The 56,504-nt window shown below is 73.7% G+C and carries 49 protein-coding genes and 1 pseudogene (1 of these 50 running past the window's edge); 23 read left to right on the plus strand and 27 right to left on the minus strand.

Annotated features, from left to right (window positions below; translation table 11 throughout):
- Positions 1-162: 162 nt before the first annotated feature.
- From ACFWUQ_RS05575 to ACFWUQ_RS05585, 3 genes are all read left to right on the plus strand, one after another.
- On the plus strand, positions 163-1,341 hold the full coding sequence (locus ACFWUQ_RS05575; protein WP_384533183.1) for an AAA family ATPase: 1,179 nt from the start codon (positions 163-165) through the stop codon (positions 1,339-1,341).
- 68 nt (positions 1,342-1,409) lie between these two features.
- The gene (locus ACFWUQ_RS05580) at positions 1,410-5,153 is read left to right on the plus strand and encodes a DUF5682 family protein (RefSeq protein WP_384533351.1); all 3,744 of its coding nucleotides are present in this window, start codon (positions 1,410-1,412) and stop codon (positions 5,151-5,153) included.
- A complete protein-coding gene (locus ACFWUQ_RS05585) occupies positions 5,150-7,123 on the plus strand; it encodes a hypothetical protein (protein ID WP_384533185.1) in 1,974 nt (657 codons plus the stop codon). The genes ACFWUQ_RS05580 and ACFWUQ_RS05585 overlap by 4 nt, the downstream gene beginning before the upstream one ends.
- 55 nt (positions 7,124-7,178) lie before the next feature.
- Here the strand turns inward: ACFWUQ_RS05585 and ACFWUQ_RS05590 are convergent, their stop codons facing one another.
- Together ACFWUQ_RS05590 and ACFWUQ_RS05595 are read right to left on the minus strand one after the other, a co-directional pair.
- Positions 7,179-7,658, minus strand: coding sequence for an HAD domain-containing protein (locus tag ACFWUQ_RS05590; protein ID WP_384533188.1), 480 nt, complete (start codon positions 7,656-7,658; stop codon positions 7,179-7,181).
- Between the two features lie 56 nt (positions 7,659-7,714).
- Positions 7,715-9,337, minus strand: a complete 1,623-nt coding sequence (locus tag ACFWUQ_RS05595) for a carboxylesterase/lipase family protein (protein ID WP_384533190.1) — start codon at positions 9,335-9,337, stop codon at positions 7,715-7,717.
- Positions 9,338-9,504: 167 nt separating this feature from the next.
- On the opposite strand from ACFWUQ_RS05595, the gene ACFWUQ_RS05600 reads away from it, so the two are divergent.
- Complete coding sequence (locus ACFWUQ_RS05600; protein ID WP_384533193.1) at positions 9,505-10,473, plus strand: hypothetical protein; 969 nt, start codon at positions 9,505-9,507, stop codon at positions 10,471-10,473.
- A 104-nt stretch (positions 10,474-10,577) separates the two neighbouring features.
- On the opposite strand, the gene ACFWUQ_RS05605 is transcribed toward ACFWUQ_RS05600, so the two are convergent.
- From ACFWUQ_RS05605 to ACFWUQ_RS05615, 3 genes are read right to left on the minus strand one after another with little or no spacing between them, the layout of a single operon-like run.
- Entirely contained in the window at positions 10,578-11,603 is a 1,026-nt protein-coding gene (locus ACFWUQ_RS05605; RefSeq protein WP_384533196.1) for an NAD(P)/FAD-dependent oxidoreductase, read from the minus strand.
- Entirely contained in the window at positions 11,600-12,154 is a 555-nt protein-coding gene (locus ACFWUQ_RS05610; protein ID WP_384533353.1) for an isoprenylcysteine carboxyl methyltransferase family protein, read from the minus strand. The genes ACFWUQ_RS05605 and ACFWUQ_RS05610 overlap by 4 nt, the downstream gene beginning before the upstream one ends.
- Before the next feature lie 51 nt (positions 12,155-12,205).
- Entirely contained in the window at positions 12,206-13,267 is a 1,062-nt protein-coding gene (locus ACFWUQ_RS05615; protein WP_384533199.1) for a type III polyketide synthase, read from the minus strand.
- A gap of 76 nt (positions 13,268-13,343) precedes the next feature.
- Between ACFWUQ_RS05615 and ACFWUQ_RS05620 the strand changes: the two genes are divergently transcribed.
- Positions 13,344-14,240: a UbiA family prenyltransferase gene (locus ACFWUQ_RS05620; RefSeq protein WP_384533202.1), complete on the plus strand. Its 897-nt coding sequence runs from the start codon at positions 13,344-13,346 to the stop codon at positions 14,238-14,240.
- A gap of 22 nt (positions 14,241-14,262) precedes the next feature.
- Here ACFWUQ_RS05620 and ACFWUQ_RS05625 read toward each other — a convergent pair whose 3' ends face one another.
- Positions 14,263-15,315, minus strand: a complete 1,053-nt coding sequence (locus tag ACFWUQ_RS05625) for a PHP domain-containing protein (protein WP_384533205.1) — start codon at positions 15,313-15,315, stop codon at positions 14,263-14,265.
- Between the two features lie 116 nt (positions 15,316-15,431).
- Positions 15,432-15,908: a MarR family winged helix-turn-helix transcriptional regulator gene (locus tag ACFWUQ_RS05630; protein ID WP_384533208.1), complete on the minus strand. Its 477-nt coding sequence runs from the start codon at positions 15,906-15,908 to the stop codon at positions 15,432-15,434.
- 131 nt (positions 15,909-16,039) lie between these two features.
- On the opposite strand from ACFWUQ_RS05630, the gene ACFWUQ_RS05635 reads away from it, so the two are divergent.
- The 4 genes from ACFWUQ_RS05635 to ACFWUQ_RS05650 all read left to right on the plus strand — a co-directional run bounded on the left by ACFWUQ_RS05635 (position 16,040) and on the right by ACFWUQ_RS05650 (position 20,510).
- Entirely contained in the window at positions 16,040-16,450 is a 411-nt protein-coding gene (locus ACFWUQ_RS05635; RefSeq protein WP_384533211.1) for an organic hydroperoxide resistance protein, read from the plus strand.
- Between the two features lie 70 nt (positions 16,451-16,520).
- On the plus strand, positions 16,521-18,305 hold the full coding sequence (locus ACFWUQ_RS05640; RefSeq protein WP_384533214.1) for an FAD-dependent monooxygenase: 1,785 nt from the start codon (positions 16,521-16,523) through the stop codon (positions 18,303-18,305).
- 130 nt (positions 18,306-18,435) lie between these two features.
- On the plus strand, positions 18,436-19,710 hold the full coding sequence (locus ACFWUQ_RS05645; RefSeq protein ID WP_384533217.1) for a VWA domain-containing protein: 1,275 nt from the start codon (positions 18,436-18,438) through the stop codon (positions 19,708-19,710).
- Positions 19,710-20,510, plus strand: a complete 801-nt coding sequence (locus ACFWUQ_RS05650; RefSeq protein ID WP_384533220.1) for a hypothetical protein — start codon at positions 19,710-19,712, stop codon at positions 20,508-20,510. Before ACFWUQ_RS05645 ends, ACFWUQ_RS05650 begins: the two co-directional genes overlap by 1 nt.
- A 74-nt stretch (positions 20,511-20,584) precedes the next feature.
- Here ACFWUQ_RS05650 and ACFWUQ_RS05655 read toward each other — a convergent pair whose 3' ends face one another.
- A complete protein-coding gene (locus ACFWUQ_RS05655) occupies positions 20,585-22,948 on the minus strand; it encodes a serine hydrolase (RefSeq protein ID WP_384533223.1) in 2,364 nt (787 codons plus the stop codon).
- A gap of 237 nt (positions 22,949-23,185) precedes the next feature.
- A complete protein-coding gene (locus ACFWUQ_RS05660) occupies positions 23,186-26,137 on the minus strand; it encodes a discoidin domain-containing protein (RefSeq protein ID WP_384533226.1) in 2,952 nt (983 codons plus the stop codon).
- A 434-nt stretch (positions 26,138-26,571) separates the two neighbouring features.
- On the opposite strand from ACFWUQ_RS05660, the gene ACFWUQ_RS05665 reads away from it, so the two are divergent.
- Complete coding sequence (locus tag ACFWUQ_RS05665; protein ID WP_384533229.1) at positions 26,572-27,228, plus strand: lysophospholipid acyltransferase family protein; 657 nt, start codon at positions 26,572-26,574, stop codon at positions 27,226-27,228.
- 17 nt (positions 27,229-27,245) lie between these two features.
- Here ACFWUQ_RS05665 and ACFWUQ_RS05670 read toward each other — a convergent pair.
- The 4 genes and pseudogenes from ACFWUQ_RS05670 to ACFWUQ_RS05685 form a co-directional block, all read right to left on the minus strand.
- Positions 27,246-27,554 (minus strand): annotated as a pseudogene (locus ACFWUQ_RS05670) (oleate hydratase); the annotation flags it as partial.
- 4 nt (positions 27,555-27,558) lie between these two features.
- Positions 27,559-28,293, minus strand: a complete 735-nt coding sequence (locus tag ACFWUQ_RS05675) for a hypothetical protein (RefSeq protein WP_384533232.1) — start codon at positions 28,291-28,293, stop codon at positions 27,559-27,561.
- Positions 28,294-28,595: 302 nt separating this feature from the next.
- Complete coding sequence (locus ACFWUQ_RS05680) at positions 28,596-28,940, minus strand: VOC family protein (RefSeq protein ID WP_384533236.1); 345 nt, start codon at positions 28,938-28,940, stop codon at positions 28,596-28,598.
- A 259-nt stretch (positions 28,941-29,199) separates the two neighbouring features.
- Complete coding sequence (locus ACFWUQ_RS05685; protein ID WP_384533238.1) at positions 29,200-29,760, minus strand: TetR/AcrR family transcriptional regulator; 561 nt, start codon at positions 29,758-29,760, stop codon at positions 29,200-29,202.
- 110 nt (positions 29,761-29,870) lie between these two features.
- Here ACFWUQ_RS05685 and ACFWUQ_RS05690 point away from each other — a divergent pair, with 110 nt between their 5' ends.
- Together ACFWUQ_RS05690 and ACFWUQ_RS05695 are read left to right on the plus strand one after the other, a co-directional pair.
- On the plus strand, positions 29,871-30,557 hold the full coding sequence (locus ACFWUQ_RS05690) for an SDR family oxidoreductase (protein ID WP_384533241.1): 687 nt from the start codon (positions 29,871-29,873) through the stop codon (positions 30,555-30,557).
- 58 nt (positions 30,558-30,615) lie between these two features.
- Complete coding sequence (locus ACFWUQ_RS05695) at positions 30,616-31,620, plus strand: NADP-dependent oxidoreductase (protein WP_384533244.1); 1,005 nt, start codon at positions 30,616-30,618, stop codon at positions 31,618-31,620.
- Between the two features lie 115 nt (positions 31,621-31,735).
- Here ACFWUQ_RS05695 and ACFWUQ_RS05700 read toward each other — a convergent pair whose 3' ends face one another.
- Complete coding sequence (locus tag ACFWUQ_RS05700; protein WP_384533246.1) at positions 31,736-32,167, minus strand: GNAT family N-acetyltransferase; 432 nt, start codon at positions 32,165-32,167, stop codon at positions 31,736-31,738.
- A 214-nt stretch (positions 32,168-32,381) separates the two neighbouring features.
- Between ACFWUQ_RS05700 and ACFWUQ_RS05705 the strand changes: the two genes are divergently transcribed.
- The 5 genes from ACFWUQ_RS05705 to ACFWUQ_RS05725 all read left to right on the plus strand — a co-directional run bounded on the left by ACFWUQ_RS05705 (position 32,382) and on the right by ACFWUQ_RS05725 (position 36,931).
- On the plus strand, positions 32,382-32,582 hold the full coding sequence (locus ACFWUQ_RS05705) for a hypothetical protein (RefSeq protein ID WP_384533249.1): 201 nt from the start codon (positions 32,382-32,384) through the stop codon (positions 32,580-32,582).
- Positions 32,583-32,895: 313 nt separating this feature from the next.
- On the plus strand, positions 32,896-33,387 hold the full coding sequence (locus tag ACFWUQ_RS05710; protein ID WP_384533252.1) for an SRPBCC family protein: 492 nt from the start codon (positions 32,896-32,898) through the stop codon (positions 33,385-33,387).
- Between the two features lie 177 nt (positions 33,388-33,564).
- Complete coding sequence (locus ACFWUQ_RS05715; RefSeq protein ID WP_384533255.1) at positions 33,565-35,094, plus strand: hypothetical protein; 1,530 nt, start codon at positions 33,565-33,567, stop codon at positions 35,092-35,094.
- Positions 35,095-35,270: 176 nt separating this feature from the next.
- The gene (locus ACFWUQ_RS05720) at positions 35,271-35,687 is read left to right on the plus strand and encodes a YciI family protein (RefSeq protein WP_384533258.1); all 417 of its coding nucleotides are present in this window, start codon (positions 35,271-35,273) and stop codon (positions 35,685-35,687) included.
- Positions 35,684-36,931, plus strand: coding sequence for an RNA polymerase sigma factor (locus ACFWUQ_RS05725; RefSeq protein WP_384533260.1), 1,248 nt, complete (start codon positions 35,684-35,686; stop codon positions 36,929-36,931). Before ACFWUQ_RS05720 ends, ACFWUQ_RS05725 begins: the two co-directional genes overlap by 4 nt.
- A gap of 145 nt (positions 36,932-37,076) precedes the next feature.
- On the opposite strand, the gene ACFWUQ_RS05730 is transcribed toward ACFWUQ_RS05725, so the two are convergent.
- Both ACFWUQ_RS05730 and ACFWUQ_RS05735 read right to left on the minus strand, forming a co-directional pair.
- Positions 37,077-37,487 carry a hypothetical protein gene (locus tag ACFWUQ_RS05730; protein WP_384533263.1) on the minus strand — a complete coding sequence of 137 codons (411 nt, stop codon included), beginning with the start codon at positions 37,485-37,487 and terminating at the stop codon, positions 37,077-37,079.
- A 42-nt stretch (positions 37,488-37,529) separates the two neighbouring features.
- Positions 37,530-38,744, minus strand: a complete 1,215-nt coding sequence (locus tag ACFWUQ_RS05735) for an IS110 family transposase (protein WP_384533266.1) — start codon at positions 38,742-38,744, stop codon at positions 37,530-37,532.
- 247 nt (positions 38,745-38,991) lie between these two features.
- On the opposite strand from ACFWUQ_RS05735, the gene ACFWUQ_RS05740 reads away from it, so the two are divergent.
- Complete coding sequence (locus tag ACFWUQ_RS05740; protein ID WP_384533269.1) at positions 38,992-39,195, plus strand: hypothetical protein; 204 nt, start codon at positions 38,992-38,994, stop codon at positions 39,193-39,195.
- Positions 39,196-39,616: 421 nt separating this feature from the next.
- Positions 39,617-40,273 carry a hypothetical protein gene (locus ACFWUQ_RS05745; RefSeq protein WP_384533272.1) on the plus strand — a complete coding sequence of 219 codons (657 nt, stop codon included), beginning with the start codon at positions 39,617-39,619 and terminating at the stop codon, positions 40,271-40,273.
- 42 nt (positions 40,274-40,315) lie between these two features.
- Here ACFWUQ_RS05745 and ACFWUQ_RS05750 read toward each other — a convergent pair whose 3' ends face one another.
- Positions 40,316-41,494: a tyrosine/phenylalanine carboxypeptidase domain-containing protein gene (locus tag ACFWUQ_RS05750; RefSeq protein ID WP_384533275.1), complete on the minus strand. Its 1,179-nt coding sequence runs from the start codon at positions 41,492-41,494 to the stop codon at positions 40,316-40,318.
- Positions 41,495-41,661: 167 nt separating this feature from the next.
- On the minus strand, positions 41,662-43,203 hold the full coding sequence (locus ACFWUQ_RS05755) for an AMP-binding protein (RefSeq protein ID WP_384533278.1): 1,542 nt from the start codon (positions 43,201-43,203) through the stop codon (positions 41,662-41,664).
- Positions 43,204-43,329: 126 nt separating this feature from the next.
- Between ACFWUQ_RS05755 and ACFWUQ_RS05760 the strand changes: the two genes are divergently transcribed.
- Positions 43,330-43,740: a rodlin gene (locus ACFWUQ_RS05760; RefSeq protein ID WP_384533356.1), complete on the plus strand. Its 411-nt coding sequence runs from the start codon at positions 43,330-43,332 to the stop codon at positions 43,738-43,740.
- 201 nt (positions 43,741-43,941) lie between these two features.
- On the opposite strand, the gene ACFWUQ_RS05765 is transcribed toward ACFWUQ_RS05760, so the two are convergent.
- The gene (locus ACFWUQ_RS05765; protein ID WP_384533281.1) at positions 43,942-44,331 is read right to left on the minus strand and encodes a PleD family two-component system response regulator; all 390 of its coding nucleotides are present in this window, start codon (positions 44,329-44,331) and stop codon (positions 43,942-43,944) included.
- A 199-nt stretch (positions 44,332-44,530) separates the two neighbouring features.
- Between ACFWUQ_RS05765 and ACFWUQ_RS05770 the strand changes: the two genes are divergently transcribed.
- Positions 44,531-44,812, plus strand: coding sequence for a hypothetical protein (locus ACFWUQ_RS05770; RefSeq protein ID WP_384533284.1), 282 nt, complete (start codon positions 44,531-44,533; stop codon positions 44,810-44,812).
- Positions 44,813-44,956: 144 nt separating this feature from the next.
- Positions 44,957-45,460 carry an FxLYD domain-containing protein gene (locus ACFWUQ_RS05775; RefSeq protein ID WP_384533287.1) on the plus strand — a complete coding sequence of 168 codons (504 nt, stop codon included), beginning with the start codon at positions 44,957-44,959 and terminating at the stop codon, positions 45,458-45,460.
- A gap of 135 nt (positions 45,461-45,595) precedes the next feature.
- On the opposite strand, the gene ACFWUQ_RS05780 is transcribed toward ACFWUQ_RS05775, so the two are convergent.
- From ACFWUQ_RS05780 to ACFWUQ_RS05805, 6 genes are all read right to left on the minus strand, one after another.
- A complete protein-coding gene (locus ACFWUQ_RS05780) occupies positions 45,596-45,949 on the minus strand; it encodes a hypothetical protein (protein ID WP_384533290.1) in 354 nt (117 codons plus the stop codon).
- Complete coding sequence (locus ACFWUQ_RS05785; protein ID WP_384533293.1) at positions 45,946-52,605, minus strand: ricin-type beta-trefoil lectin domain protein; 6,660 nt, start codon at positions 52,603-52,605, stop codon at positions 45,946-45,948. The genes ACFWUQ_RS05780 and ACFWUQ_RS05785 overlap by 4 nt, the downstream gene beginning before the upstream one ends.
- A 107-nt stretch (positions 52,606-52,712) precedes the next feature.
- Entirely contained in the window at positions 52,713-53,540 is an 828-nt protein-coding gene (locus tag ACFWUQ_RS05790) for a class I SAM-dependent methyltransferase (protein ID WP_384533295.1), read from the minus strand.
- Between the two features lie 80 nt (positions 53,541-53,620).
- Positions 53,621-53,881 (minus strand): hypothetical protein, encoded by a 261-nt coding sequence (locus ACFWUQ_RS05795; RefSeq protein ID WP_384533298.1) that lies wholly within the window; start codon positions 53,879-53,881, stop codon positions 53,621-53,623.
- Positions 53,868-54,176 carry a DUF6400 family protein gene (locus tag ACFWUQ_RS05800; protein ID WP_384533301.1) on the minus strand — a complete coding sequence of 103 codons (309 nt, stop codon included), beginning with the start codon at positions 54,174-54,176 and terminating at the stop codon, positions 53,868-53,870. The genes ACFWUQ_RS05795 and ACFWUQ_RS05800 overlap by 14 nt, the downstream gene beginning before the upstream one ends.
- Positions 54,177-54,299: 123 nt before the next feature.
- Complete coding sequence (locus tag ACFWUQ_RS05805) at positions 54,300-54,542, minus strand: antitoxin MazE7 (protein WP_384533304.1); 243 nt, start codon at positions 54,540-54,542, stop codon at positions 54,300-54,302.
- Between the two features lie 182 nt (positions 54,543-54,724).
- Between ACFWUQ_RS05805 and ACFWUQ_RS05810 the strand changes: the two genes are divergently transcribed.
- A complete protein-coding gene (locus tag ACFWUQ_RS05810) occupies positions 54,725-55,096 on the plus strand; it encodes a PRC-barrel domain-containing protein (protein ID WP_384533307.1) in 372 nt (123 codons plus the stop codon).
- Between the two features lie 89 nt (positions 55,097-55,185).
- Here the strand turns inward: ACFWUQ_RS05810 and ACFWUQ_RS05815 are convergent, their stop codons facing one another.
- Together ACFWUQ_RS05815 and ACFWUQ_RS05820 are read right to left on the minus strand one after the other, a co-directional pair.
- The gene (locus ACFWUQ_RS05815; protein WP_384533310.1) at positions 55,186-56,361 is read right to left on the minus strand and encodes a glutamate--cysteine ligase; all 1,176 of its coding nucleotides are present in this window, start codon (positions 56,359-56,361) and stop codon (positions 55,186-55,188) included.
- 112 nt (positions 56,362-56,473) lie between these two features.
- Positions 56,474-56,504: the 3' end of a DUF5133 domain-containing protein gene (locus ACFWUQ_RS05820; protein WP_384533313.1), read on the minus strand. The gene runs 569 nt beyond the window's last position; only the last 31 of its 600 coding nucleotides appear in the window; its start codon lies off the right edge, out of view; it ends in the stop codon at positions 56,474-56,476.

The following is a 56,504-nucleotide window of genomic DNA, read 5'->3' on the forward strand; positions in this document are numbered from 1 at the left end:
TGTTCCCCGGCGTCCCGCCTGGGGTGGCGCGGCGCCCCCGCCGCGGGTGCGCCGCGCCCCCCGACCCCGTCCAACACCCGCCCCGCTGTGGGCGTACCCACCCGTGTGCGGGTGGCCACGGCCGCCAGTACCCGCACCGCTCCGGAAGACCGAGGACCCCGTATGACCGTCACCGAAGAACGCGCCCCCGCCCCCGCCCCCGTCCCCGGCGCCCGGCAGGCGATGCCTGCCGAGGAGCGGCACGCCGGCGAACTCGCCTTCCTCGCCGCCCAGGACACCGGCCCCCGCCCGCCCGGCTGGGCCCTGACCCCGCGCGCCGTCGTCACGTTCATCTGCGGCAGCGACGGCGCCGAGCTCGCCCTCCCCGGCCGCCGCCGGCCCGGACTGCCCGCCAAGCTGGCGATCGCCCCGAAGTTCGTCGGCGAACGCGCCCTGGTCGAGCGCTGCGTCGTCACCCTCGCGGGGGAGCGCGGCCTGCTGCTCACCGGCGAGCCCGGCACCGCCAAGTCCCTGCTGTCCGAACTCCTCGCCGCCGCCGTCTGCGGTACCAGCGCCCTCACCGTGCAGGGCACGGCGGGCACCACGGAGGACGCCTTCCGCTACGGCTGGAACTACGCCCTGCTGCTGGCCCAGGGGCCCACCCCGCAGGCGCTCGTCGACTCCCCGGTCCTGTCCGCGATGCGCACCGGCCGGGTGGCCCGCGTCGAGGAGATCACCCGCTGCCTGCCCGAGGTCCAGGACGCGCTGGTGTCGATCCTGTCCGACCGGCGGGTCTCCGTACCCGAACTGACGTCCACCGAGGACGCGGTGGTCTCCGCCGCCCCCGGGTTCACGGTCATCGCCACCGCCAACCTGCGCGACCGCGGCGTCTCCGAGATGTCCGCCGCCCTGAAGCGCCGCTTCAACTTCGAGACGGTCGCCCCGATCGCGGACGCGGACGCCGAGGCCGAACTGGTCCGCCGCCAGGCGGTGGCCGCCGTCCAGCGGGCCGGCGCCGCCTTCGGCGTCGACGACGCCGTGCTCGACGCACTGGTGACCGTCTTCCGCGACCTGCGCTCCGGACGCTCCGCCGAGGGGTGGGACGTGGAACGCCCCGGCACCGTCATGTCCACCGCCGAGGCCGTGCAGGTGGCGGTGTCGCTGGGGGTGGCGACCGCGTATCTGCCCGGCGCAGACGTGCTGGACCTGCTCCCGGGACACCTGCTCGGGGTCGTCCGCAAGGACGATCCGGCCGACCACAGCCGCCTCCTCGGCTACTGGGACGGCCCGGTCCGCCGCCGTGCCGAGGACGGCTCGGCGATGTGGCGCCGCCTCTGGGACCTGCGCGGGAGTCTGCGGTGACCCACCCCGCCCCGCACCTGGCCGGTGCCGCCCCGTACCCGGGCGCAGAGCTGCCGGCGGGCGATGTCCTGGCTCCGCCGGCGGGCGCCGCCCCGTGCGCGGACACCGGCCCCCAGGCCGATCCGCCGCGTGCGGTCGAGGCCTTGGCCGCCTCGCGCCGGCCGTACCTGCTCGGCGTGCGCCACCACAGCCCCGCACTGGCCGCCGTGGTCCCCGCCCTGCTCGACGCCTCGGCGGCGGACGTCGTGTGCGTGGAGCTGCCGGTGGACTTCCAGCCCTGGCTGGAACACCTGGCCGACCCCGAGACGCTGGCGCCGGTCGCTCTCGCGGGGTCGGGGCAGGACGGCCGGCTGGCGTTCTACCCCTTCGCGGACTTCTCACCGGAACTCGCCGCGATCCGCTGGGCCCACGAGCGGGGCGCGACCGTACTCTGCTGCGACCTGCCGCTGTCCGACGGGGGCTGGACCCTGCGGGACCCGTCCCAGGAACCCCGCCCGACCGGGGCAAAGGCCCCGCGCCGGTCCTTCGCGGACGCCCTGTCCGCCGCCGGATCGGGCCGGGCCGGCGACGACATGTGGGACCGCGTGGTGGAGGTGCTGGCCCCGGGCTGCGCCCCGGAGGCAGTCCGGCGCGCGGCACTCGGCGTCGGCTGGGCGCTGCGCGCCGACGCCCCCGTCCCGGCGACGGACCTGGCGCGCGAGGCCCACATGCGGGCCGTGATCGCCTCGGCCGCCGCCGGGGGCCGCCGGGTGGCCGCCGTCATCGGCGCGTTCCACGCCCCGGCCCTCGCCGCCTCACCCCCGCCGCCCGATCCCGCCCTACCCGCGACCACGCCGGCCGGCCCCGCCTCAGGCGAACTCCCCGGGGCCGCGACTCCTCCGGTTCCCACTACGGCACGGAGCACGGCTCCCGCTGCGGGTGCGGCTTCCGCTACGGCCGCGGGTCCCGCCGCAAGCGCGGCTCCCGCCGCAAGCGTGGTGCCCGTCGCCGGCGGGGCGCCGGGAACCGCCCCGTGGTCCGGCAGCCGGACCGGAGGCGCCGTCACTTCCTTCGTGCCCTACTCCTTCGACCTCCTCGACTCCCGTTCCGGCTACCCCGCCGGTATCCGCGACCCCCTCTGGCAGCAGGCGGTCCTGCACGCCGGCGGGGACCCCGGCCTGCTCCGGGAGGCCGCCTCCGCCGCCGTCACCGGGATCTGCCGCGAGCTGCGCCGCGCCGGGCACACCGCCGGTACCGGGGAGGCCGCCGAGACCCTGCGCCTCGCCTGCGACCTGGCCGTCCTGCGCGGACTCCCCGCGCCCGGCCGCGGCGAGCTCCTGGAGGCCGTCACCACCGTCCTCGGCCAGGGCGAACCGCTGGGCCGGGGCCGGGCCCTCGCCCGCGCCCTGGAGGCCGTACTCGTCGGCACCGCCCGCGGCCGGATCACCCCCCACGCCCCCCGCTCCGGACTCGGCCCCTCCGTCGAGGCCGAGCTGGCCGCGCTCCGGCTGCCGTCCCCCGACGACCCGGCGCCCCGGGAACTCCGCCTCGACCCGCTGCGCTCCGCACTCGACGCCCGGCGCGAGGTCCTGCTGCAACGCCTCCTCGTCTGCGGAGCCTCGTACGGGGAGCCCCTCACCGTGGCCTCCACCGGTGACGGCACCGCCCTCGGCACCAAGTGGCGGCTGTCGTGGACGCCCTCCGTCCCGGCCCGCCTCGACCTCGCCGGAGTCCGCGGCGTCACCGCCGCCCAGGCGGCCGCCGGCACCCTCGGCGACACCGCGCGCCGGGCCGCGGCCGACGGCGGACCCACCCCCGCGCAGATCCTCGCCGGGCTGGCCGCCGCCGCCCGGTGCGATCTGCCCGAGCTGGTCGACGTACGCCTCCAGGAGGCGGCCGCCGTCCTGACGGCGACCGCGACCCTGCCCGAACTCCTCGACGCCCTCGACCTCCTGGAGGCCCTCCGGCGGGGCCACCTGCCCGGCACCTCCGCCGGATCCCGGACCGCCGCCGCCGCGCTCACCGGCGAGCTCCTGGAGGCGGCCGTACGCTCCCTGCCCGGCCTGTCCGGCAGCGCGGACCCCGCCGACGCGGCCGCCCTCGTCGCCCTCGCCGACCGGGCCGCCGCCCGGCACCTGGGGCTGCGCACCGACGACGCCCTGGCCGCCCTGGCGGACTCCGGGTCCCCACTCATGCAGGGCGCCGCCCTGGCCGTACGGGTGCTCCTCGACCTCGCACCGGCCGACGAGCTCGGCCGCCGCGCCGCCGGCTGGATCGACGGCGCGAGCACCCCCGACGGCCGCCGGGCCCTGACCCGCCGGATCGGCGGCCTGCTCACCGCCGCGGGACCCCTCCTCCAGTCGTCCCCCGCCGCCCTCACCCCCCTCCTGGACCGGGTGGAACACCTCGCCGACCAGGACTTCCTGGACCGGCTCCCCGCCCTGCGCGGGGGCTTCGACGCCCTGTCCCCGAGCGCCCGCGACCAGTTGCTGGAGACCGTCACCGAGCGGCTCGGCGACCGCCTCGACCTCGCGCTCGACGCGTCGCCCGAGCTGCTGGCCCTGTGGGCCGCCGCCGACGCCGCCGGACTCGCCGCGCTCAAGGACCTGCCCCTGCCGCCGACCGCGGCACACCCCGGCGGGACGGTTCCGACCCGGCCCGACCCCACGCCCGCCCCCGACCCCGACCCCGCGCGGGCCGCCGGCGACGACCGGCGGCTCGCGCCCGCCGACCGCTGGCGGCTGCTCCTCGGCCGCGAGCGCGACCGCCTCCCCGACGGCGCCCGCCGCTACGCGCACGCCCTCGACGAGCTCTACGGCGCCGGGCGCGGCGAAGGCACCCTCGACATCGGCGGAGGCCGGGGCGCGGGCGGCGGCCAGGAGGCCTCCTTCCCCACCGCCCGGGAGTGGTCCGAGGAACTGGAGGCGCTGTTCGGGACCGACGTACGGGAGGAAGTGCTCGCCGGAGCGGCCGAAGCGGGCCGCACCGACGTACTGGCCCAGCTCGACCCCGCGTCCGTACGCCCCTCCGTGGAGCTCCTGACCTCCGTACTGTCCCTCGCCGGCGGTCTGCCCGAGGCCCGGCTCGCCCAGTTGCGCCCGCTGGTCGGGCGCCTGGTCGACGAACTGGCGAAGGAGCTGGCCACCCGGCTGCGCCCGGCCCTCTCCGGCCTCACCACCCCGCGCCCGACCCGCCGCCCCGGCGGCCGCCTCGACCTCGCCCGCACCCTGCGCGCCAACCTCGCCCACAGCCGGCGCCGAGCCGACGGCAGCGTGGTCGTGGTCCCCGAACGCCCCGTCTTCTCCACCCGGTCGAGCCGCGAGGCCGACTGGCGGCTCATCCTCGTCGTCGACGTCTCCGGCTCGATGGAGGCATCGGTCATCTGGTCGGCGCTGACGGCGGCCGTGCTGGGCGGCGTACCCACCCTGTCCACCCACTTCCTCGCCTTCTCCACCCAGGTCGCGGACCTGACCGACCGGGTCGATGACCCTCTCTCGCTGCTGCTGGAGGTGAGGGTCGGCGGCGGTACGCACATCGCCGCCGGGCTCGCGCACGCCCGCTCCCTCATCACCGTCCCGAGCCGGACCCTGGTCGTCGTGGTCAGTGACTTCGAGGAGGGCGCCCCGATCGGCGGACTCCTCGGCGAGGTCCGCGCATTGGCGGCCTCCGGCGCCCAGCTGCTCGGCTGCGCCGCGCTCGACGACGCGGGCGCACCCCGCTACTCGATTCCCGTCGCCCGCCAACTCGTCGCGGCCGGCATGCCGGTGGCCGCCCTCAGCCCCCTCGCCCTCGCCCGCTGGGTGGGCGAACGCCTCCGTGGAGAGCCCCGTTGAGCCCTGACAACCCGGCCGTCCCCGGCACCGTACTGCCGCCCGTCGCACCCGAGGTCCTCGCCGAGGCGGTCGAGAACCTCACCGCCCGGCTGCGCAAGAAGCTCGACGCCGCCATCGCGGCCTGCGGTGCGGACGCCGTCCGCGGGGCGGACGGGAGTACGTGCGTCCGCTTCGGCGAGGACGCCCTCGTCACGCTGCGCCCCGGCCCGGACGGCACGGTCTCCGAAGCCGGACAGGCCGTCTGCGGATGCCTGTTGGCCCCCCGCTGCCTGCACCGGGCCGCCGTCCTCGGCGCCGCCCCCCTGGCGGATCCGGCGCCGCCGCCGACGAGCGGGGAAGCGGGCGGGGAACCGGACCGGACGCCGGGGCTGGAGCACGAGCCGGACCCCGACGCCGACGCGCTTCCGGAGTCGGACCCGGCGGACCCGGCGCGTCCGGCGGACCCGGCCCGCCAGGCCGAAGCGGCCGAAGCCGCCGACGCGGACGCCGGCGCACAGGGCCCGCCCGCCCTCACCGACGACCAGACGCGCGCGGCCGCCGCGCTCTGGCGCGCGGCGGCCGAGGCCCTCGCCGCCGGGGTCACGGCCGCGGGCGCCGTGGCCCAGGCCGAGCTCCTGCGCGCGGCGCACACCGCCCGCGTCGCCGGCATCCCGCGCGGCGAGGCCGCCGCCCTGCGGGTCGTACGCGGCCTGCGCGCCGCGCGGGACCGCCAGGCCGCCCAGAAGCTCGGCGACCTGACCGAGGGGTTCCGCGAACTCCTGCGGACGGCCGCCCTGCTGGCCGCCGGAACAGCCGACCCCGCACTGACCGGAACCGCCCGCCGGGCCTACACGCCCGGCGGCAGCCTCCAGGTGTACGGCCTGTGCCGGGAGCCCGTGCTCACCGCCACCGGATACGCGGGCGTGGTCACCCACCTGCTCGCCGGGGACGGCAGCCCCTACTCGGTCTCCGACGTGCGGCCCGGAGGCCTCGCCCGGGCCCGGGGCGCCGGCGCCGCCTCCGTGGCACTGGGCGGAGCCGTCCTCGACCACGCCGGGCTGGCGCGCGGCGGCCTGCGCGTGGCCGGCGCCACGGTCTCCGCCGACGGGCGCCTCGGTTCCGGACGCGGGGTCAGGGCGACCCCCGTGCGCGGCACCCCTTGGAGCGAGCAGCCCGCCGCGGCGCTGTTCGGGCGGCCGGCGGCCGAGGCCGTGGCCGCGCGCCAGGCCGACCCGGACGGGGCCGAGGCCGCGCTGCTCGGCTGCGAGGTCGTGGTCGTCGGCCCGGCGGGGGACCACGTCCTGGTGCGCGAGGCGCGCCCCGGCGGACCGCTGCTGCGGCTGCGGCCCGCCCACCCCCATCCCGAGCTGGCGCACACCGACAATCTGCGCCGCATCGCCGCCCACCCCGGCCTCCTGCTGCGCGTCCTGGGCCGCCCCGACCTCGACCGCGCGGCGAGCCTGCGCCCGCTGGCCGTGGGCCCGGTGCCCGGCGCCGCGTACACCCTGCGGCTGCCCGAGGAGTGGCTGGACCGCGCCGACCTCGGCTACGACCGGCTCCAGGGCAGCCACTTCCCACCGGCCGCCGACGCACCGGCCGCCCAGGCCGCCGACACACCGGCCGCCGACGCACCGGCTCCGGACCTCCCCGCAGCCGTGCGCGACCCGCTGGCGGACTCACCGCTGTGGCGCGTACGCAGGCTGCTGGAGACGGGGGTCGCCGGCGGCCGCAGGGCGGTGGCCGAGACGGCGCGCGGCGATGCCTCCCGTACGGCGCAGGGCCCGTTGCGGCGGGCCGGGCTCGGCGCCGCGGCGGAACTGGCCGCCGCGCTCCGCGCGGAGGCGGACCGCCGTCCCCGCGACGCCTTCGGCCGGCTCACCGACCCCTCGGCCGACGGCTATGCCTGGGCCTGGCTGGCGGCGGCCACCCACCTGGCAGCCGCGGAACGCTCCCTGGTCGCCGCCTCCTGGGAGGGCTCCCGGGACGCGTGAGCCGCCCTGCCCCGCCGCCGCGCGACCCTTACCGCCCTGCGGCGGGCACCGGCGGCTACAGCCACGCCGACAGAGCCGCGAAGTCCGCACCGGTGAGGCCCACACCCGGGTCGACGCGGTGCAACAGGGCCCGACCCCTGTGGTGCGCCGCCGTCCACACCCGGTCGGCGTCGGTGATCTCGTCGTCCAGCCAGACGAAGTCCCGTCCGGCCGCGTGCGCGCAGAGGGCCGGGGTCTTCCAGTGCACCCCGCCCCGCCCGCCCCAGCCGTCCGCCTCCGGCTGCTCCGGCCAGTGCACCAGGGGGAGTTCCGGCAGGCCGAGGCGCGGGGCGATCACCTCGTTCGCGTCCGCCATCCAGGTCGTGGCCCACACGAGGTCGAAACCCGAGTCGGCCAGTAGGGGTCCGAGCGCGGGATCCAGGCGTGCCAGCAGCGGATTCGGGTCCGTACCCCGGGGGTACGGACCGGCCCCGAAGGGGATCAGCGGCCCGTCGACATCGAGGAAGAGCAGCGGGCGGACGTCGTGACCGGTCATACGAGCACACTACGACTCACCGGCGGTTCGGCGGTCCGGTAGCCCCGCGGCCCGGCTCAGGGCCACCGGGTGTCCCACAGGGCGCACTGGTGCGCGGTGCGCGCGTCCACCGCACGGACTCCGGCCGGGCCGGCGGCCAGGGAGAGGACCGTGGTCGGCGCCCCCAGGTACGGCCAGTCCGGAGCACCTGCCGCCCGGGGCGTGCCGGTGCGGGCGAAAGCGGTCCAGTAGCCGGTCATGCGGTCCGAGAGCACCCGCTGCGGTTCGGTCAGCGGCGCCAGCGCGAACAGGAAGGGCAGCTCGAAGCCGTGCGCGGCGCCGTACGGCAGGTCCGGCGGCTGCGGCAGGCCGGTGAAGTTCGGGGCGCCCCGGTCGCTGAACAGGTAGGCGAACGTGGGCACGTGCCGGGACAGCGCAGCGCCGTCCCGCAGCGCGGGGCAGATGAACGACGCGTCGGACAGCACGGCCGCCCACGCGACCGCCGGTGTCGGGTACGCCGCCGCGGGATACCGCTCCTCGACGGCACGGGCGGTCGAGGGCCCGAAGGACCGCTCCAGCCGCGCCCGGTACGCGCTCGCGTCCGGGACGGGGTCCACGGCCAGGGTCTGCCCCAGGAAGAGCCGCATCTCGTCCAGCGTCGCGCCCTGCAGGACCGGAACCCGGTGGAAGCGCCCCGACTCCAACGCGCGCCGGGGCTCCTCGGGCAGCAGGGCGCCCCCGTACGGGATCTGCGAGAACCGCTGCATCAGTTCGGGGGTCGCGAGGGTGCGGGCGTCCAGCCGGCGCAGGCACTCCAGTACCCCGGCGGGCCGGTCGCAGCCGAGGGCGGCCGCCGCCCCGACGCCGTCCGAGACCGCGCGCTGCTCGGGCGCGAAGGGTTCGTACGCGCCGAGGCCGGGCAGCAGGGACCGGGGCGGCATGGTCGTCGAGCACGACCCGCTCTGGACGATCGCCCGGTGGAAGAGGCCGGCGGAGCCGGGGGCGACGAGATGGGCGCAGACGCTGAGGCCGCCCGCCGACACGCCGAACACGGTGACGTTCCCGGGGTCGCCGCCGAAGCGCGCCGCGTTCGCCCGCACCCAGCGCAGCGCCTCCTGCTGGTCGGCGAGGGCGAAACCGGGAGCCCCGCCCAGCTCCGGATGGGCGAAGAGGCCGAAGACACCCAGCCGGTAGTTGACGGTGACGACCACGGCGTCGCCCCGGAGGGCCAGGCGTTCCGCCCGCCCGTAGAGGTCGCCCGCGCCGGTGGTGAAGCCCCCGCCGTGGAACCAGACCATGACCGGCCGCCGCGCCGGGCCCGCGCCGGGCCGCCCCGCCGCCCGGCCCACCGGTCCGCCCGGCACCATGACGTTGAGGTACAGGCAGTCCTCGGAGCCGCCCGGCCCGCCGGGCCCGACGGCGGGCAGTTGGACGCAGGCCGCCCCGGGCGCCCCGGCGTCGCGCACCCCCGCCCACCGGGGCGCGGGCCGGGGGAGCCGCCAGCGCGCCGCACCGGTCGGGGCGGCCGCGTACGGAATGCCCTCGAAGGTGCTGTAGCCGTCGTGCGCCCGGCCGCGCACCACGCCCCGGTCGGTCTCCACGACCGGTTGCCCCGGCCCGCCCGCCGCTGCCACCAGCAGCAGCACGAGGGGCAGCAGCACGGCTCCCCGCAGGCGCCGTAGGACTCGAACGTAGGGCACGGCGGACGCCCCTTCCCCTGGACAGCGCACGGATGCACCCCGTTTGCCCGCCCCGAATGGCGCAGCGGACAGAAGTGGCAGTCAATGTAACAAAGCGTGCGCTTCCCATGACGCACGATGACCGGCGCGCGATGTGTAGACCCGCGCGTCGGCGAACGGAGCTTTCCATGAATGACCCCACCACCCTCGCGGCGCCGGAGCATCCGGAGCACGGCGACCGCCCAGGGAACCCCGACACCACCGCCCCCGACGCACCGGACACGCGGCCCGTACGCACCCTGCTGGACACCGCCGCCACCTGCCGTCCGGTCGAGGAGGTCACCGCACTGGTCAGCCTCCTCAAGGAGGGCGGCCAACTGCCTGACCCCGCCCACGAGACCCTGCGCACGGCGGCCGTGACCCGGCCGGTGGACGAGGTGCGGCGGATGGTCGCCCTGTTGGGCGAGCCCCCGCACGACGTCCTTGAGGCCGACATCACGCTGCGCGCCGCCGCCGTCGGACGCTCCATCGAGGACGTGGCCCTGCTGGCGGCCAGCTTCGGATCCGAAGCGCCCGGTGCGGCCGACGGGCCCGACCCGGGGCCGGCGCCCGCCGCTGCGGCCGGACGGCACGAGGAGGGCGAACCGCCGTACGAGCCCGCGCACGAGGAGCTGTACGGCGCCCCGTACGCCGAGCGGCCCCGGCGAACCGCCGCCGCTGATCCCGCTCCCGCCCGGGCCTCGGCCCGTACGGCCGCCGGGCGAACCGCCGCCTCCCCGCTGCCGCGCGGTGTCCTGCGCTGGTCGGTGGTACTCGCCCTGCTGGTCAGCGGAGCCCTGCACCTGCCCGCGGACCTGACGGCGCTGCCGCCCGCCACCGCCCTCGCGTCCCTGCCGCTCCTCGCCACCGCCCTGTGCCTGGGGCTCGGCGCGCTGCTGGCGCTGCGGGACACCACGGGGACGATGCGGGCCGGCGCGATCGCCGCCGTCGCGGTCGTCGCCCTGCACGTGTGCGGCGGCGCGATGGGCATCGACCCCCTCGACGGCTCGGTCGGCGGCTCGCTGGCCTGGGCCGGTGTCGCCGTCGTGCTGTGCGCGGCGGTCGGCGCCGTCCTCGCCGGACTGGCACTGAGGGAGCGGCAGGAGCGCTCGGCCTGACCGGCCGAGGCCGCGAGCGGCACCCCGCGCCCCGCGCGCGGGGTGCCGCCCCGCTCCCGCCACTGCCTCGCCCGCGAGGGCGCGTTCCGCCCTCGCGGATCCGCTCACGCCAGCACGTTCACCGCCCGGGTGAACACGCGGGGAAGCCGGGCCGCCGCCGGGACGATCCGCTCGGCGAGCCGGGGCCGGTGCCGTGCCCACAGGAGCGAGGCGGTGAGCGTCCGGTAGCTGCGCGACAGCTCCCGCCAGGCCTGCTCGTACGCCTGGGGCCGCCCCTCCCGTACGCAGCGCACCAGTTCGCCGGCCGCCGTGACGGCCATGGTGACGCCCTCGCCGGTGAGGGCGTCGACGTAGCCCGCCGCGTCCCCCACGAACAGCACCCGCCCCGCCACCCGTACGCGGGAGCCCTGGCGCAGCGGGCCCGCCCCCCGGACCGCCGTGGCGGGGGCGCCGGACAACCGCGCCGCCAGCAGCGGGAAGCGGGCCAGCTGCACGTCGAACGGGACGTGGTCCGAGGTCAGGAGCGCCACGCCGATCCGGTCGGGCGCGACCGGGGTCACGTACGCCTCGCAGCGGGCGGACCAGTGAACCTCCACCAGGTCGCTCCAGGGCGCGATCTCGTAGTGGCGGCGCAGCCCGTAGCGCGCGGGCCGGCCGGGCACGGGCGGGCTCGACAGGCCGAGGCCGCGCCGGACCGGGGAGTGCAGCCCGTCCGCCGCGACGAGGTAGCGCGCGGTGAACCCGGCCGCCTCGACGCGCTCGCCGTCCTGGCGGACCGCGCCGACGCGCCCGGCCACCACGCGCACGCCGAGCTGGGCCGCGCGCTCGGCCAGCGCCGCATGCAGGGCGGTCCGGCGGACACCGAGGCCCGGGCCGCGGTGGAACAGCCCCTGCGCGGACCGGCCGCTCACGCCGTCCACGTACCGGATGCCGCGGAACGGCTGCCCGGCCACGGGCACGCCCAGCTCCCGCAGGCCCCGTACCGCGCGCGGCATCAGGCCCTCCCCGCAGGCCTTGTCGACGGGGGAGGAGCGCGGCTCCAGGACCACGGTCTCCAGACCGGCCCGTGCGCCGTGGATGGCGGTGGCCAGCCCGGCCGGGCCCCCGCCCGCGATCAGCAGGTCGATCACGCCCCGGCACCCGCCGACGGGACGGAGGCGGGGGCCCGCAGCCGGCCGCCCTCGGTCAGGGCCGTGTCCTCGCAGCCGATCCGCACCCGCAGCAGCACCAGGTTGAGGACCGTGAAGCACAGGGCGGTCAGCCACGCGGTGTGGACCAGCGGAAGCGCGACCCCCTCCGCGACGACCGCCACGTAGTTGGGATGGCGCAGGTACCGGTACGGACCGGCGGCCACCAGCGGCAGCCCCGGCACGACGAGCACCCGGGTGTTCCACCGGGGCCCGAGGGCGGCCACGCACCACCACCGCAAACCCTGCGCCGCCACGGCCACGGCGAGGGCCGACCAGCCGAGCAGCGGCACGAACGGGCGATGGGCGGCCCAGGGTTCCACCACGCAGCCCACCAGCAGCGCGGTGTGCAGGGCGACCATGGCCGGGTAGTGGCCGCGGCCGTACTCGCGGGCACCCCGGGCCAGGCTCCACGCCCGGTGGCGGCGGGCCGTCACCAGCTCGGCGAGCCGCTCGGCCACGACGACGGCGACGAGCAGCAGGTACAGGGTCATCGAGGACGGCGGGAAGGCGGAAAGCGTCGGCATGCGGTCACCAGTCTCCAGTCACCAGCGGAGCAGGACGAGTTCGGAGGCGAACCCCGGACCGAAGGCCAGCATCAGGCCGACGGATCCGGGCGGCGGCGGTCCCGCCGTCTGGACCTCGTCCAGGATGTGCAGGACCGAGGCCGAGGAGAGGTTGCCGACGGAGGCCAGGGAGCGCCGGCTGGCCGCGAAAGCGGATGCGGGCAGGGCCAGCGCGTCCGAGAGCGCGTCGAGGATCCGGGGCCCGCCCGGATGGCAGATCCAGACGTCGACGTCGGACGGCTTGAGGTCGTGGGTGGCGAGGAAGGTCTCGACCTCCTCCGCCACGTGCAGCCGTACGAGGTCCGGGAGTTCGCGGCCCAGCACCATGCGGAAGCCCCAGTGGCCGATCTCCCAGCCGAGGAGGTGCTCCGTGCCCGGGTAGAGGCGGCTGCGCGAGGCCACCACCGAGGGCCCCGCGGCCGCGGCGTACAGCGGGTGCCCGCGGCCGACGGCCAGCAGCGCCCCGGCCCCGTCGCCGAACAGCGCCCCGGCCACCAGGTTCGCCATCGAGGTGTCCGTGGGCTGCAGGGTCAGCGAGCACAGCTCGGTGGACAGCAGGAGCGCCGCGTGGTCCGGATGCCCCGTGAGGTGGTCGTGGACGCGGGCGACGCCCGCGGCGCCCGCGGCGCAGCCGAGACCGAAGAGCGGGACGCGCCGGATGTCGGGGCGCAGGCCGGCGCGGGAGGCGAGGCGGGCCTCCAGCGACGGCGTCGCGAGCCCGGTCACGGTGGTCGACATGACGAGGTCGAGGTCCCGGGCCGCCAGACCGCCGACGGCGAGGGCCCGCGCGAGGGCCGAGGCCCCCAACTCCAGGGCCTTCTCCACGAAGAGGGCGTTGGTGGCGCCGAAGTCGTACGACGGCCCGTACCGGTCCAGGGGGAGCGCGAGATGGCGCGCGTCCACCCGCACCGAGGCGTGGACGCGGTGCAGCAGCGCGGTGTCGGAGCCGGGTGGCAGGAAGCGGGCGAGGGCCGCGGCGATCTCGGACTGCGCGTGGCGATGGGGCGGGAACACGCTGCTCACTGCCAGGACACGTGTCATTGATCCACCATAGGAAAAAACTGACACCTCGTGAGGAATCGGGGGTACCGGGCGCGCCGCCGTCTAGCGTGGCGGGGTGACCCCGTCCACCGAACAGACCCGCCGGACGCCCCGGCCCCCCGGCCGCCCCCAGCGTGACGGTACCGCCCGGGGCGGTACCGTTGGCGCGCTGCTGGCGGCCTGCCATCCGCTGCCCGCGGCGGCCGTCACGGTGCTCGCCGCCGCCCTCGCGGTGCTCGTGGGGCGCGACCTCCCGGGCGTCGCCGCCACCACCGCCGCGGTGGCCGCCGGGCAGCTGTCCGTGGGGTGGTGCAACGACCGGGCCGACCTCCACCGGGACCTGGTCTCGGGCCGCCGTGACAAACCGCTGGTCGCCGGCACGGTGACGGCGGCGGCCGTGTCCCGCGCGGCGGGCGCCGCCCTGCTGCTGTGCGTGGGGCTGTCGCTGGCGGCCGGGCTGCTCGCGGGCGCCGTGCACCTGGTCGCCGTCGCGGCCGGCTGGGCGTACAACCTCTGGTTGAAGAGCACGGTCTGCTCCTGGCTCCCGTACGCCCTCGCCTTCGGCCTGCTTCCCGCCTTCATCACCCTGGGCCTGCCCGGCGGACCGTGGCCGCCGTTGTGGCTGACGGCCGCCGCGGCGCTGCTGGGCGCTGGGGCGCACTGCGCGAACGTGCTGCCGGACATCGACGACGACCTGGCCACCGGGGTCGTGGGACTGCCGCAGCGGCTCGGCGTGCGGTACGCCGGAGCCCTGGCCGCGGTGCTGGTGCTCGGCTCGGCCGCGGTCCTGGTCGTCGGGCCGCCGGGGCGGGTGACGGCGTACGGCTGGGGGGTGCTGGCGGTGACGGCGGCGGCGCTGGCGGCGGCGGCCCGCCGGCCGGCCGGGAGGCTCCCGTTCCGGGTGACGATGGCCGTCGCCGCGGCCGACGTCCTGCTGCTGGCCCTGCGGCTGCGGGGCACCGGCCCGGCGTGACCGCGCCGCCCGGCGTGACCGGCTAGGCGTTCGGGGCGGGGTCGGGAGGCCGCCGCGTGCGGGTCCAGGCCCGGACCTGCGGGGCGGTCCACGCGGTGACGACGCGTTCGGGCGGGACGCCGCACTCGGCGGCCCGCTCGCAGCCCAGGATCTGCCAGTCCAGCTGGCCCGGGGCGTGGGCGTCCGTGTCGATCGCGAACAGCGTCCCGGCCGCCACCGCGAGGCGCAGCAGCCGGCGGGGCGGGTCCAGCCGTTCGGGCCGGCTGTTGATCTCCACGGCGGTCCCGGCCTCCGCACAGGCGGCGAAGACCGCCTCGGCGTCGAACTGCGACTCGGGCCGGGTGCGTCCGGTGACCAGCCGCCCCGTGCAGTGCCCCAGGACGTCCGTCAACGGGTTGCGCACGGCAGCCAGCAGACGCCGCGTCATGGCGGGCGCCTCCATCCGCAGCTTGGAGTGCACGGAGGCGACGACGACGTCGAGGCGCTCCAGGAGTTCCGGTTCCTGGTCCAGGGAGCCGTCGGGCAGGATGTCGCACTCGATGCCGGTGAGCAGCTCGAAGGGCGCCCAGGCCCGGTTGAGTTCGGCGACCACCGCCAACTGCTCGCGCAGCCGCTCGGGGGACAGGCCGCGCGCGACCGTCAGCCGCGGGGAGTGGTCGGTGAGCACAGCCCAGTCGTGGCCCAGCGCGGCGGCGGCCCGGCCCATGGCGTCGATGGGGCTGCCGCCGTCGGACCAGTCCGAATGGACATGGCAGTCCCCGCGCAGCGCGGCCCGAAGGGCGGTGGCCGCCGGGTCGGCGGGAGGACCGTCGGGGAGGGCCGCGGCCTCGTCCTCCAGCGTCTGCAGATAGGCCGGGACTCCTCCGGCGAGCGCTTCGCGCACGACCTGCGCGGTCTTGGGGCCGAGGCCCTTCACGGCCTCCAGCGAACCGGCACCGGCACGCTCGGCCACCTCGCGCTCGCCCATCCGGGTGACCGCGGCCGCCGCGTTGCGGAAGGCCCGCACCCGGTAGGTGGGCGCCAGCGCGCGCTCCAGCAGGAAGGCGATCCGGTCCAGTGCCGCAACCGGGTCCATGGCGTACCTCCTCCGCCGCTTCCGCGGCTCCCGCCCAGTGTGACAAGGGCCGGCATGCCGCGCACGGGGTGCGCTGACGCGCTCGTCCTCCGCGGCGGTACCCGCGGGAGCGGCGGTCAGACCTCCGTCGGGGCGGCCGCGTCGAGGGCTGCCGTGAGGCGGCTCAGCCGGTCCTGGAGGTCGTGGATCTCCGCGAGGTCGAAGCCGGTCGCCGTCGCGATCCGGCGCGGTACCGCCGCCGCGCGGGCGCGCAGGGCGGCGCCCTCCCCGGTGAGGTGCGCGTGCACGGACCGCTCGTCCTCGGTGCTGCGCTCGCGGCGGATCAGCCCGGCCGCCTCCAGCCGCTTGAGCAGGGGCGACAGCGTGCCGGAATCCAGCCGCAGGTGCTGCCCGATCTGCTTCACGGGGAGCTCGCCGTGCTCCCACAGCACCAGCATCACCAGGTACTGCGGATAGGTGAGGCCCAGGTCCTTGAGGACGACGCGGTAGAGACCGCCGAAAGCGCGGCTCGCGGCGTTCAGCGCGAAGCAGATCTGGCCGTCCAGGCGGAGGAAGTCCTGGTCGGGGCGGGGCGCGGTCGGCAGCTCGGTCATGGGACCAGTGTACGCGGCGCTGCCTGGCGAGGCATTTAATTGTGCACAACTTAATTGTGTGCTCTACTTGTGGAGCGCGGCCGGCCACCGGCGGCGCACCACCCCGGTTCACCCCTGCGAGAGGAACTCCGATGGACGCGCTGTACACCGCCGTCGCCACCGCCAACGGCCGCGAGGGCCGCACCGTCAGCTCCGACGGCCAGATCGACCTCGCGCTGGCGATGCCCCCGGCGCTCGGCGGCAACGGCCAGGGCACCAACCCCGAGCAGCTCTTCGCCGCGGGCTACGCCGCCTGCTTCGCCAGCGCCCTCGGCCTCGTCGGCCGCCAGGCCAAGGCCGACACCAGCGAGGTCTCCGTCACCGCCGAGGTCTCCATCGGCAAGGACGGCGCCGGCTTCGGCCTCGGCGTCACCCTGCGCGTCGAGCTCCCCGAGGCCCTGGCGGGCGAGCCCGGCGCCCTGCTCGTGAAGCAGGCCCACGAGGTGTGCCCCTACTCCCGCGCCACGCGCGGCAACATCCCCGTCGAGCTCGTGATCGAGTAGCAGCCCTCCCGGCCCCCGGCGACGATGGAGTCACATCCACTCGCGGGGGACCGACGGGCCGGGAGGCACGGTGGCGCACAGCTACGCAGCGGACGTCCTCGTCGTCGGCGCCGGTCCGGTGGGCCTGACCGCGGCGGGCGAACTACGGCGGCGCGGCGTCGGCTGCCGGATCGTCGACCGGCTCCCGGCCCGCCTGCCGTTCGCCAAAGCCGTCGGCGTCCAGCCGCGCACCCTGGAGATCTGGGACCGGATGGGGCTGGTGCGCACCGCCCTCGAAGCGGCCGTCCCGATGCGCGGCCAGCTCATGTACGTCAACGGCGTCGAGCAGCCGCGCATCGACCTCTTCCTGCCGCCCGACGTGCCGTACGGCTTCGCCGCGCTGCCGCAGTACGAGACCGAGCGCATCCTGGAGGAGTTCCTCGCGGGCTTCGGCACCGGGATCGAACGCGGCACCGAGCTGGTCTCGTTCAGCCAGGACGACAACGGGGTCACCAGCCTCCTGCGCAGCCCCGAGGGCGTGGTGGAGGAGGTCCGCTCGCGCTACCTCGTCGGCTGCGACGGCGCCCACAGCATCGTCCGCAAGGGCCTCGGGCTCACCTTCGAGGGCGGGGCCTTCCCCGACGAGTACATGCTCGCCGACGTGGAGGTCAACTGGGACCTCCCGCACGAGTACGGCGTCCGCGCCCTGCACAAGGACGCCGCCGGCACCCTCGACGACATCCTGGTGTGCATCCCGCTCCCCGGCCGGGGCCGCTACCGCATGTCGATGCTCGTGCCGCCCGGCCTCTCCCTGGCGGGGCAGCCCGAGGCGGCCCCGACCCCGCCCGGTGACGCGCCCGGGACATCCGGCGACGCACCGGGGACACTCGGCGACGCACCCGGGACGCCTGGTGGCGCACCCGGCGGAGCCGACGGCGTCGCGCACGGCCTCGAAACCGGCCGCGCCCCCGCCCTGCCCGACGTCCAGGCCGTCCTCGACCGCCTCTCACCCCGCCCGACGACCGCTTCCGGCATCCGCTGGGCCTCGGTGTTCCGCATCAGCCACCGACTCGTGGACCGGTACGGGGACGGCCGGGTGTTCGTGGCCGGGGACGCCGCGCACATCCACCCGCCCACGGGCGCCCAGGGCATGAACACCGGCATCCAGGACGCCTGGAACCTGGCCTGGAAGCTCGCCCTGGCCGTCGACGGCGCGGCCCACCCCGCGCTGCTCGCCAGCTACGACGCCGAACGCCGCCCGGTCGGCGAGGAAGTCGTCGGCCGCACCGTCCGGCACGCCCGGCAGGGCATCGAAGCCGACCCCGCCGACCCCGCCACCCTCATGCTCCGCGAGGCGCAACTCCTGGTCGGCTACCGGGGCGGCCCGCTGGTCGGCCCGGTCGGGGACGGCCCGGGTCCGCAGCCGGGCGACCGCGCCCCGGACTGCGCCGGCCTGACCGGCCCGATCGCCGCCTACCCGATGCGCCTGTACGACCTGCTGCGCGCACGCGACCACGTCCTGCTGCTCTACGGCGACGGCCCGGGGGGCCACGGCGACGACCCGGAGGACGCAGGCGACGGCTCGGCGGACAACTCCTCGGCGGACAACGGCTTCGACGCCCTGGCCGCCGCCGCCCGGGACGCCTCCGCGGGCCGCGTGGAGGCCTGCGCGATCCTCGCGGCCGGTGTCCCCGACGGCGTGACGCGGCTGCCGGTCTACCACGACGGTGCGGGCGAGTTCGCCCGGGGCTACGCGCCGACCGGCCCGACCGCCTTCGTGGTCCGCCCCGACGGCTACCTCGGCGCCCGCCTCTCCGCGCCCACCCCCCAACGCCTCGCCGCCCACCTCGCCACCGTCTTCGGCACCGCCCCGTAGCACCGCCCGCCCGGAGCGCGAACGGCCCGCCGCGTCCGCGCTCCGGCGCCGCCCGCCCCCGGTCGGACCGTCAGAACGCGCCCCGCGAGGCCGTTTTGGATTGCCGGACGATCCTCAATACGATCCGGCGATGATCACAAGAAAACGGCTCGCGGCCCGGGCGTGCGGCCTGCTCGCCGCCCTGGCCGTCGGGCTCCTCCCGGCGAACGCCGCCGCCGACGCACCGACGGCGAAGGAACCCCCCAAGGTCGACCTCGTCCTCGACGTCAGCGGCTCCATGCGGGCCAACGACATCGACGGCCAGTCCCGGATGGCCGCGGCGAAGCAGGCCTTCAACGAGGTCATCGACGCGGTACCCGACGAAGTCCGGCTCGGCATACGCACGCTGGGCGCCGACTACCCCGGCGAGGACAAGGCGCTGGGCTGCAAGGACACCAAGCAGCTCTACCCCGTCGGCCCCTTGAACCGGGCCGAGGCGAAAGCGGCCGTGGCCACCCTCGCCCCCACCGGCTGGACCCCCATCGGGCCCGCCCTGCTCGGCGCGGCCCAGGACCTCGAAGGCGGCGACGCCACCCGCCGGATCGTGCTCATCACGGACGGCGAGGACACCTGCGCCCCGCTCGACCCGTGCGAGGTGGCACGCGAAATCGCCGCCAAGGGCATCCACCTCGTCATCGACACGCTCGGCCTGGTCCCGGACGCCAAGACGCGCGCCCAGCTGACCTGCATCGCCGAGGCCACGGGCGGCACGTACACCTCGGTGCAGCACACCGCGGAACTCTCCGGCCGAGTGCGCCAACTGGTCGACCGGGCCGCCGACCCCGTCGTCAACCCCGTGGCCACCGAGGGCGCCCAGCGGTGCGAGGGCGCCCCGCTGCTCAAGCCCGGCCTCTACAGCGACCGCGAGAGCTTCGGCGAGCACCGCTGGTACCGGGTGGACGTCCTTCCCGGACAGGAGCTGCGCGCCTCCGTCAGCATCGCCGCCGACCGCGCCGTCCACAACGACTACGGCGTCCTGATGCGGGCCACGACCGTCCACGGACGCGAGATCGTACGCGGCTCGGAAGCGGGCGACGGGCGTACCGACCTCCTCTCGACGGGCCTGCGCTACCCGAAGGCCGAAGTCGACGCCGAGGACGGGCAGACCGGCCGCGGGACGGAGACCGTCTGCATCCAGGTCAGCAACTCCTTCTCCGCGCCCGCGTCCGTCAAGACCACGCCCGGCATGCCCGTCGAGCTGACCATCGAACTGGTGGACGGCCCCGACGGCATCTCCGACGCCGCCGCCTTCGGGCTGGGGCGCGGCTGGTGGCTGCTGGCCGCCCTGGTGCTCACCGGCCTGGCCGCCGGCCTGCTGTGGGGATGGGCCTCCCGCTGGCGCGTATCCGTCTGGAGGACCAACTGATGCGTACCGCACGCACCCTGACCGCCGCACTCCTGGCCGCTGCCGCCGCCCTCGCGGTGGCCGGTACCGCCGTCGCCGACACCGCGGCCGCCACTCCGAGCCCGAGTCCGAGCCGGAGTTCCGACCCGGCCGACCGGGCGCCGACGGAGGCCGGGACCAGCTTCCGTACCGCCGCCGCGTTCCGCCCGGGCCTGCGGGCCACGGCCGGCGCCTCCACCGGCGACTACCTCTACTGGGTGCTCCCCGTCGACGCGCAGCAGCGCCTCACCGTGCGGGCCTCGGTCACCCTGCCCCCGTCCGCCGGCCGCCACGGCGCCGCGACCTGGCAGCTCGACGTGTACGACGGTCTGCGCCGCCGCCAGGCGTGCACGTACGGGACGCAGAGCGCGGCCGCGGCCAAGGAAGCCGCGAAGGTCGACCTGTCCTGCACCCTGCGCACGGTCCGCGCCGGGGCGGAGCCCTGGGCCAACGACCCGCTGCCGGGCAGCTACTACGTCCGGCTGACCGTCGTCGACCTCCCGGAGGAGGACCTGGGGCAGGCGGTACGCGTCGCCGTGGACGCGGAGGTACGGGAGACCGGCGGCGCGCACGCCGTGGACGGCGCCCTCTCCGCACCGCTGGTGCCCGCCACCGTCACCGGCAGCCTGCGCGCGCCCGAGGACGGCTGGTCGGGCGGCTGGTGGTCCGACCGCTGGCTGTGGACCGCGGCCGGCGGAGTGCTCGGCGCCCTCGCGGGCATCTGGGGGTACTCGCTCACGCGCGGCCGGGGCCGCCCGACCCGGGTGCCGCACGGCGCCTGACCCCGGACACGAAAAGGGTCCCGCCGCGCCGCCCCGGCGGTCGGCGGGACCCTTCGCCGCGCGCGTGTCGACGGCTACCCGACGCGCAGGAGCCGGGTGCCGTACGAGGGTTCGGCCAGCTCGCCCAGGACCGCCACCGGCACGCTCTTCGCGCCCTCACCGCCGCCGACCGTCAGCCGGCCCACCTCCGTACCCGCCTTCGCCGAACGCGGCACGGCCGAGTCGGTGCCGGAGAGGGACAGCGACAGCCGCTGGCCGGGCACCCCGATCACATTCAGGTCCTGCGCGGCCACCAGCGGGGTACGGCCGCCGAGCTTGTCGTCCACGTACCCCACGACGTCCCCCTTGCGGACGACCGGGGACTGCGCGAGGGCTGCCCGCACCGACTCGATGATCTTCCGGCTGTTCGCCTTGACCAGGACCAGGCTGTTCGAGCCGTCGGGGTCCGGGCCGGTCACGTGCTGGTCCATCAGCGTGCCCAGGATCAACGGGGTCTCGTCGCCCACCGACTTGTACGCGGCCCACATCAGGGCTCCGCCGGCGGGGGTGCTGGAGCCGGTCTTGATGCCCCTGATGCTCAGACCCTGCACGGTGAGGAGGTCGTTGTTGTTGACGAGGGGCTTGGCCAGGCCCTTGATCGGCGCGCTGGGCAGGGCCACGATCGCCCGGAACGCCTCGTCCTTCATGACGGCCTCGGCGAGCTTGAGCTGGTCCGCGGCCGTGCTGACGGTCGCCGCGTCCAGCCCGCTGGGATCGGTGTACACGGTGTCGTCCATACCGAGTTCCCGGGCGGCGGCGTTCATCTTCTCGACGAACGCCGCCTCGGAGTCGGTACCGGTGTCCCAACGCGCCAGCAGACGGGCGACGTTGTTGCCCGACGGGATCATCAGCATCTTCAGCATGTCCTGCTGGCTGTACTTCGTCCCGGCGGTCAGCCCCTCGACCCGGGACTCGTGCTCCGAGGTGCCGTCCGCCACGGCCTTCGCGTCGACGGTGATGGAGGGGCCGGCGTCGTTCTTCTTCAGCGGGTGGTTCCTCAGGACGACGTAAGCGGTCATCACCTTGGCGACACTGGCGGTCGGCACAGGCCTCTGCTCGCCGAAGGAGCCGATGTCGCCGGAGCCCGGGACGCGCACCGCGCCCTGGCCCTTCTCCGGCCAGGGGATCGAGAACGCGCCGTCCACGGTGTGCGCGGAAACCGTGGACACGATCCCGGGGAGGGGCAGCGGGCGCAGCAGTTGCACGGCGGCGACCGCACCGGCGAGCGGCAGCAGGACGGGCGTCCACAGCAGCACGCGGCGTGCGACTGTCCGGCGGGCGGGTCGCGTCGTGAGGGTGAGCTCGGCCGGCAGGTCGAGCGGTGCGGGGCCGAAGGGAGCGGGCCCGGGCACGGGTCCGGGTGCGGGGACGGGTATGGAGGCGGGTGCGGGGACGGGTATGGAGGCGGGCGCGGGGCGTACGGGCGCCGGTGCGGCGGCGCGCGTGTGCAGTTCCTTGAGCGGTACGAACTCGCTCGTCCGCTCGCTGTCCGCGGTTCCGGGACGGTTCTCGGCCCAGGCCGGCGCCGACCGGTCCTTCCGCCCCTCCCGGGGACCGCTGCCGCCGCCCGCCTCGGCGGCCTCGGAACCTCGGGCCCCGGGCGCGGCGGTCGCGCTGCGCGGGCTCGGGACGGCGCCGGACTCGGCGGGGGCGGCGGGCTTCGCCGGCCCGGATGTGCGGGGTGCCGGGTCCGTGCGGGTCGGCGTGGGGCGGGGGGCCTCGGGTGCGTCCCGTTCGACGGTGTCCGCGGCGTCGTCGGCGTCGTCGTCGGTGTGTTCGGCGGCGGGGCGTTGTTCGGTCTTCGCCGGGGTCTTGCCGTCGGCGCTGGGGCCGGGGGCGCTCGGCGCCTTGACCGCCGTCGGGGGGCCCGGAGGGCCGTCGGCGTCGTCGCTCTCGGTGGACGCCGCATCCTCCGGCGCGTCGGTGGCGTCGGCCCCGGCCTCGCTCCCGCGGTCGGCGGAACGGCCTTCGTCGTCACCTGTATCGGCGTCGTCACCCGTACCCGCGTCGTCGGTCGCATCGGTGCCGTCGTCGCCCGTACCGTCGTCGTCGGTCGTATCGGCGTCGTCGTCACCCGTACCGGGGGCGTCGCCGGTTCCGCCGTCCGCGGTCGGTGCGGCATCCGTGGCGTCCCGGCCCTCGCCGCTCGCCGGGTCGCTGGGGGTGGGCGGGACGGGGACCGGCCGGCGTTCCGCGTCGGCGGGAGCCCGGTCGCCGCCTTCGGCGCTTTCGGTGCCGGCGGCCGGTACGGCTTCGCTCGGGGACTTCCCGGGCTCGGCCGCGTCCCGGCTCTCGGCAGCCCCTTCCGCCGCCGGTTCCGCGTCGTGCCCCGGCGGGACCGGGGTCCCCTCGTCCTTCGAAGTGTCCGAGGAGTCACCCGACACCGTTACCGCCTTCATCCCAGCCCCGCCTTGCCGCTCATACCCGGCGACCGCCCCCACCGCCCACGCGATGGCCCGCGGCCCGCCGGTCTTGCCGATATCGTGCGGCGGGGCCCGCGGGGCCCCGCCGACGGTCTAGATGCCGGGCGGGCCCGGCGCGTTCCCCGCCGCGCGACTTGTGACCGTACGGTCATACTCGGCCCGCGAGCAGACACGACGGCACGACGGCGTGACGGCGCGACGGCGCGACGGCGCCTACGGGGCGTACACCTCCAGTTCGGACAGCTGACCCGCCGGCCAGCCCGTGTTCCCGGTGAAGGTGAGCCGCACATAGCGGGCACCGGACGCCGGCAGAGGAATGCTGACACCGGCCCCGCCCCCGGTGAAGGCGTGGCCGGCGGGAGCCTTGAGTGTCGACCAGGCGGAATTGTCCGTCGATCCGTGCACCGACAGGGTCTGCGTACGCGTGGCCCAGGCGGGCGGGAGCCGCAGCACCAGGCGGCCCACCGTCCGTTCGGCGCCCAGGTCCACCGTCAGTGACTGCGGGAAGGCGTTGTTGGAGCTCTCCCAGTAGGAACCCGCGTCACCGTCCGTGACACGGGCGGGGACGTACTCCTGGCTGTGGCCGGTGTCCGACACGGTCCGTCCCCGCGCGAGGTTCGCGCTGCCCGGCGGAGGCGTGGGCGGGGGAGTGGTGGTCGGCGGGGCGGTCGGTCCGCCGACGGCGGGGTAGACCTCGAACTCCGCGATCTGGCCCGCCGCCCAGCCGGTGTTGCCGGTGATGTGGAGCCGGACGTAGCGGGCCGAGGCGCCGGCGTCGCGGCCGAGGGTCGCGCTGTTGCCGCCTGCCGGGTCGAAGACAACCCCCGCCGGGGCACGCAGTGTCGACCAGGAGGCGGCATCGGTGGACCCGAGCACCGAGAGGGTCTCGGTCCTGGCCGCCCAGTCCGCGGACGGCGGCAGCTTGAGGGCCACCCGGCCGATCGCCTTCGGCTCGCCGAGGTCCACCGTCAGGGTCTGCGGGAAGGCACTGCCGCCGCTCTCCCAATAGGTGGACGCGTTACCGTCGACCGCGTTCGCCGCGCCGTACGAGGGGAGCGCGGACGAGGTGGTCGTGCTCCGGCCCTGGGCCAGGTTGCCGTTCGGCGGGGTGGTCGGCGTGGCGGGCGGTGTCGTGGGGGTGGCCGGGGGTGTGGTGGGAGGGGCGGTAGGCGTGGGGGGCGGGGTGGTGCTCCCGCCGCCGGAGGGCACCCCGCCGTTCGTCCAGACCGGGTCGGGCCACAGGCCGGAGCAGGTCTGCCCGGTGTTCCAGCCGGAGTTGCCGCCGCCGTCGGTGATCCGCAGGCCGGTGCCGACGCAGTTGTGGATCGGGGTGGCGGCCTGGGCGATGTTCCTCGCGGTGACGCGGGTGAGCTTCATGTCGATCCCGGCCTGGACCTGGATGGCGTAGGTGCCGGCGCCGTCGATGGTGACGTCGGTGAACTCGACCCCGCTGATGGCGCCCTCGATCGAATGGATCGCGGCGTAGGAGGAGTCGAGGATCTCGGTGTCGGAGATGCGGATGGCCGCGCCCCGCACCGGCTCGTTGAGTCCGGAGAACCAGATCGCGCCGACGCCGAAGTTCCAGTTGAAGTCGCTGTTCCCGGCCCGGATCAGGGTGTTGCGGGCGGCGGTGACGGTGCCGGCGACCGCGGTGCCCCTCCCGGAGTTCACTCCCGGGTAGCGGTTGGCGATGTGCAGGCCGCCGCCGTTGCTGACGGTGTCCGACATGACGTTGTCGGAGATGGTGAAGTCCTTGCCGCCGTAGGTGACGATGTTGTTGGCGAGGATCGGCAGGACGACGGTGTTGTGGTCGAAGCTGATGTTGACGTTCGGCTGGTCCTGCGGCCAGGACGCCAGACCGTCGTCTCCCGCGTTGCGCACGAAGGTGTTGGTGACGCGGGAATTCGTGACACCGGTGTGGAAGTTCACGCCGTCCGCGGTCATGTCGAGGAAGCGGCTGTTCTTGATGGTGAAGCGGTCCATCGGACCGTCCATCCACGCGGCGACCTTGACGTGCTGGATCCACAGGTTGTCGACCGTGGAATCGGACATGGCCCCGCCGATCGCGTTGACCTGGTCGTCGTCGATCCGCTCGCGGATATCGCCGATGATCGCGAAGTCCTTCAGCGTCACGTTCCTGCTCGGCCCGTTGGCCTCGTGCGGGCGTACCGGGCCGGTGTAGCCGCCGCCGGGTACGTACTTGCCGTAGAAGCCGGCGGCGCGGTGGCGGTTCACCGGGTCACGACCGCCGAAGACGGTGTGCCAGGGCCCCGCGCCCTGGACGGTGACCCCGTCGACAACCACGTGGTCGTACAGCGTGTACGTGCCCGGCGGGACGAAGACCGTCCGTCCCTGGGCGCGGCCGGCGTCGACCGCCGCCTGCATCCGTGCCGTGGAGTCGGTGGCGCCGCTCGGGTCGGCGCCGAAGTCCGCGACGGCGTCGAGGGCGCCCGCCGGTTTCGTGCCGGCCGGGGCGACCCGCTCGAAGTCGGCGAGGTCGACGGTGAACGACGGGGACTGGGCGAGGGAGGTCACCTGCACCCGGATCCTGGTGCCCGCCGGGTAGGTGGCGCCGAGCAGGGTGCGGGACTCGTCGTAGAAGTGGTGCGGGTGGGTGTCGCCCGGGTTGTTGTTGAACGGGTACCCCCCGTAGTACCAGCTGTACTTGGAGGTCACCGGGAGGGTCCGGATCGACTGCCCGTCCGCCCGCACGTCCACGGTCGCGTCCCGGCCCCTGCCGTCGGCCGTGTCCGGCAGGCTGTAGCGCAGGGACATGGCGTTGGCGGGCTCGGTCAACGTGAACTCGACGTACTCGCCAACGGCGTCGAGCGTCACCGCCTGCCGCCCGGACGCTTCCGAGGGAAGGCGGCCGTAGTACCGGTCGGGGCCGATCAGTGTGCCGTTCGAGACGGCGTACTCGGCCTCCAGCTCCGTGAAGGGCACGTCGGCACCCCGGCCCGGTATGCCGATCGGCGAGGGGGTCGGTACGCCCGCGGCGTGGGCGGGGGGCGCGCTGCCGAGGGTCAGGGCGGTAATGGCGGCCGTCGCGGTCAGCGACAGGGCCAGCAGGACGGCGGCGCCCCGCTGCCGGACCCTGCGGAGTTGGCGGGGGCCCGGGGGGTGAGCCCGGGTACGGGGGGCGGGGCGGTGCGGGGATGGGGACACGGGCACGCACGTCCTTGCGGCTCGATCGACGGGGGGAGGGGGGAGTCGACTCAACGCAGGAGGCTACGACTCCGACCGTACGAAGTCCACGAGCAGGTGCAAAAAATCAACTCAGCAACGCAATTAACGCGGCACCTGCGTGCACGGCGGGACGGCGACCGCGCGGCACGGCAGCAGCCCGGCGACTCCGGCACCCGCCGGACCCGCGACTGCGCGCCGCGCCGGACCCGCGACTGCGCGCCGCGCCGGACCCGCGACTGCGCGCCCCGGCCGACCCCGCGACTCCGTGCCCCGGCGCCGGCGAGCGACGCGGCCGGCCCCGTACCGAAGTGGGCCGCAGACCCCAGCCGTAGTGAGTACGGCTACTCATCCCCGGCCCGCCGCGCCGTCCGACGATGGGGGCACCACACCGCGCCACCCGAACGGGGACGTCCATGCTCAGCCGAATCGCCGCCGCCGTCGTACCCGCCTGCGGGCACCTGACGGTCACCGCCGACGCGGGCGCGCACGACGCGACCGGCAGCATCGTCGTCGCCAACCACACCTCCTTGGCCGACCCGGCCGTGGTCGTCGCCGCGCTCCGCCGGTACGGGATCGACCCGGTCATCCTGGCGACGGGCGGCCTGTGGCGCGTACCGCTGCTCGGATCCGCCCTCCGCCGCGAGGGTCACATCCCCGTTCACCGCGGCACCTCGCGCGCGGCCGAGGCCCTCGACCTGGCGGCCGCCGCGCTGGCCGCGGGCCGCAGCGTGCTGCTCTACGGCGAGGGCGGCCTGCCGGGCCGCCGCGACGTGCGGGAGTCCGCCCCGGGGCCGTTCCGCAGCGGTGTGGCCCGGCTCGCCGTCGCCACGGGGGCACCCGTCGTACCCGTGGGCCAGGCCGGTGCCCGGCGGCTGTGCTCCGGCGGCGGCGTCAAGCAGCTGGCCGGCGCCCTCACCGCGCCCCTGCGCCGGCCCGACCTGCACGTCCACATCGGACGGCCGCTGCACCTCCCCGCCCGCGTACCGGAGGCGACGGACCGCGCCCGGCAGGCCGTCACCGTCGCATGGCGCACCGCGGCACGCGCCCTGGGCGAGCCCGCGGCCCACTAGGGCGCACCGAGGGCGGTTCAGCGGCGGTGCATGGTCCGCAGGGCTTCGCCGAGCACCTTGGGGTCGTGCTGCCCCTTGTGGACGGGCGGCGGCTGCCGGTCCAGCCCGAGCAGGGTCGTCACCGCGGTCCACGCCGTGCGTACGGAGTACTCGACGGTGAAGACCACGCCGTCGGGCACCTCCGCGAACTGGCCGATGAACGCCAGGTTGGTCGAACCCTCGGGCATCACCTCCGGCCGGTCACCCCGCGAGCGGACCAGGAACTGGCTGGTGATGTACGGCATCAGCGCCGGGACGACCACCGACTGGCCGAGGATCTGCGGGCGCTGCTCATCGGGTGCTGGTATGCGGGACGGCCACATGGGGAGCGGCTTCGCGGTGGGCGTCCGTGTCGAGGAAGGACACCATCAGGGGGCTGCTGCCCGTCGGGCCCCCGGCGCCGGCGCGCAGCCGGTACCGCTCGACGCGTACGGCGTCCCGACCGAGCGGGCCGCCGCCGGTGAACAGCGCGGCGGGCTTGGCGTCGGCGGCGAGGCGCAGGGCGGTCGGGCGCCAGGTGCCCGAAACCGGGTCGAAGCGCTCCAGTTGGAACCCGGGCCCGCCGGCGGGCGGGTCACCGGCGTCGCCGATGAGGGGTTCCATCTGGAAGGCCACCAGGACGTGTCGGTGGTCGACGGAGTTCCCGTTGCGCAGAGTGACGGTGAACTCCTGCGCCGGTCCGCCGCGTACGAGGGCCAGCCGACCGCCCCGGGTCTGGACCGCCACCGTCAGCCGGGTCGGCGCCGGGGGAGAGGAGGCGACCCGCGGGCTGGGCGGGGGCGCCGCGCCGGTCACGGACGCGCCGGCGGACGGCGACACCGGTGCCGAGGGGGCCGCGGACGCCGATGCGGTAGCGCTCGCGGCGAGGGACGCGGACGCGGATACGGAGGCCTGGGCCGACGGCGGAGCGGAGGGGGCGGCCGGGGTCGCGCCCGGCGTCTCCGCGCAGCCCGTGAGTCCGGCCAGCAGCGCGGCGCCCAGGACGGCGACCGGCAGGGACCGGAGCGGTCCGGTGGGGGCGGGCATGGGGGAGGGGCTCCTCGGATCGGGCTGGCTGGCCTTGGAACCTAGCAAGCGCGTCCCGCACGTACGAGCCCTCCGGGGCCTCGGACCGGCGACGTTTCGGTCACGGGAGCACCGCGGGCCGGCGTTCCGGCCACGGCCGCACCGCGGGCTGAGGTTTCGATCACGGCCGCTCACCGCGGGCCGGCATTCTGGTCACGGCCGCACCGCGGGCCGGCGTTCCGGCCCCGGCCGCCCGCCGGCTTGGCGGAGCCCGGGTCGGGTTCGTGCCGCGCGACCGCCGCGGAGCCGGCGGCCGGCTCCCGTTACTCGCTGACGAAGCAGAACTCGTTGCCTTCCGGGTCGCGCATGCTCCGGAAGGAGCCCTGGTCGTCGGTGACGGCCGGGCCGAGAGGCACAGCACCCAGGCGCACCGCCTCGGCGGCGGCCGCCCCGACGTCCTCGACGGCGATATCGAGGTGCAGCCGGTTCTTCCCCGCCTTCTCCTCGGGCACCGGCTGGAAGGCGAGCCGCGCGAAGCCGGGCACCTCCACGTGGGACCAGCCCCGGTCCCGGTCGACGGGGTCACCGCCGAGCAGCCGGGCCCAGAACTGGACCAGGGCTCGGGGGTCATGACAGTCCACGACGATCTGACGCAGGTGAGCACGCATGGACCAGACCCTACGGCGCCCGGCCTGGCGGGTCCGGGCGGCCCGGGCGACGACCGCGGTACCGCGGCCCGGCGGGCCCGAGGGACACCTGGATCGGGCAGCGGTGTGAACCTCAAGTCCAGGGTGAGGGTCGGGAACCAGAAGCTTCGCGGCGTGTTGATCGGGCGGCGAGTCGGGGTGAAGGTTCTTCGGGATGATCAGCGGTGTGCCGGGGTGTGCCCGAGCACCGCGGCGGGCCGCCCCGCACCGTGTCTTCCGGTCAGTTGGTGGCCGTCAGTGCCTCGCGTGCGGTGGTGAGGATCTCCTCGGAGAGCGGGGAGCCCTTGGTGGCCCGGGACAGGACGAGTGCGCCGAGCATGGTGCACAGCCGGGTGATGCCGTCCTGGTCCTCGGTGGCGAGCCATTCGGCGAAGTCGCGCACTCCCTCGGTGTAGACGCGGCGGGCCTCGCTGTCTCCGCCGTCGCGGGCCATGTCGGTGGCGAGTGCGGCGGCGGGGCACCCGTCTGCCGCGCTGTCGCGGTGCTCGGTGGAGAGGTAGGCGTCGATCAGCGCCCGCTGGGCGGCGTCGCGCTGCCCGGCGTACTGATCGAGCCCGTCCTTGTGGTGCTGGGCGAGTTCGCCGAACGCGTGCGCGGTGGCTTCGTCGATGAGTGCCTCCTTGGAGGCGAACTGCTTGTAGAAGCCACCGTGCGTCAGGCCGGACGCCTTCATGAGGTCGGCGACGCTGACGTCGGTGCCCTGTTCCCGAAAGAGCCGGGAGGCGGTCTCCACGACCCGTCGGCGGTTGTCCTGTGCCTGTGCCTGCGATACGCGGCCCATCAGTCGCCCCTCCCGATTGGATGTCGATTGCAATCTATCCTAGATGTAGTTTAGATTTCAGTCATCATCTATTCCATCCGGGCCGCGGGCCCTCGGCATCAGGAGCAGACATGGAACTGAAGGACGCGGTCGCGGTGGTCACCGGTGCCAACCGGGGCCTGGGGCGGCATCTCGCCGCCCAGCTCGTGGAACGCGGGGCCAAGGTGTACGCGGCGGCCCGCCGCCCCGAGACGGTGGACCTTCCGGGCGTCATCCCGCTGCGGCTGGACGTGACGGATGAGGAGTCGATCCGGGACGCGGCCCGCACCGCCCGCGACGCGACGCTCCTGGTGAACAACGCGGGCATCTCCACCGGCACGCCGCTGATCGCGGGCAGCCCGGACGCGGTGCGCCTGGAGATGGAGGTGAACTTCTTCGGTCCGCTCACCGTGACCCGGGCCTTCACCCCGGTCATCGAAGGCAACGGCGGCGGCGCCGTACTCAACGTGCTGTCCGTCCTGTCCTGGCTGCACCCGGCCGGCCTCGGCTCCTACGCCGCGGCGAAGGCCGCCGCCTGGGCGCTGACCGGCGCGGCCCGGGAGGAGCTGGCGCCCCGCGGCATCGCGGTGACGGCGCTGCACGTCGGATACATGGACACCGACATGGCCTCAGACGTTCCCGCCGACCAGAAGGCCGACCCCGCCGAGGTCGCCGCCCAAGCCCTGTCCGGCATCGAAACGGGACTCCCCGAAATCCTCGCCGACGAGACCACCCGGTACGTGAAGCAAAGCCTGGCCGCCTCCCCGAACGCGGCATGAGGAGTGTCCCCGAAGCGAGCGCAGATCCCCCCCCCGCGGACGAGAAACGGAGACGACGATGAAGACCTACCTGATCGCGGAGTACGGTGACCAGTCCGCGGTGCGCGCCGCCGCCATGCCCGAACCGGAGCCGGGTGCCGACGATGTCCTCGTCAAGATCCACGCGGCGAGCGTCAACCCGCTGGACTTCAAGATCCGCGACGGCGGCTTCAAGATGGTCCTGCCGTACCGTCTGCCCCTCGTCCTGGGCAACGACCTCGCCGGAGTGGTGGTCCAGGTCGGCGCGGCCGTCACCCGCTTCGCGGTGGGCGACGAGGTCTACGCCCGGCCCGACAAGGACCGCATCGGCACCTTCGCCGAACTCATCGCCGTCCACCAGAACGACCTGGCCCCCAAGCCGGCCACCCTCACCATGACGGAGGCCGCCTCCCTCCCCCTGGTCGCCCTCACCTCATGGCAGGCGCTGGTCGAGAGGGCACAGGTCCAGCCGGGCCAGAAGGTCCTGATCCACGCCGGCTCCGGCGGTGTCGGCACCATCGCCCTCCAGCTGGCCAGACATCTGGGTGCACACGTGGCCACCACCGTGAGCGCTGCCAATGCCGACCTGGTCAAGGAACTCGGCGCAGACGTCGTCATCGACTACCGCACCCAGGACTTCGAGGAGGTGCTGAACGGCTACGACGTCGTCCTGGACACCCTCGGCGGCGAAACCCTGGCGAAGTCCCTGCGGGTCCTCAAGCCCGGTGGGAAGGTCATCAGCATCGCCGGGCCCCCCGACGCGGACTTCGCCCGCGAGCTGGGCGCGAACCCGGTCCTCCGCCAGGCGATGAGGGCGCTGAGCTACAAGACCCGCCGCCGCGCCAAGCGCCAGGGCGTGACCTACTCCTTCCTGTTCATGAAGGCCGACGGCGACCAACTGCGCGAACTCACCCGGCTCATCGACGCCGGAGCGATCCGGCCCGTCGTCGACCGCGTCTTCCCCTTCGACCAGACCCGCGAGGCCATGGAGTACGCGGAGAAGGGCCGCGCCAAGGCCGGCAAGGTCGTCATCGCGATGGTGTGAGGACCGGCGCCGCTCCACCACGGACAGGCCGGGCAGCGAAAGGATCCCGCCTCCCCACCACGCCTACGCTCCGCACCACAGGAACCGACCATGGGTGCACCACGCAGCCCCGGGGTCAGACGAGAGGCTTGGTGAAGTTGAAGGCCGTTACGGACATCCGCTCGCGGAAGTAGAAGCGGTGGGCCTCGGTCCGGTGGGTCCCGGAGTCGAGGTTCAGTGCTGTGCAGGCCGCCTCCCGGGCGTGCCGCTCCAAGTGTGCGAGGAGGCCGTGTCCGACGCCCGAGGATCGGGAGGCGGCGGCGGTGACCAGGTCGTCCACGTACAGCTTGCGGATCTGACTGGTGTTGGCGACGATCCGCCAGCCCGCCGCGCCCACACACGCACCCTGCGCGTCGTACGCCGCGGTGAACCGCAGCCCCTGGCCGCTGCCCTCCGCCAGGACCTCGCGGAACAGTTCCTCGGTCAGGTGGGGGCGCAGTTCGCGCAGCACGGGCAACAGGTCTTCGGTGAGCCGTGGGTCGCCGGCCTCCAGGTCGATGATCTTCATGGGGCGAGCGTATCGGCGACACCGAGGCGGTACGCAGATCCGGGCGGGGCGGGGCGGGGCGAGGCCGGGCGGGACGGCCGGCTCCGGCGGCCGCACCGTCGGGGCTTCGGCCAATCGGCTTGCCCTCGGCGGTGCCCGGCAGTGCGGCGGGACACGGGGACGAACCTTCCCTAGGTTCAGGGGTGCCCCCTTCGACCTCTTGAAAGGTGGATCCATGCGCTCCATGCGTACCGTGTTCTCCGTCCTCGCCGCCGGCGCCATCGTCCTGGGCGGTGCCTCCGCGGCCTCCGCTGACGTGGTGGTCACCGCGCCGGCGGAGTACTCGTACACGCTTGTCTTCGGCGACTGGCTGCAGTTCGCGGCCGACGACGTGTTCAACGCGGGCCACGACAACACGGTCGGCTCCAACAACTGACCTGCTGTCCGACGCTCGCCCGGCGCCTGAGTCCTGACCGGCCGACCCTCTGTGCGGCATACGTCCACGGAGAGGAGGACCAGGCGCCGCGCGAGCGCACCAGGCCCCCGTTGCGGCACTCGGAGCCCGGACACGGACGGCGATCTCCCCCGCGCGTCGTCTCGATAAGGGGCACCCGCTGCCCGTCCTCGGGTGCCGGTAGGAACCGTGTCACAGCCGCAAACGGCGGTGATCTTGTTGAGGCATCCCTCGTGCGGGCGCGGGAGAGATCAGTAGAGTCGCCCGTTCACTCAGTGATGTGGAGGGATGCGCCGTGAAGTACACCGTCTCGATCGAGGTCGCCCTGCCCCGGGAGAGGGTGGCCCAACTGCTCGCCGACCCGGCACACATGCCGAAGTGGCTGCGGGGCCTGGTGCTGCACGAGCCGCTGAGTGGCGTGCACGGGCAGGTCGGTACCACGTCGCGGGTCGTGATGCAGATGGGGCAGCGGACATTCGAGTGCACCGAGACAATCACGCGCCGGGAACCGGCAGATCTGCACGGGATCCCGACAGAGAGCGTCGTTCGCTTCGACCGTGAGATCGTCGGCGAGGGCATGTGGAGCGCCGTGCGCGACCGGCTGACCGAGGCTGGTCCGGAGACGACGCTCTGGGCGAGCGAGAACGAGTACCGGTTCAGCGGTTTGCTGATGCGGCTGGTGGGGTTCCTTGTGCCCGGCGCGTTCCGCAAGCAGTCACTGCAGCACATGCAGGACTTCAAGGCGTTCGCCGAAGAAGGAAAGGACGTCCGCGAAGTGAAGGCCTGATCTGCGTCGCCCCGGGCAGGGCGGCCGCGATACCGGCGGCTCCGTCCGCAGGGGCACCGGCAGGTGCGCATCCGTCCCCGTTCGGGGAACGCGCGAAGTTCTGGAGGGGCGGGTCTGACGACGGCCGCGGTCGTACTCGGGCGGTCCGGTTCTGAGGCGAGGTGGCAGGATGGCGCGGTGTTCGACTCTCTGCGGGAACCGTGGCTGCGCGGCATCGCCCTCAATCCGGCGGCGCCCTCCGACGTACTGGTACGGCTGTTGGACCGGGCGGCCGGTGAAGCCGGCCTGCTGATGTGCGAGGGCCGGGACCTGCCTGACGCCGTCATCGACGCGGTCCTGCGCCATCCGGACTACGTCGTCCGCCGCACGCTCGCCCGCAACCGGTACGTCGACCCGGCTCGGCTCGCCCCCTTGGCGACGGACCCGTCGGGGATCGTCCGCGGGTGGCTCGCCTCCGGCCCCCGCCCCCGGTACGACACCCGCTGGGTCCGACCGCTGCCGGACGACATCCTCGTGACCCTCCTGATGGCCCAGGACGCGGGCGAGGACGGCAAGGTCACCGAGAAGGAGATCGTCTGGGAGCTTGATTCGTCCCGGCAGATCCCGCTGTCCTTCTTCCGCTCCATCGCCGGCCACAAGCATCCCGAACTCCGCATACGGGCGACTTGGAGGTGGGAGTCACTCACGCCGGCGCAGCGGGCGGGGCTGCTCGACGATCCGGACCCCGCGGTCCGTGAAGCGGCGCACGACAGGAACTGGGTGGCGGATCCGGAACGGGTGGAGGCCAGGCTGCCGTCCTTCGGCTCGCGCAACGCATTCCTGTTCGACACGTGTGCGTTGTCCCCCGCGCTCGTCGAGCAGTGCTTCGCGGACGGCACGGTGCTCCCCTTGGCCCGGAACCCGTACACCCCGGCCCACGCCCTCGCCCGGCTCGCCCGACACCCCGAGGCGGAGGTCCGTGCGTCGGTTGCCGTCCGGCCCGACGTGGGACCGGATCTGGCGGCGGAGTTGGGGGAGGACCCGGACGAGTACGTGCGGATGTGCGCGCGGCTCCACCCCTTCCCCCGTACCTGGGCGGAGTACAGGGCGGTCGATCAAGTCGTCGGGCACGGTCCTGACTGCACCTGCCCGATCGGCGAGCCGTTCAACAAGCCGGATAGCGAACCGGGCGTCGGGCCGTCTCCCGACTGGTTCGCCTCCTGCGCGGTGTCCGAGGAACCGATACTGCGCCGGGTTGCGGCAAGTTGGCCCGGCCTGCCGGCGGAGCTCGCTGAAGCGCTCGCGAAGGACGACGACGAGGAGGTGAGGATCCGGCTGGCCTGCCACCACCCGATGGCTCCGCCGCAGCTCCTCCTGGATGTCTTCGTCACCCGCCGGGCCCACCGTCCGCACCTGCGGGACCTGCCCGCGTTCCCCCGTACCGGCTGGGCTCACCTCGCCAACCACCCGGATCCCGAGGTACGGACCCTGGCCGCAGCCGATCCTGCCCTGCCCGACCCCCCGGTGGAGGACCCCGACGCGTCGGTGCGCCTGGCAGCGGCCACCAATCCCGGCCTGTCACCGGACGTCCTGGAGACCCTCCTCGCCGACCCCCGTACCGCCGGGGGCGCTGCGGCCAATCCGGCCCTCCCCGTTCCGCGCATGCACGCACTCCTCGACCACTGCCTGAACGGCGCCGCCGCTCCGCCGGGGGCCATGGAGCGCTGACAGCCTCCGGGGACCATCGACTGGCGTCGACACACCAGACCGGCGGCGCGCTCGACCATCCAGGACGGAACCGTCTCGCGCGGTCGCGGCCGGCATGTCGAAATGGGAGGGGCGGCTCCGACGTCCCCTACGAGAGCCCCGGACCCGGGACTCGCGAGCAGAAGGAGCGGCACCCCATGAAGTACATGCTGATGGTCCTCGGCAAGCAGGACGACTACGAAGCCATGGCCGGCCGGGCGAGCGCCGACAGCCCCGCTTGGTCGCAGACGGAGCTCAAGGCCATGTACGACCACATGCAGGCGCTGAACGACGACCTCGCCGAGTCCGGCGAGTGGGTCGACGGCCAAGGCCTCACCGCCCCCCGCCATGCCCGGCTGGTCACGGCGGGCTCCGACGGCACCCCGGTGGTGTCCGACGGTCCCTACGGAGAGTCCAAGGAGGTGCTCGCCGGGTACTGGATCGTCGACGTCGCCGACTTCGCCCGCGCCGCCGAGATCGCCGCGCGCGCCTACGCCTGTCCCGTCCCCGAGGGCTCCCCGAACTACCCCGTCGTCGTCCAGCCCGTCGACGAGGGGACCGGGCCGCAGATGTGACGGCGGACCCCGCGCCCCCCGCCGAGGACCTGCTGCGCCGGCTGGCGCCGCAGGTCCTCGGCGCGCTCATCCGCCGGTACGGCCACTTCGACGCCGCCGAGGACGCCGTCCAGGAGGCCCTGCTCGCCGCGGCCCGCCAGTGGCCCCGCGAAGGGCGCCCCGCCAACCCGCGCGGCTGGCTGATCCGCGTGGCCTCCCGCCGCCTCGTCGACGAGCTCCGCGCCGAGGACGCGCGCAGACGCCGCGAGGAGAAGGCCGCCGCGCTGACCCCGCGCGACGCGTTCACCGCGCCGCCGCCGGGCGAGAGCCGCGCCCCGGCGGAGGACGACACCCTCAGACTGCTCTTCCTCTGCTGCCGCGCCGAACTCGCCCCGGCCGCCCGTATCGCGCTGACACTGCGCGCGGTGGGCGGCCTGACCACCGCCGAGATCGCCCGCGCCCAGCTGGTGCCCGAGGCCACGACGGCGCAACGGATCAGCAGGGCCAAGCGCCGGATCAAGGAATCGGGGACGCCGTTCGGCATGCCGGACGAGGAAGAGCACGCCGAGCGCCTCGCGGACGTGCTCCAGGTGCTCTACCTGATCTTCAACGAGGGCTACACCGCCAGCTCCGGCCGCGACCTCCAGCGCGCCGACCTCGCCGCCGAGGCGATCCGACTCACCCGGGCCGTCCACGCGCTGCTGCCAGCCGACGGCGAGGTGTCCGGCCTCCTCGCCCTGATGCTCCTCACCGACGCCCGCCGAGCGGCCCGTACCGGCGCTGACGGAAGCCTGATCCCCCTCGCCGACCAGGACCGCACGCGCTGGGACCGCGCCGCCGTCACCGAGGGGGTGGCCCTGGTCAGCGAGGCCCTCACGCGCACCAGGCTCGGCCCCTACCAGCTGCGCGCCGCCATCGCGGCCGTCCACGACGAGGCGGCGAACGACGCGGACACCGACTGGACCGAGATCCTCGGCCTGTACGAACTGCTGCTCCGCATGGTCCCGGGGCCCGTGGAGCGGCTCAACCACGCGGTCGCGGTGGCCATGGTGCACGGGCCGGGCCCCGCCCTGGCCCTGCTCGCCGCCCTGGAGGACGACGAGCGCATGGCCGGTCACCACCGGCTGGAGGCCGTACGGGCCCACCTGCTGGAGCGTGCCGGCGACCGGGAGGCGGCGCGCGCCGCCTACACCAGGGCCGCCGCGCTCACGCTCAGCCTCCCCGAAGCCCGCTACCTCCGGTCCCGGGCCGTCCGGCTCGCGTAGGACCGACCCGGAGCGTAGGCCCGCGGACGGCGGCGGTACGGGGCTCCGCCGGTGACGGGGAAAACGCGTCCGCATGACGGACACCGCGCACGGTTGATGCTCCTATTGGCAGTCAAGGGGGCCCGAGAACCTGGTGGTGGTCCGGTCAGGTTTGGTAGGGGTGAAGGGCGACGCTCTCCGATCCGACGTTGATCTCAACCCAGGACTCGTCCAGGCCGCTGGGGATCGGTGCTGCCAGATCGAACAGCACAGACCAGGGGCCCATCTTGAGATGTGCGGCGCCGTCTTCCGTGTGGTGGAGGAGGCCGCGCATGATCACCCGGTCGCCTTCCTGTCGGAGTTCCGCCTCGGCAGAAGAGGCCAGCCGGGTGTTCTGGCCCCAGTGGACGTCGTCGTCGACGGTCCATTCGACAAGGTGCTGGCCGTCTGCCTCTTGCGGGTCACCGCCCCAGAGCACCACGACGGACCCGATGGGGGTGTGAACCCGAACTGTCATGGGCCGCTGCGAGGTCTGCGGCAGGCTCTGCGTGCGGACGAACATCGCCTCATCATCCATGACGTGGCGTCTCAGGGACGAGGAGTTGTTCGGTGGCCGAGGTTAAGCGGCGGTGAGCCAGTCGCGGTAGGCGTTTGCGAGGTCGTCGTCGCGGCGTGTGCCGCGTTCTATGCAGGAGATCACCGCAGGCCAGACGCCGAAGTGTTCTGCGACGGTGGTGAGGGTGATGTTCTTGGCCTGGCGTGCGGGTCGGAGGTCGGCGATGTCCGGGACGGCGACGGGCGTGGTGAGGTAGCGGAAGATCTCCCGGGCGATCGCCCGCTTGAGCAGGCGGATGATCTCCTTCTTTGTGCGTCCGGCGGCGGTCTGACGGGCGACATATTCACGGGTGCGGGCGTCGCTCGACATACGGACGAGAGCGATGCGGTAGAGGGCTGAGTTCGCTCCGCGGTCGCCGCCCCGGGAGAGACGGTGGCGGTTGGTCCTGCCGCTGGAGGCGGGGACGGGCGCGACGCCGCAGAGGGCCGCGAAGGATGCCTCCGTGCGCAGGCGGTCAGGGTTGCCGCCGGCGGTCACCAGCAGCTGGGCCGCGGTGTCGGGGCCGACACCGAACGCGGCGCGCAGGCCGGGGTTGTGCTCGGTGGCGGCAGCGTCCAGGGCCGTGGTGAGGGTGTCGTGTTCTGCGGTCAGGGCCTGGACCCGGCGGGCGAGGGTCTTCAGGGCGGTCAGGAGGGCGACGCGCGGTCCATCGCCCGTGGGACGGAGTCGGGAGATCGCGTCGACCTGCGTCTTGCCGCGTAGAGCGGTGTACTTGACGCGGATGTCGTCCGGGGCGGTGATGAGGATGTGCGTGATCTGGTTCAACGTGGCGGTGCGGGCTTTGACGGCGGACCGTGCGGCGTTGTGGAGGGCGCGCATCCCGCTGACGGTGTCGTCCTTGGGTATGACCGATGCCCGGCCGGACAGAGCGGCGCGGGCGGCTGCGTAGGCGTCGATGGGATCGGTTTTGCCGATCCGGCGCCGTTCGGCCTTGTCGGGCCGGTTGACCTCGATCACGGTGAGGCCCGAGTGTCGGGCGGCGCGGGTGAATCCGAGGCCGTAGGAGGAGGTGCCCTCGACGCCGACGGCGGTCACCGTGCCGTGGGCGTTCAGGAACGCGATCGCCGCGGCGTATCCGGCTGCCGTGGTGGGGAACTCGGCGTCGGTGACGTGGCCGCCCCGGTCGGTGATGACAGCGACGTGGATCGTGTCCGCGTGGGAGTCCACTCCGCCGAACACCGCATCCAGTTCTGCGGTGGGCGTGGTTATCGCTGTCATCCTGTGAGCTGCCTTCCCGGGCCGGAGGTGACACCGGCAGGGTGGGTCAGACAGGACATTGAGGGGGCCTCTGGCCAAGCTCCTATCAGGTCATGTTCCACCTGGCCGGAGCCATGGAGAACGGGTCCCGGCAGCCGGACAGAACAACCGCAGGACAGCCCAGCAGGGCGTCAGTCAGACCCTGAGCCACGACCACCGGAACCCGCTACGAGTATCAATGTCAGACCCCCCGCCTACTCTTGATCACGTGAGCCCGACCTCTGACACCACGACCTCCGGGACCCTGTCCCCCCTCGCGGCCGACCGCCCCCTCGCCGAGATCAACGCCGACATCCGGGGCCTCTTCGCCCGCGCCGAGGGCCGGCTGTCCGACGCGGAGCGGATCCGGCACGCGACGCTGCTGCTGGAGTGGGCCGCGGCGATACGGGCTTCGGTCGTACCGGCCGCGTAGGACGGGCGCTTCCGCCGACGGCGGCCCCGCCGCGCACCCCCCGCACCGTGAGGCGCGCACCGGAACGGCTCCTGCCGCGCCCTCCGCGTTTCGGCCATCAAGGGCCTGGATCAGGCCAAGTGGCGCAAACACCTCCTCCCGCCCGGCCCGCTTTGGGAAGCTGCTCCCGCCGGATCGAGTCCGCGGAAACGGTCGAGGACCGGATCGGTCCGGCGGTGAGGAAAGGTCCGTGGTGCGAGTGGACTTACTGTTCGGCATCGCTGAAAAAGTCGTCGTCGCCGCCTCGGCCTCGACGCTCTCTCTTGTAGGAATGCGCCTGTTCAGACCTCGCATCACACTCTCCCCCGATATCGCGGCCAAATGGTCCGTGGAAGGGCAGGGGCTCCGGTACAGCATGAAGTTGGTCAACAGGAGCCGGCGCATGCTCGTGGATCTGAGATTCGAGCTGGTCCTCGTCTACGAGAACGCCGAGGGCAGGAACAAGACCAAGCTGATCATGCGCGACCGCCCGGACCCGATGTCCATCAAGGGGCGCAGTTGGCGCAAGCAGACCGAGAACGTCTCCGGCGTGTACACCGTCGCCTACAGCGAGGACATCCTGGCCCTCGTCGCCGCGCGCACGCTCGCCGGCACCCGACCGGCGCATTTGCGGTTCCGGTGCTTCGCTCGCGACGGGATGTCCGGCATCGGGAAGCAGTTCGAGATGAAGTACGAGGGGCCCCTGGAGCGCATCCTCTACGGCAGTTTCGAGAAGGGGAAGAGCCGCCGGGTGATCCGCGAGGAACCGCACGAGGGCTGGACGCGCAAAATGGCGCTCTTCGCGCCGGACGCGTCGCCGGCTGACAGCGGGTTGCGGGCCCCGGCCGTCGCCACGGGCGGGAAGGCGGACGGAACAGCTTCCGAAACGGTTCCGGGACGGCGCGCCGACGGGGACCGGGCTCCGGGCTCCCTCGGGCGCGACCCCCACGGGGACCAGGCCCCGGCCACCCTCCGGCGCGACCCCGACGGCGACACGGCCCCGGACACCGCCGCGCTGGATGCCGGGCCGTCCGACGGGGACGCCGAGCCGGCCCGTTGAGCACCGTGGGGCTGGGCCGGGGGAGTGCGTCCGGCCTCCGGCTCAGCCCCCGACGACCGTCCGCACACGGGCCACGAATTCCTCGTCCGGCCGCCTGAGGTCGTCGCCGAGATGGTCGAGTACTCCGGCGTCCCGCAGGAGTTCCAGCCGGTGGAGCGGCCACTTCGAGCTCATCAGCAGGTCGTGGTCGTCCGGACGGGCGCTCAAGTGCCGGCCGAGCATGCGGAAGCCCGCCAGGTACACGTGGTCCTTGACGAAGCCTCCCGGCTCCGACGTGTCGACGAGGCCGCGTTTCACCCGCACGGCCACATCGAAGGCGGTGACCACCGATGCGTACGGCGCGAGGGCCTCGACCACGTCGGTGAAACTCCCGCGCAGCGCCGCGTCCACGGCCACCACACGCAGGGCGAACCGCCGGTCGAGCGCGCCGCCGTTCGCCGCCCGCTGCTCGTTCCAGACGGCGAACCCCTCCTCGGTGGCCGTGTGCCCGGAGAGTTGCAGGCCCAGTATCCGCGCCCCCCGCACGGCGTTGACCCACCGGAAGACGTGCGTGCCTATCTCGTGGACGACGAGCCGTACGAGTTCGTCCCGCGAGAGCCGGATGTCGGGCCGGATCCGTACGGACCGGTCGGCTGTCGACACGCTCATGCGGGCGGCCGCGCCGGGTTTGAGGCGTACCGTCCAGTCCGTCAGCCGCTCCCGCGCCAGGACGGCCGTGATCGCGGACGCGGCGGCGGCCGCGTTCAGCACCGGCTCCTCCTCCTCCGGGCTGTGTGCCCGCTCCTGGTCCGGTCGCGGGTCCGGCCGTTCGGAAGCCCCTTCGAGGACGGCGAGCGCGTCGGCGAGCAGTGCCTCGTCCGGAGCGCCGTTCTCCCGCGTCGTGGCCTCCGTGATCCGCGCGCCGTCATGACTCGCGCAGGCCAGGTACCTGTCCAGGTGCCGCGCGGCCTCCTCCGCGATCAGCCGGTGCCAGGGGTCGTCGTGCGCCGCGCCCTCGGCGACGATCTCCCGCAGGGCCCGCGACGCGCTCCCGTCGGCCTCGCGGTAGGTGAACCTCGGGCTGTCCGGAACGCCCCGCCCGGCGGCGCGGAGGAAGCGCTCGCGGTGGCCTTCGAGGTCGTCGGGGAGCACCACCGCCAGCAGCGACAGTCCGGCGGTGGCGGCCTTGTACCGGCCGGCCGCCGAGTCGGCGCGCCGCATCCGGTCGATCTCGGGGTTCACGCCTGGGTGCTCCGTACGTCGCGGCCGTGGTGGTCGCCCGGTCATCGGCGACGGCCGCGCCCGAGCCTGCTCCAGCTCCCTGTCCCCCTCTCTGTTCCCATCTGTTCGACTACTAAGCGGCAAGACCGTTCCCCGGACGCGCCGTTCGGGCCATCGCGCCCCGGCCGTCACGGGCCGTCGGCGTCCACCGCGCGGGCGCGCAGCCGCCGCTTGTCGGGCTTGCCGCGTTCGGTCAACGGGATGTCCGTCACCCAGAACACCGCTGTGGGCCGGTGCGCGGGGGCCAGGGCCCGCTCCACCAGGTCGCAGGCCTCCTCGGCCGCGACCGGGTCCGGTGCGCGGTCCGGCGCCGGGACCAGGAAGGCGCACACCTCCTCCCCCGTCAGATCACTGTGCCGGCCCACCACCGCGGCCCGCGCCACCGCCGGATGCCGGGCGAGCGCGGCCTCGACCGGTACGCAGTACACGTTCTCCCCGTCGACCATCACCACGTCCTTCACCCGGTCGTCGAGGTACAGGTACCCGTCCCCGCCCAGGTGCCCGACGTCGCCCGTCCGCAGCCATCCGTCGCGCAGCGCCTCGGCCGTCGGCCCGGGCCGGTTCCAGTAGCCGGCCATCATCGCCGCCGACCGCGTCCACACCTCTCCGGTGCTCCCCGCCGGCACCGCCGCGCCACTGGCGTCCCGTACGTCGACCTCGACCCCCGCGACGGGCCGCCCGACGGAGGCGAGCAGCTCCGGCCGGTCCGCGACGGCCGCGTCGTGGTCGGCGGGGGTGAGCCGGCAGACCACCGCGGACTCGTTCATGCCGTAGCCCTGCTGCCACCGCCCGCCCCAGCGGGTCACCGCCTCCCGCAGCCGTTCGGGGTGCACGGGAGAGTCCCCGTACGAGATCCGCTCCAGTCCGGGCACGCCGTCGGCCGTGACGGGATCGTCCAGCAACCGGTAGATCATCGAGGTCGTCAGGTACGTGGCCACCGGGCCCAGCCGCAGGCACGCCGCGGCGAATCCCGCGGGCGTGAAGGGTTCCAGGATCTCCACCCGCCCCCCGGCCCGCAGCTGCTCCAGGCACCGGCCGCCCGACCGCTGGGCCAGCGAAGTGACGGACAGGTAGACCGACTTGGCCCACTCCGGGTCCCGTACGGTGTTCCGCGCGGCCATCGCGGCGAAGGTGGAGGCCACCCCCTTGGGCCGCCCGGTGGTGCCGCCGGTGTAGGTCACCCGGGCCACGTCCTCCTCGCGCGCCCGCACCGCCACGGGCACGGGATCGCGCAGGGCCGCCCGGCGCAGGGCCTCGTCCAGCGCCAGCTCGGGGACCCCGGTCCGGGGCACGGGAGCCTCGTGCAGCACCAGGTCCGGCCGGCAGTCCCGCAGGATGAACTCCAGCCCGTACAGGGCCGGTCCGGCGATGACCTGGGTCAGCCGTGCGCCCAGGAGGTGCGCGGCGAGGCGTACCCACAGCACCTCGGGCCGGTTCCGGGTCGCCACGCAGGCCAGGCCCGAGCCCCGCCCCACACCGGCGTCCGCGAGCACCCCGGCCAGCCGGTACACGCGGTCCAGCACCTCCGCGTAGCACTCGACACCGGATCCGGGTCCCGGTCCGGACCCCGAACCGGGTCCCGGTGCTGATCCGGTGCTGATCGCCGGCCGCTCCGCGTACCGCTCGAACGCCGCCACCAACTCCGTGACATACCGCGATCGCCCATTCATCACCCAGGTCCCCCTCTCCCTCGCCCGTTTCCCGCGGCCGATCGGGTGAAACGGCGCAACCCGCCGGGGGGCCGCGCGTTGATCACTGTGCTCACCCCCGTGCACTCGTGCAACAGAAGGACGATGATGATCAAGAAGATGATGGCCACCGCCGCCGCCACCGCCTCCATCCTCGGTGCGGGCGCCGCGCTGGCCGCTCCGGCCATGGCCATCGGCAACGACAACGGGATCAACACCGTCAACGGCAACGGTTCCCAGCAGATCTACGGCAACCAGCAGACCCACGGCGACCTGAGCCCGCAGCTCAGCCTGGTCCAGGGCACCCTGAACAAGCCCTGCATCGGCCTGCCGGCCAAGCTCAACGTCCAGTCGGTCCTCGCCCTGGTCAACGTCGGTGTCCAGGACATCAACGTCCTGTCCAACCCGCAGAACCAGCAGTGCGTCGAGAACTCCACCCAGGCCAAGGGCGACGAGCCGCTCTCGCACATCCTCAGCAACATCCCGGTGCTGTCGGGCAACCTGTCGAGCGGCAGCTGACACGCTTCCCCTTTACGAGCCGGGGCCTCCGACGCTTGCGCGAGTGCCCACGGGGCCCCGGCTTGCCCCACCCGGACCCGCGGATCCGACCCTTCCGCATGGGCACCCGACACGACGCACGAGCCTCCCGCCGACCGGAGCGGGAGGCTCTTCGGCGTCCGGGAGCCTCTACGGCGCGAGCTCCTCGCGCGGTACGTGCCGTCAGCCGGCCGAGGGCCGGGCGAGGCGCTCGACGCGGGTCAGGAACTCGGTGGGATGGAAGGGCTTCGCGAGGCAGTCGTCCACACCCGCCTCCCGTGCGCGGGCCGTGCACTCGGGGTCCGCGGGCGGCAGGGCCAGGATCGGTGTCCGCCCGAGGGAGGGGTGCCGGCGGACCTCCTCGAACAGGGCCACCTCGTCCAGCCCCGGCCCGGTGCGCTCGCACACCAGCAGGGCGATGGCGCCGTCGCCCTCCAGCAGGGCGACGGTGTCCGCACCGCTCCCGCCGTCGACCACGGCGAACCCCCGGCCGACCAGCAGGCGCTCCAGCAGAACCCGGAGCGTGCGGTCCTTCGCCACGAGAAGGATCTTGCCCGGGGTGTCGCCGCTCATCGTGTGCCTCATCGTCTGCGTCTTCGTACGCGTCTTCGTCCGCGTGCTCTGCTCCCGACGAGCGTACGAGAAGGACAGGCCCGCCCGTACCGCCCGCCCGTACCGCCCGCCCGTACCGCCCGCCTGGCGCGGGCCGGGCGACACGGCCGAAGGGGGCGGGGTCCTTGCCAGCCCGCGGGGGGCGTGTCTAGCTTCGGGCATGACCACTGAGCCGCAGCGCTTCGAGATCCTGCTGGTGCCCGAGCACATCGAGAACCTGGGCCGCGCCAAGGCGACGGACAAGGCCCTGCGGTCCGCCGTCGTCGAGGCGACCGGCGGGATGGGCGCCTCCGGATACCCCCGCTACCGCGGTGAAGGACTGGAGGCGGACATCGATCCGCGCACGCGCACCGTGGAGGCGCTGCTCGTCGACGGCGCGGAACTGGACTACGGACTGAAGGCCGTCATCGCTCCCGAGCCGGACCCGCACGGCGGGCGATGAGCGCACGACGCCGGGCGGCTAACCCCTCGGACCGGCGCTCCGCCCGGCGGCCGCCTCACCGTAGCCGTGGAGCGCCCGCCGCGGAGTCGGCCGCCCCTCCGCACCCGGGATGCGGCCGCGCCGGTCCGGGCGGACCCTGGACCCATGTCGCACCAGGAACCCCCACCCGGCTGGGGGCAGCCTCCACCCCAGCCGGCGGGCAAGCGCAATACGGGCAGGATCGTCGGCTTCTCGTGCCTGGGCCTGATCGCACTGTTCGTCGTCCTGGTCGCCGCCGTCCTGCTCATCGGCGGTACCAGCGACCCGACTCCAAAACCGGCCCCGCGCACCCCCTCGCACCCGGCAGGCCACTCCGCGGCCCCGGAGCGCGGCACCGCGGGAGACGTACGGATCACCAAGTGCGCACTCGACTCCACGCTGGACTGGGCCGATGCCCGCCTCCTCATCGAGAACCGGTCCAGCAAGACCAGCGACTACTCCGTGCAGATCGAGTTCGTCAACGCGGCCGGCAAGCGCCTCGGCGACGCCTACGCCTCCGTCGACGCCCTGGCGTCGGGCCAGAGCGCCGAGGTGACGGCGCAGGGCCTGGACCGCATCACGGAACCGATCACCTGCCGCATCGTCGACATCGACCGCTGGGCCTCCTGACCGGCCGACCGGCACCCGGCGAACGGCGAAGCCCCGCCGGGACATTCCCGACGGGGCCTCGTTGCATCACTACCGCGGGTTTACAAGTCCTTCCGGCGGGGCCCCTGATGCCCCGAGATCTCTTATCGGAGCGCCTTACGGGCTTGTAAATTCGCGGCCTGATGTCCCATTTTCGTTGACCGAGAGCAGGGCGCTCTCGATCGCATCGCGAAGATGCGAACGCGCGTTTCCTGCGTCAGCCTTTCCCAGCAGGATCGGAAGGAATTCCGCATCGGGATAGCCATCCCCCTCGGCATCCTTCATTGCCCACACCTGCAGCCAGATGGCGATCATCATCTCATTGCAAGCTCGGGCTCGTTGCAGCGCGTCCGACGACTCCTCCGAGAAAATGAAGCGTGCTGATGTGCCCAGCCGATGCCCCAGGGCGAGCAGGAACGCTTCCTTGGACTCGGACTCCAGCACCGCAAGCACTCGATCTCGAATGTTCATTGATCCATGTCCCAGAAATCCTCGTCCGTCATCGGCTGGTTGCTGCCAAAGGGTTCGCGAGGCAAGGAATCAACATCGTATCCACGATCCCGCAGAACCTTGATTCGAGTGTTCCCGTTCGCGATCGTCCCGTCCGGCTTCACTCGCAGCGCCTCCCTCGCTCCCGGCCGCAATGAGAAGAGGATATCCTCCGTGTCCTGCTTGCCCCAGAAGTCCAGTGAACTCTTGTCGAGCGAACTGTCAGGGTGCAACGACTTCAGAGGCGGATCGCAAGGGCCGGAATTGTGGACGAGGACCGGCGTGGCCGCCGCCAGCACATAGTACGTGTGGAGGGATGCGACGGTCAGGTTGTAGGTGCGCTGCTCGGACTCGAAAGCGCGGGTGGCCTTCAGAGTGACGGCGGAGCCGTCGTCCGTGCGGAGCGTGGAGCCGGGGCGCAGGGCGGCGGCGTCGGTCCAGGTCCGGTCCGACTCGGACCAGAACGGGTGGTGGCCGGTGGTGACGACCGAGGAGGCCGTGGCACCGGTGGCCAGGGTCAGTTCGACGTAGTCCTTGTCGTTGTCCGTGGAGATGACCGCGGATACCGGCTGGGCTTCAGTCCTACCCGTTTCCGGATCGGTGGCGAGGACCAGGTCACCGTTCTCCAGGTCCTCGATCGCCTTCGAGCCGCCGTCGGCCAGCAGGACGACTGTGCCTGCCGGGAAGCTGTTCGCCGCGTTGATGAGGCATTGGATGGGTACCCCGCCCTTGCCCTTCTTCATCGAAGCCTTGATGCCCTTGAACACGACCTTGGCGACCTTGCCGAGGCCGAAGGTGGCCGCGGAGATGCCGACGTCGACGGAGAGGTCGATGGCCGCGTCCTTACAGGCCTCACCGCTGCCGTTCCAGCAGTCGATCGGATTCCTCAGGCCGATCACTTCGAGGTAGTCGACGTCCGCCGTACCACCCATCCAGCCCATTTGACCGGCTGCGCCGCAGAAGCCGTTCGTGTCGTCCGCAGGTGACAACCTGGTGCTGCACGTCATGCGGGTCCAGGTCTGCAGATCCTGTTCGTAGGCGTGCTTGGCGCTGGCGAACCGGTACTTCGCGATCATCTCCGCGTGCGTGGGAACGTACTGGCCGTTCACCGTGATCGACTTGCCCTGCTTCTTGACGGTGACCTGAGCACCCTTGCCGCCCGCGCTGCCGTTGCCCGTAGGGGTGGGCGGCTTGGGCGCGTTCTTCGTCTTGTAGTCCGGGTCGTAGTCGCCGTAGGTGCCGTTGCTGCCGGAGCAGTACCCGGCCCCGAAGCAACTCTCCAGACCCGTCGGGTCGCTCTGGTTGATCGGGTCGCCGTTGGAGTACGTGTACCCGTTCATCTGGAGCGGGTCGGCGATGTCGATGACCGGGTCGACCGAGAGGAAGCGGCCGGTCGAGGGGTCGTACTCGCGGGCCCCGATATGGGTCAGGCCCGTGGTGTTGTCGTCGGTGCCCACCCCCAGGAAGGTGCGCTTGTCGGGCCACTGGTTCTGCTCCCCGCCGCGGACGTTGCCGTACGGGTCGAACTTGCGGCGGCTGATCGCCTGGCCGGCGGCCTGGTCGATGGAGGTGGTGCCGGTGCCGTGGTGGTCGGACACGGTGACGGTGAGCGTGTGGCCGGTCGTCTTGCCCAGGGTGCGCCGGATCGTGGTGGGGCTGCCGGGGCTGCCGTAGTACCGGACGGCGTCGATCGCCTGTCCGGCCTTGTTCACGGTGATCTGGGCCTCGCCCAGGGAGAGGGTCCGGCTGGAGCCGGTCTCCTGGATGAGGCGGTTGCCGTCGGCGTCGTGGATGTAGGTGGTGGTGTCGCCGAAGGACCACTGCTGGTTGGGGCCGCCTGCGCAGGCGAACAGGATCAGGTCCGTACCGTCGGTGGTGGTGCCGCCCGGAACGTCCACGCAGGTGTTCGTGGCCGGGTTGTGCAAGGTCTTGTCGGCAGGCCGGTACACGAACTTCTGGGACGGGGTTCCGTCGCACACGGCCAGGCGGACGGCGCCGCCCCGGTCGGCCAGGCACTTGTCCAGGACCCGTACGGTGTCGCCCGACAGACGGAACTGCTGGGCCTTCGACTCGTTGCAGGTCCACAGCTGGATCGCGCTGCCGTCAGTGGTCCGACCGCCGTCGAGGTCCAGGCACTTGCCGGCCAGTCCGGTGACCGCGAACTTGCCGATACCGGGGCTGACGGCCTTGGTCAGCTTGTTCTGCCGGTCCCATTCCAGGGTCTGGGTGTCGCCGCCGATGGTGCGGCGGGTCGTGTTGCCCGCGGCGTCGTACCCGTACGTGGAACGCAGCGAGACGGTGGAGCCCGGGTCCCGGGTGACCGCGTCGACCTGGGTCAGCGCGTGCGGCTTGGTGGTGACGGGCGGCTGGGAGCCGCCGCCGGGGACGGTGACGCCGTAGGAGTACGTGTACTCGTCGTCGAGCGCCGGATCGGTCAGGTCGTGCGAGGTCAGCTTCGTGCGGTTGCCGATCGTGTCGAACGTGTACGACTGGCGGTAGCCGTCGCCGTCCGGGCCGGCGGTGACATCGTCCTTGACCGGGCCCGTGCAGGTCTTGCCCGTCCAGGCCTGGGTGAGCTGGCCCATCGTGTCCTGCGTGAAGCACTGGCGGTCGACCCTGCCGCCGGGCTGCGTGTCCGTGATCGAGTTGATGTTGCCGACGACGTCGTAGGCGTACGCCAGCGCGCTGACCCGGTTGTGGTTCGCCGTCTCCCGGTCGGTGATGGATTCCTTGAGCCGCCCCGTGTTCCGGTTGTACAGGCTGGTGGCCCAGACGCGGGTCGGGGCATTGCCCGACGCCGTGCGCAGCACCTGGCCGAAGGGGCTGTAGACCGTGTCTGCCGTGTACCAGGACAGGCCCGACGTGGTGACCGCGGCGCCGTCGGCGTTGTACCGGGTGATGAGCTTTTCGGCGGCCAGCCCGCCGGGAGTGGCGGGGAGCCCGATCGACTGTGCCTTGCCTGTGCGCGTGTAGGTGTTCGTGTAGCTGTAGGTACCGGCCAGACCGGTGGTGGCCGGGGTGTCGGGGATGACGGTCTTGGTTCCCGTGGGCCGGTACTCGCTGTCGTAGCCGGTCACCGCCGAGACGAAGCCCTTGCCGTTCTCGTCGAGTCGCGTGGCCGCGACCGGCTTCCCCTTGCCGCCCGGAAGAGTGTCGAAGGTCCAGGTCGCCACCAGGCGGCCGTCCGACGTGTCGTCCCGCTGGGCCACCTTGCGGCCGAGGGCGTCGTACTTGAAGTGCTGGGCCCGCCCTGTGGCATCACGGCTCCAGGTGACCTGGTCGAGGTCGCTGTGGACGAACTCGGCCTTGCCCAGATCGGGGTCGACGGCGGTCTTCTGGTTACCGCGCGCGTCGTACGTGTACGTCCAGCTGTTCGAGGCGGCGTCGGTCACCTGGGCGAGGTTGCCGCGCACGTCGTAGGCGTACGTGGTGTCACGCCAGGTCATCGGGCTGCTCGTGGTCAGGGCGTGCTGCGACTTGACCGTCCGGCCGAGTGCGTCGGCCGTGGTCTTGACGGCCTTGCTGCCCTGGAGCGGCGTCGGGCTCGCACCGGCCGACATGGCCGTGCGGGTCAGGACCCAGTCGCCCCCGTATTCCGTGGTGGTGGAGTAGGGGGTCTGGGTGGCGTCGCTGTACAGGTTGGTCGAACGTACGACGCGGCCGAGGCCGTCGTAGGCGGTCTGCGTGGAGCTGGGGACATGGAAGACGGTCTCCGGGACGAAGATCTTCTTCTCGGGCTCGCCCTCGGCGTAGTAGCTGTTGTCGACCTGGCGGACGGTGCCGTTGGCGCTGTGCAGGGTGTCGACGACCAGGCGGCCGCCGCCCAATCCCTCGGTCTGGTTCTGGCGCGGGCGGAGCAGTCCGTCGAAGAGGGCCACGGCGTTCTCGTACGTACCGTTGTCACGCAGGGTCCTGCTCGTGACGACGGTCGGCTCGTGTTCGCTGACCTGGTACGCGAACGTGTGCGAGGCGAGGTCCGAGGCGGGGTTCTGGGACGGGGTCCAGACCGCCGTGACACGGCCGAGGCCGTCGTATGTCTGGGTGACCTTGCGCCCGTTCGCGTCGGTGGTCTCCAGCGCGCTGCCGCGGCCGGGGTCGACCTTGGTGGTCGTGGTGTGCCCGAGCGCGTTGGCCGTCGTCACGCTGAACGGCGTGCCGGTGGCCGGGGTGAAGACGGAGGACGTCGGGTTCCCCGCCGCGTCGGAGACCTTGGTCACGCGGCCATAGGCGTCGTACTCGGTACGGCTGGTGGTGACCCATCCGGTGCCGGCCCCGTTCAGGGTATCGACCTGGACGGGATTGCCCTTCACCGGGGCGACGCCGAAGGCGTTCAGCGCGTCGTAGGACGTGCGGGCGTCGGCGAGCACGGTTCCGGCCGCGGTCTGGGTGCAGTCGCCGGCGGTGCTGCGCACATGGTGGGCGAGGCCGATGAGGTGCGCCGCCGTGTTGTGGACGTAGCTGGAGGTCGAGCAGGTGACTTCCTCGGTCGTCCAGCCTGTGCCGTTGGAGCTGAGGGTCTCCATCTGACTGCTCGTCGGCAGACCGTACGCCGGGTCGTAGGTGTTCCGGGTCCGGGAGAGGAAGGTCCGGCCGCCGCTGACGGCCCGAACCTTCTCCTGCCGCTCCGTGCCGACGCGGTACGCCTTCAGGTCCGTTGTGCCGGGCCTGGCCAGGGACGCGGTCTCCTTGCTCGTCGGCCAGGTCAGCTCACGCGAGTGGACTGCGCCGTCGGCCTTCGTGAAGGTGATCGTCTCGGCCGCGAGCCCCTGGTAGCTGGGCAGGTCCTCGCCGAGATCCTGGGTGCCGGTGGAGTCCTTGACGTAGACCTTCGCGCGGCCGCCGTCGCCGGACATGCCGCGGAAGAACCTGACCCGGTTCTGCGTCTGCTCGGTGGCGTCCGGCTTGCCCGTGTTCTCGGTGACGCCCTTGCGGATCAGTACCGAGGCGTAGCCGCGCCACTGGTTGTAGGTGCGCAGCTCGGGCTTGGACCACTCGTCCGTGTCCTTGCCCCAGGCGGCGCCGCCCTCGTAGGTGTAGCTGGTGGTGACGTCGGGCTGGCGCGCGACGCGGTCCTTCTCGACCACACGGTCCACCACGTACTTGTTGAACCACTCCAGCGGAGGGCTCTCCAGGTCCGAGTCGGGCGACCAGTGGACGGGGAAACAGCGGGTGGTGTTCTCCTCCGGCTTCGGGTGCGCGGTCCCCACTGCGCACGGGGCGGAGTAGTCCACCTGGATGTCGCCGCCGGTCTCCGTGCGGATGGTCTCCACGCGGAGGCGGTCGAAGTCGGGGGTGGCGTCCGTGGTGCTCTTCGCGACACGGTTGGGCATGTCCTGCACGTTGGCCAGGAAGGAGACGGCCGGCAGCTTGTCGGTGAGCTGGTTGCCGCCCGGGTCCGTCCGCGTGCTGTAGCCGGTGCGGGAGATGGATTCCAGCCACAGCGGCGGGTGGGTGTCCGTGCGCTGCTTCGGGAAGGACTGCGTCAGGTTCCAGTGGTCGACCCGGGACAGGCTGGTCGAGCCCTCGGTGCGCTGCGCCCACGTGGTGACCGAGGTCAGGCGCTTGCGGGTCCAGAAGGTCGGGGAGGTGACGTAGCAGTCCTCCTTGACCTCCTTGCAGTGCAGCGTGGACGGGGTGTCCCACCAGACCTGCTTGTCCTCGTAGTTCTTCGACTCGAACTTGGCGTTCGCGCAGGCGGTGGCGCCGGACTCGATGCAGCGTTCGTCGACGGTGAACTCGACCCGGGCGGCGGGTGCTCCGGCGAGGTTGTCGCCACGCAGGCCGTAGCTGATCGCCAGCGGGTAGCCGCCGCGGGCGTAGGAGACCTTCTCCTTGAACTTCTCGTTCTTGGCATAGCGGTTGGTCTCCCTGGCCCAGTCGATGACCATCGCGTTGCCGTTGACGTCCTCGACGTAGTCGAGGTTCCAGCGCCACGCCTGTTCACAGAAGGAGGCGGCGTAGGTGGAGGCGTGGCAGGGCTCGCCGGGGTGGTTGCCCACGACCGGCACCGTGAGCACGGAGTCGGTGACCGTGCGGGTCTGGCCGTCCTTGGAGATGTGGGCGCCGACGGCGTGACGGCCGAAGTGGTAGCGAGTGCCGTCCCGGGTTGTGACAACCCAGTTCTCGCCGTCCTTCGCGCCGTTGCCGTTGCCCGGGTCGGTCCTGAGCTCCACGCGGGCGCCATCGTCGGAGGCCGGGATCCATTTGCCGCTCGCGGCGTCGCGGACGAGTTCGGTGTTGCCGCCGTTCAGCGACATCACCACGCGGTCGCCGGCCCAGCAGAGGTCGGCCTTCTTCTTGTCCGTGGCGTTGTCGTTGTTCGGCGCGCCCGGGGTGTGTTTGCGGTCCTGCGAGCAGGAGCGGTACTGGCGCTCGATGAAACCGGGCTCGTACCCCCAGCCGTCACCGATCCAGGACGCCTGCCCGTTGGCGACGGAGGTCCTGCCGTCCACCGCCTGCGAGGAGTACGAGAACGCGATCTTCGGGACCGGGCCGACCTGCGTGGAGGGAACCCCCAGCGGATAGGTCCAGGAGAACCCGCCGCCGCTGCCGCCGGCGGTCCAGCTGCCGGAGGGTGTGAGGGAGGTGGCGGTGTAGGTGCCGCCGGCGCCCGAGCCCGAGTCGGAGGCGGCCAGCACGACCGGGCCGCCGCCCGACAGGGGGTCCGGCCCGTCTTACCCCCGACCGCCTGCTTCCGCCCACCCGGGGGTCCGCCCCGCGGCGGAAGGAGGGCGGGCGGGTGCGGTCAGGTGCGGTGTGCCGTGAGGAGCAGGTACTCCCACTCCATGACGCCGTTCGCGGAGTTCGCGCGCACGAGGGCGTCGAGGTCGGCGTCGAGGGCCGCCACGCGCTCGGGGTCGTCGCCGATGAAGCGGTAGACGGCGATGGTCGGTCCGTAGCAGGCCTTGAAGAAGGCGCGGAACTCCTCCGGCTGCCCGAACCGGGCCACGCGGACCGTGCGGCGCGAGGTCTCCACGTCGGTGACCGCGTCACCGAGGAGCTCGTGGACGTGCTCCTCGTCGCCCCACAGCGGCGGCGGCTGGGCCCCGGGCGGCGGCGGGGGCGCGTAGGGCTTCATCGCGGCGAACATCTGCCCGATGAACCCCTGCGGGGTCCAGTTGATCAGCCCGATGGTGCCGCCCGAGCGGCAGACGCGCAGCATCTCGGAGGCGGCCGCCGCGTGGTGCGGGGCGAACATGATGCCGACACAGGACATCACCGTGTCGAACTCGCCGTCCGCGAACGGCAGCGCCTCGGCGTCGGCCTCGCACCACTCCAGCTCCACGCCGCGTACCGAGGCCAGATGGCGGCCCACCTCCAGCAGGTCGGGGGTGAGGTCGGAGGCGACCACGTCCGCTCCCGCCTCGGCGGCCGGAATGGCCACGTTGCCGGAGCCCGCGGCGATATCGAGCACCCGGTCCCCGCGCCCGACGGCGCATTCCCGGACGAGCAGGGGTCCCAGGTCGGAGATGAGGCGCGAGGCCACGGACGGGTAGTCGCCCAGGGCCCACATCGCCCGGTGCTTGTCCTTCAGGGCGCGGTCGGCCTGCACCGCGTCGCTCAGCTCGGTCATGACGGCCGCCCTCCAGAGTTCGCAGCGCCCCCTCTGTTCCGAGCATAGGGACGTTTGCGGGGCGCGGCTCCCCGACCGCGTCAGAGCCGCGGGAGGGCTCGGGTGACCCGGCTCCACAGGGTGGACCGGGTGGCGCCGAAACCGCTCTCGTGCACCCACACGTGGGTACAGCCCGGGCACTGGAGGTGCAGCAGGCTGCCGGTGTTGGCGAGTAGGTACCGCCAGTGCGCGGAGCAGGTCCTGCGCTCCCCGCAGGGCTCGCAGCCGCGGGTGTCGTCGCAGTTCGGGCACGGCACCCAGGCCCGGCGGCCGATGTTTGCCTGAGGGTCAAGCGGCAGCACGGCCGTGCCCCCGCCCCGGGAGCACGCCCGCCGCGACCAGGTCGTCGTACAGGCGCTGCTGCGCCTCGTCGAGGCCCGAGTACAGCAGGTCGTACGCCGCTTCCTCGCCGCGCAGTACCTCGACCGGGTCCCAGTCGGAGCCGAGGGCGGCCATCACCTCGGCCCGGCGGGACACCTCGTGGGCGGTGAGGTCGACAGTGAAGTCCACCAGCGCCGCGGGGTCCGGCCGCCCGGCTCCGGGCAGGTGCGGGCCGGTGGCGTCGGGACCGTCGCAGGACGGGGGGTGCTGGCTCATGACGCCGAACTTAGGTATGCCTTCCTTGTCTGGTCAAGGGAGGGTGGGCGGAGTCACAGCGGCCGCCCGCCCGCCCCGGGCGCCGAACCAGCCCGCTCCGGGGAGCGGGCGCGGGCGCCCGCCTCAGGCCGCCCGGGAGGAGCCGTCCCGCCCGGCGCCGAAATCGCGTGCGAACCCCTCGCGGAAACCGGGCCGCTCCACCGCCCGCTCGAAGGCGCCGGTGGCGCGGGCCAGGGCGGCCTCCTGCTCCTGGGCGGCGGCCAGCTCGGCCAGGTAGCCGGCCAGGTCCAGCCCGCGGGCCTCGGCGAGGGCGGTCAGCCGCGCGTGGACGTCGGCGTCGAGCTCGACCGTGGTGGTGTCAGCCATGTTCCGAGTATGCGCGTCCGCGCGGCGCGGGGAAGGCGGTTCGGCCCACGTGTACGCCGCCGGTCGCGGGGCAGGCGCGGCACAGGCAAGGAGACACAGGACCGAGAGGGAGGCCGAGCGGGACGACGGCGTCACGTCCGCCGCGACCCCCGGGCCCCCGCCACCGGAGGAGATGTTTTCGCGTGACTGACCACGCCTGGAACTACCCCGTCACCTCGGGCCACCTGACGGGTGCCGACCTGACCGGCTACAAGGTCGAGGCGCTCGACGGCAGTATCGGCAAGGTCGACAAGCACTCCGACGAGGCCGGTGACGCCTACCTCGTCGTGGACACCGGAGTGTGGATCTTCGGGAAGGAAGTGCTCCTCCCCGCCGGCGCCGTGACCCGCGTCGACCTGGAGGAGGAGAAGATCCACGTCAGCCTCACCAAGGACCAGATCAAGGACGCCCCGGAATTCCACCGGGAGCAGCACCTGGGCGACACCGGCTACCGCGAGGAGCTGGGCCTCTACTACGGCATCGGCGGCGGCCCGTTCGGCAGCCACCGCGCCTGAGCCCAACGGCGCCGACGCGGCGCCGCACGCTACTGGTCCCCGGCCCCACCAGGGCCGGGGACCAGTAGCGTGCGCGCCTGGGCGATGCCTCAGGCGGCTGCCGTGGACCGCGCGAGGCCGTCCACGACGTCCCGGATCCGGCCGCGCCGCGCGTAGGCCGACCGCTGCCGGGCCGCGCCGTTGCCCCGGGTGCGGATCCGTTCCACGATGCCGGCGGCCACGGCCAGGTCGCCCGCCGCGTGCAGGCCGGGGGCGGCTCGTTCGAGGAGCCGGTCGAGCAGCTGCGGCGCGGGCACCAGCAGGCCTGCGACCGGGTCCAGCCCCTCGCCGTCCAAGCCGTTCGCGGCGCCGAGGCGGTGTGCCTCCAGCAGCGCCCGGCTCGCCAGCTCCGGGGGCGGGCGGCCGTCGTCGATCTCCGGCGTCAGCGTGGCGGCGAGGCCCCGTACGAGGATGGCGAGCAGGACGACCGTGTCGAGGTCGGACGTGACGTCGGCGACCCGGATCTCCAGGGTCGGCACGTGCTCCGACGGGCGGGCGTACCAATAGATCATGCGCCGGTCCATCAGGGTCCCCCGCTGTACGAGGGCCTGGGCCAGCCGGTCGTAGCCGTCCTCGTCCAGGACCGGGGCGGGGCCCACCGTGGGCCAGTGGGCGTGCTCGACCGACCGCCAGCTCGCGTACCCGGTGTCCCCGCCGTGCGCGTACGGGGAGTTGGCCGCGAGTGCCTGCAGGACGGGGAGCCAGGGGCGCATGTGGTTCGCGAGTGCGAGCGCCTGGGCGCGCCCCGTGACGCCCACGTGCACGTGGCAGCCGCACACGACCTGGTCGTACCGGCCTATCGCGTGCGGGAAGCGCTCCTCCATCCGCCGGTAGCGCTCGCCCTCGCTCACCACCAGCGGCCGGTCCGGTGGTATCGGGGGAGTGCCGGACGCGACGAGCAGGCAGCCCTCGTCGGCGGCCGCCGCGCCCAGGACGGACCGCAGCCGTGCCAGGTCGGCGCGGAGGGCGGCGGCACTCGAAGCGGGCTGGGAGCAGACCTCCACCTGGGCGGTGAAGAACTCCGGCTGCACCCGCGCGCCCAGCAGCCCGCTCGCCGCCCGGACCACACGCGGCCCGCGCCCGACGGGAGCCCGGCTGCGCGGGTCGACCAGCAGGAACTCCTCTTCCACTCCCATGGTCAGTCGTTCCGGCGCGGTCGCGGGAAAGGCCGCGGGAGCTGCCTCGGCCGTGGCGGGCGTCTCGGGGTTCGGAGTGGATGCGGACACCGTCAGTGACATCGTCGACCCCTCGTCGGTCAGATGGGCAAAGGGTGCAAAGGCAGCAAAGGTCGCATACCCCGCACTCCCTACTCTGCCCCCCAGGGGGCGGGAGAGCCAGCTACCGCCGTTCGGCGAGGTGTCTCATGGCC

The sequence above is a fragment of the Streptomyces sp. NPDC058662 genome (genome assembly GCF_042716255.1).
Lineage (GTDB): Bacteria > Actinomycetota > Actinomycetes > Streptomycetales > Streptomycetaceae > Streptomyces.

Excerpts from the sequence above, each read along its gene's own strand:
- ACFWUQ_RS05575 (WP_384533183.1), top strand. The coding sequence starts at position 163 with ATGACCGTCACCGAAGAACGCGCCCCCGCCCCCGCCCCCGTCCCCGGC.
- ACFWUQ_RS05590 (WP_384533188.1), bottom strand. The coding sequence starts at position 7,658 with ATGACCGGTCACGACGTCCGCCCGCTGCTCTTCCTCGATGTCGACGGG.
- ACFWUQ_RS05600 (WP_384533193.1), top strand. The coding sequence starts at position 9,505 with ATGAATGACCCCACCACCCTCGCGGCGCCGGAGCATCCGGAGCACGGC.
- ACFWUQ_RS05610 (WP_384533353.1), bottom strand. The coding sequence starts at position 12,154 with ATGACCCTGTACCTGCTGCTCGTCGCCGTCGTCGTGGCCGAGCGGCTC.
- ACFWUQ_RS05615 (WP_384533199.1), bottom strand. The coding sequence starts at position 13,267 with ATGACACGTGTCCTGGCAGTGAGCAGCGTGTTCCCGCCCCATCGCCAC.
- ACFWUQ_RS05625 (WP_384533205.1), bottom strand. The coding sequence starts at position 15,315 with ATGGACCCGGTTGCGGCACTGGACCGGATCGCCTTCCTGCTGGAGCGC.
- ACFWUQ_RS05630 (WP_384533208.1), bottom strand. The coding sequence starts at position 15,908 with ATGACCGAGCTGCCGACCGCGCCCCGCCCCGACCAGGACTTCCTCCGC.
- ACFWUQ_RS05635 (WP_384533211.1), top strand. The coding sequence starts at position 16,040 with ATGGACGCGCTGTACACCGCCGTCGCCACCGCCAACGGCCGCGAGGGC.
- ACFWUQ_RS05645 (WP_384533217.1), top strand. The coding sequence starts at position 18,436 with ATGATCACAAGAAAACGGCTCGCGGCCCGGGCGTGCGGCCTGCTCGCC.
- ACFWUQ_RS05650 (WP_384533220.1), top strand. The coding sequence starts at position 19,710 with ATGCGTACCGCACGCACCCTGACCGCCGCACTCCTGGCCGCTGCCGCC.
- ACFWUQ_RS05655 (WP_384533223.1), bottom strand. The coding sequence starts at position 22,948 with ATGAAGGCGGTAACGGTGTCGGGTGACTCCTCGGACACTTCGAAGGAC.
- ACFWUQ_RS05665 (WP_384533229.1), top strand. The coding sequence starts at position 26,572 with ATGCTCAGCCGAATCGCCGCCGCCGTCGTACCCGCCTGCGGGCACCTG.
- ACFWUQ_RS05675 (WP_384533232.1), bottom strand. The coding sequence starts at position 28,293 with ATGCCCGCCCCCACCGGACCGCTCCGGTCCCTGCCGGTCGCCGTCCTG.
- ACFWUQ_RS05680 (WP_384533236.1), bottom strand. The coding sequence starts at position 28,940 with ATGCGTGCTCACCTGCGTCAGATCGTCGTGGACTGTCATGACCCCCGA.
- ACFWUQ_RS05685 (WP_384533238.1), bottom strand. The coding sequence starts at position 29,760 with ATGGGCCGCGTATCGCAGGCACAGGCACAGGACAACCGCCGACGGGTC.
- ACFWUQ_RS05690 (WP_384533241.1), top strand. The coding sequence starts at position 29,871 with ATGGAACTGAAGGACGCGGTCGCGGTGGTCACCGGTGCCAACCGGGGC.
- ACFWUQ_RS05695 (WP_384533244.1), top strand. The coding sequence starts at position 30,616 with ATGAAGACCTACCTGATCGCGGAGTACGGTGACCAGTCCGCGGTGCGC.
- ACFWUQ_RS05700 (WP_384533246.1), bottom strand. The coding sequence starts at position 32,167 with ATGAAGATCATCGACCTGGAGGCCGGCGACCCACGGCTCACCGAAGAC.
- ACFWUQ_RS05705 (WP_384533249.1), top strand. The coding sequence starts at position 32,382 with ATGCGCTCCATGCGTACCGTGTTCTCCGTCCTCGCCGCCGGCGCCATC.
- ACFWUQ_RS05720 (WP_384533258.1), top strand. The coding sequence starts at position 35,271 with ATGAAGTACATGCTGATGGTCCTCGGCAAGCAGGACGACTACGAAGCC.
- ACFWUQ_RS05730 (WP_384533263.1), bottom strand. The coding sequence starts at position 37,487 with ATGGATGATGAGGCGATGTTCGTCCGCACGCAGAGCCTGCCGCAGACC.
- ACFWUQ_RS05735 (WP_384533266.1), bottom strand. The coding sequence starts at position 38,744 with ATGACAGCGATAACCACGCCCACCGCAGAACTGGATGCGGTGTTCGGC.
- ACFWUQ_RS05745 (WP_384533272.1), top strand. The coding sequence starts at position 39,617 with ATGCTCGTGGATCTGAGATTCGAGCTGGTCCTCGTCTACGAGAACGCC.
- ACFWUQ_RS05755 (WP_384533278.1), bottom strand. The coding sequence starts at position 43,203 with ATGAATGGGCGATCGCGGTATGTCACGGAGTTGGTGGCGGCGTTCGAG.
- ACFWUQ_RS05760 (WP_384533356.1), top strand. The coding sequence starts at position 43,330 with ATGATCAAGAAGATGATGGCCACCGCCGCCGCCACCGCCTCCATCCTC.
- ACFWUQ_RS05765 (WP_384533281.1), bottom strand. The coding sequence starts at position 44,331 with ATGAGCGGCGACACCCCGGGCAAGATCCTTCTCGTGGCGAAGGACCGC.
- ACFWUQ_RS05770 (WP_384533284.1), top strand. The coding sequence starts at position 44,531 with ATGACCACTGAGCCGCAGCGCTTCGAGATCCTGCTGGTGCCCGAGCAC.
- ACFWUQ_RS05775 (WP_384533287.1), top strand. The coding sequence starts at position 44,957 with ATGTCGCACCAGGAACCCCCACCCGGCTGGGGGCAGCCTCCACCCCAG.
- ACFWUQ_RS05780 (WP_384533290.1), bottom strand. The coding sequence starts at position 45,949 with ATGAACATTCGAGATCGAGTGCTTGCGGTGCTGGAGTCCGAGTCCAAG.
- ACFWUQ_RS05790 (WP_384533295.1), bottom strand. The coding sequence starts at position 53,540 with ATGACCGAGCTGAGCGACGCGGTGCAGGCCGACCGCGCCCTGAAGGAC.
- ACFWUQ_RS05800 (WP_384533301.1), bottom strand. The coding sequence starts at position 54,176 with ATGAGCCAGCACCCCCCGTCCTGCGACGGTCCCGACGCCACCGGCCCG.
- ACFWUQ_RS05805 (WP_384533304.1), bottom strand. The coding sequence starts at position 54,542 with ATGGCTGACACCACCACGGTCGAGCTCGACGCCGACGTCCACGCGCGG.